Source organism: Pseudomonas sp. SG-MS2 (assembly GCF_009933855.1).
GTDB classification, from domain to species: Bacteria; Pseudomonadota; Gammaproteobacteria; order Pseudomonadales; family Pseudomonadaceae; genus Aquipseudomonas; species Aquipseudomonas putida_E.
This window is the reverse complement of record NZ_MOMO01000191.1, coordinates 1-56524: the sequence shown is the minus strand read 5'-3', so window position 1 is coordinate 56524 and position 56524 is coordinate 1. Positions and strand designations below refer to the sequence as shown.

The 56524-nt window shown below is 61.9% G+C and carries 58 protein-coding genes and 1 tRNA gene (1 of these 59 cut by a window edge); 11 read left to right on the top strand and 48 right to left on the bottom strand.

The window, feature by feature from the left end; all coding sequences use genetic code 11:
- Positions 1–217, top strand: partial view of a type III PLP-dependent enzyme gene (locus tag BLX42_RS16255; RefSeq protein WP_046784472.1) — the end only. The gene continues 947 nt to the left of window position 1, outside the view; only the last 217 of its 1164 coding nucleotides appear in the window; the start codon falls outside the window, past its left edge; the stop codon is at positions 215–217.
- Positions 218–263: 46 nt separating this feature from the next.
- Here BLX42_RS16255 and BLX42_RS16250 read toward each other — a convergent pair whose 3' ends face one another.
- Positions 264–1013: a tetratricopeptide repeat protein gene (locus tag BLX42_RS16250; protein ID WP_119687739.1), complete on the bottom strand. Its 750-nt coding sequence runs from the start codon at positions 1011–1013 to the stop codon at positions 264–266.
- Positions 1014–1016: 3 nt separating this feature from the next.
- The gene (locus BLX42_RS16245) at positions 1017–1697 is read right to left on the bottom strand and encodes a Fe2+-dependent dioxygenase (protein ID WP_039602751.1); all 681 of its coding nucleotides are present in this window, start codon (positions 1695–1697) and stop codon (positions 1017–1019) included.
- A 221-nt stretch (positions 1698–1918) separates the two neighbouring features.
- Here BLX42_RS16245 and BLX42_RS16240 point away from each other — a divergent pair, with 221 nt between their 5' ends.
- Both BLX42_RS16240 and BLX42_RS16235 read left to right on the top strand, forming a co-directional pair.
- Positions 1919–4201, top strand: a complete 2283-nt coding sequence (locus BLX42_RS16240) for a TonB-dependent siderophore receptor (protein WP_161872165.1) — start codon at positions 1919–1921, stop codon at positions 4199–4201.
- A gap of 102 nt (positions 4202–4303) precedes the next feature.
- On the top strand, positions 4304–6859 hold the full coding sequence (locus BLX42_RS16235) for a sulfite reductase flavoprotein subunit alpha (RefSeq protein ID WP_161872164.1): 2556 nt from the start codon (positions 4304–4306) through the stop codon (positions 6857–6859).
- Between the two features lie 163 nt (positions 6860–7022).
- On the opposite strand, the gene BLX42_RS16230 is transcribed toward BLX42_RS16235, so the two are convergent.
- The 21 genes from BLX42_RS16230 to trmJ all read right to left on the bottom strand — a co-directional run bounded on the left by BLX42_RS16230 (position 7023) and on the right by trmJ (position 25666).
- On the bottom strand, positions 7023–7814 hold the full coding sequence (locus tag BLX42_RS16230) for an amidohydrolase (protein ID WP_046784476.1): 792 nt from the start codon (positions 7812–7814) through the stop codon (positions 7023–7025).
- Entirely contained in the window at positions 7802–8950 is a 1149-nt protein-coding gene (locus BLX42_RS16225; protein WP_046784477.1) for a pyridoxal phosphate-dependent aminotransferase, read from the bottom strand. The genes BLX42_RS16230 and BLX42_RS16225 overlap by 13 nt, the downstream gene beginning before the upstream one ends.
- Before the next feature lie 119 nt (positions 8951–9069).
- Complete coding sequence (der, locus tag BLX42_RS16220; protein ID WP_012316132.1) at positions 9070–10533, bottom strand: ribosome biogenesis GTPase Der; 1464 nt, start codon at positions 10531–10533, stop codon at positions 9070–9072.
- Between the two features lie 117 nt (positions 10534–10650).
- Complete coding sequence (bamB, locus tag BLX42_RS16215; RefSeq protein ID WP_046784478.1) at positions 10651–11793, bottom strand: outer membrane protein assembly factor BamB; 1143 nt, start codon at positions 11791–11793, stop codon at positions 10651–10653.
- Position 11794: 1 nt separating this feature from the next.
- On the bottom strand, positions 11795–12436 hold the full coding sequence (locus tag BLX42_RS16210; protein WP_039602044.1) for a tetratricopeptide repeat protein: 642 nt from the start codon (positions 12434–12436) through the stop codon (positions 11795–11797).
- A gap of 39 nt (positions 12437–12475) precedes the next feature.
- Positions 12476–13765, bottom strand: a complete 1290-nt coding sequence (gene hisS / locus BLX42_RS16205; RefSeq protein ID WP_012316135.1) for a histidine--tRNA ligase — start codon at positions 13763–13765, stop codon at positions 12476–12478.
- 24 nt (positions 13766–13789) lie between these two features.
- Complete coding sequence (ispG, locus tag BLX42_RS16200; RefSeq protein ID WP_012316136.1) at positions 13790–14899, bottom strand: flavodoxin-dependent (E)-4-hydroxy-3-methylbut-2-enyl-diphosphate synthase; 1110 nt, start codon at positions 14897–14899, stop codon at positions 13790–13792.
- Positions 14900–14902: 3 nt separating this feature from the next.
- The gene (locus BLX42_RS16195; RefSeq protein ID WP_125923432.1) at positions 14903–15934 is read right to left on the bottom strand and encodes a RodZ domain-containing protein; all 1032 of its coding nucleotides are present in this window, start codon (positions 15932–15934) and stop codon (positions 14903–14905) included.
- Complete coding sequence (gene pilW, locus BLX42_RS16190) at positions 15931–16692, bottom strand: type IV pilus biogenesis/stability protein PilW (protein WP_161872163.1); 762 nt, start codon at positions 16690–16692, stop codon at positions 15931–15933. The genes BLX42_RS16195 and pilW overlap by 4 nt, the downstream gene beginning before the upstream one ends.
- 13 nt (positions 16693–16705) lie before the next feature.
- Complete coding sequence (rlmN, locus tag BLX42_RS16185) at positions 16706–17851, bottom strand: 23S rRNA (adenine(2503)-C(2))-methyltransferase RlmN (protein ID WP_012316139.1); 1146 nt, start codon at positions 17849–17851, stop codon at positions 16706–16708.
- 28 nt (positions 17852–17879) lie between these two features.
- Positions 17880–18305 carry a nucleoside-diphosphate kinase gene (ndk, locus tag BLX42_RS16180; RefSeq protein ID WP_033701183.1) on the bottom strand — a complete coding sequence of 142 codons (426 nt, stop codon included), beginning with the start codon at positions 18303–18305 and terminating at the stop codon, positions 17880–17882.
- Between the two features lie 89 nt (positions 18306–18394).
- Positions 18395–18595: a Fe-S cluster assembly protein IscX gene (iscX, locus tag BLX42_RS16175; protein WP_003248529.1), complete on the bottom strand. Its 201-nt coding sequence runs from the start codon at positions 18593–18595 to the stop codon at positions 18395–18397.
- Between the two features lie 10 nt (positions 18596–18605).
- Positions 18606–18947 (bottom strand): ISC system 2Fe-2S type ferredoxin, encoded by a 342-nt coding sequence (gene fdx / locus BLX42_RS16170; RefSeq protein ID WP_039604293.1) that lies wholly within the window; start codon positions 18945–18947, stop codon positions 18606–18608.
- Between the two features lie 3 nt (positions 18948–18950).
- The gene (gene hscA, locus BLX42_RS16165; protein ID WP_161872162.1) at positions 18951–20813 is read right to left on the bottom strand and encodes a Fe-S protein assembly chaperone HscA; all 1863 of its coding nucleotides are present in this window, start codon (positions 20811–20813) and stop codon (positions 18951–18953) included.
- A gap of 42 nt (positions 20814–20855) precedes the next feature.
- Positions 20856–21377 (bottom strand): co-chaperone HscB, encoded by a 522-nt coding sequence (hscB, locus tag BLX42_RS16160; protein WP_046784483.1) that lies wholly within the window; start codon positions 21375–21377, stop codon positions 20856–20858.
- Positions 21378–21385: 8 nt separating this feature from the next.
- The gene (gene iscA / locus BLX42_RS16155) at positions 21386–21709 is read right to left on the bottom strand and encodes an iron-sulfur cluster assembly protein IscA (protein WP_008092567.1); all 324 of its coding nucleotides are present in this window, start codon (positions 21707–21709) and stop codon (positions 21386–21388) included.
- 42 nt (positions 21710–21751) lie between these two features.
- A complete protein-coding gene (gene iscU, locus BLX42_RS16150; protein WP_007929523.1) occupies positions 21752–22138 on the bottom strand; it encodes a Fe-S cluster assembly scaffold IscU in 387 nt (128 codons plus the stop codon).
- A 46-nt stretch (positions 22139–22184) separates the two neighbouring features.
- Positions 22185–23399 (bottom strand): IscS subfamily cysteine desulfurase, encoded by a 1215-nt coding sequence (locus BLX42_RS16145; protein ID WP_012316144.1) that lies wholly within the window; start codon positions 23397–23399, stop codon positions 22185–22187.
- Positions 23400–23450: 51 nt separating this feature from the next.
- Entirely contained in the window at positions 23451–23942 is a 492-nt protein-coding gene (iscR, locus tag BLX42_RS16140) for a Fe-S cluster assembly transcriptional regulator IscR (protein WP_046784484.1), read from the bottom strand.
- Positions 23943–24121: 179 nt separating this feature from the next.
- Positions 24122–24907 carry a serine O-acetyltransferase gene (cysE, locus tag BLX42_RS16135; protein WP_046784485.1) on the bottom strand — a complete coding sequence of 262 codons (786 nt, stop codon included), beginning with the start codon at positions 24905–24907 and terminating at the stop codon, positions 24122–24124.
- A 3-nt stretch (positions 24908–24910) separates the two neighbouring features.
- Entirely contained in the window at positions 24911–25666 is a 756-nt protein-coding gene (trmJ, locus tag BLX42_RS16130; RefSeq protein WP_161872161.1) for a tRNA (cytosine(32)/uridine(32)-2'-O)-methyltransferase TrmJ, read from the bottom strand.
- A gap of 150 nt (positions 25667–25816) precedes the next feature.
- On the opposite strand from trmJ, the gene suhB reads away from it, so the two are divergent.
- A complete protein-coding gene (gene suhB / locus BLX42_RS16125) occupies positions 25817–26635 on the top strand; it encodes an inositol-phosphate phosphatase (RefSeq protein ID WP_012316148.1) in 819 nt (272 codons plus the stop codon).
- Positions 26636–26693: 58 nt separating this feature from the next.
- Here the strand turns inward: suhB and BLX42_RS16120 are convergent, their stop codons facing one another.
- The 6 genes from BLX42_RS16120 to queA all read right to left on the bottom strand — a co-directional run bounded on the left by BLX42_RS16120 (position 26694) and on the right by queA (position 32763).
- Positions 26694–27239, bottom strand: a complete 546-nt coding sequence (locus BLX42_RS16120) for a glycine zipper 2TM domain-containing protein (protein WP_046784487.1) — start codon at positions 27237–27239, stop codon at positions 26694–26696.
- A 119-nt stretch (positions 27240–27358) separates the two neighbouring features.
- The gene (gene secF / locus BLX42_RS16115; protein WP_161872160.1) at positions 27359–28267 is read right to left on the bottom strand and encodes a protein translocase subunit SecF; all 909 of its coding nucleotides are present in this window, start codon (positions 28265–28267) and stop codon (positions 27359–27361) included.
- 10 nt (positions 28268–28277) lie between these two features.
- On the bottom strand, positions 28278–30140 hold the full coding sequence (gene secD, locus BLX42_RS16110; RefSeq protein ID WP_046784489.1) for a protein translocase subunit SecD: 1863 nt from the start codon (positions 30138–30140) through the stop codon (positions 28278–28280).
- 62 nt (positions 30141–30202) lie between these two features.
- Complete coding sequence (gene yajC / locus BLX42_RS16105; protein WP_008092587.1) at positions 30203–30538, bottom strand: preprotein translocase subunit YajC; 336 nt, start codon at positions 30536–30538, stop codon at positions 30203–30205.
- Positions 30539–30583: 45 nt separating this feature from the next.
- Complete coding sequence (gene tgt / locus BLX42_RS16100) at positions 30584–31699, bottom strand: tRNA guanosine(34) transglycosylase Tgt (RefSeq protein WP_161872170.1); 1116 nt, start codon at positions 31697–31699, stop codon at positions 30584–30586.
- Between the two features lie 14 nt (positions 31700–31713).
- A complete protein-coding gene (gene queA / locus BLX42_RS16095) occupies positions 31714–32763 on the bottom strand; it encodes a tRNA preQ1(34) S-adenosylmethionine ribosyltransferase-isomerase QueA (protein ID WP_039602792.1) in 1050 nt (349 codons plus the stop codon).
- A 108-nt stretch (positions 32764–32871) separates the two neighbouring features.
- Between queA and BLX42_RS16090 the strand changes: the two genes are divergently transcribed.
- Positions 32872–32956 (top strand) — tRNA-Leu (locus BLX42_RS16090).
- Positions 32957–33072: 116 nt separating this feature from the next.
- On the opposite strand, the gene BLX42_RS16085 is transcribed toward BLX42_RS16090, so the two are convergent.
- Complete coding sequence (locus BLX42_RS16085; protein ID WP_161872159.1) at positions 33073–34404, bottom strand: Fic family protein; 1332 nt, start codon at positions 34402–34404, stop codon at positions 33073–33075.
- A 376-nt stretch (positions 34405–34780) separates the two neighbouring features.
- Between BLX42_RS16085 and BLX42_RS16080 the strand changes: the two genes are divergently transcribed.
- Together BLX42_RS16080 and BLX42_RS16075 are read left to right on the top strand one after the other, a co-directional pair.
- On the top strand, positions 34781–35428 hold the full coding sequence (locus BLX42_RS16080) for a serine protease (RefSeq protein ID WP_161872169.1): 648 nt from the start codon (positions 34781–34783) through the stop codon (positions 35426–35428).
- Between the two features lie 200 nt (positions 35429–35628).
- Positions 35629–36552: a bestrophin family protein gene (locus tag BLX42_RS16075; RefSeq protein ID WP_125923427.1), complete on the top strand. Its 924-nt coding sequence runs from the start codon at positions 35629–35631 to the stop codon at positions 36550–36552.
- Here BLX42_RS16075 and phnE read toward each other — a convergent pair.
- From phnE to BLX42_RS16055, 4 genes are read right to left on the bottom strand one after another with little or no spacing between them, the layout of a single operon-like run.
- On the bottom strand, positions 36524–37291 hold the full coding sequence (phnE, locus tag BLX42_RS16070; protein ID WP_125923426.1) for a phosphonate ABC transporter, permease protein PhnE: 768 nt from the start codon (positions 37289–37291) through the stop codon (positions 36524–36526). The genes BLX42_RS16075 and phnE overlap by 29 nt on opposite strands.
- Positions 37288–38115 (bottom strand): ABC transporter permease, encoded by an 828-nt coding sequence (locus tag BLX42_RS16065; protein WP_161872158.1) that lies wholly within the window; start codon positions 38113–38115, stop codon positions 37288–37290. Before BLX42_RS16065 ends, phnE begins: the two co-directional genes overlap by 4 nt.
- Positions 38109–38903 carry a phosphonate ABC transporter ATP-binding protein gene (locus tag BLX42_RS16060; RefSeq protein ID WP_161872157.1) on the bottom strand — a complete coding sequence of 265 codons (795 nt, stop codon included), beginning with the start codon at positions 38901–38903 and terminating at the stop codon, positions 38109–38111. Before BLX42_RS16060 ends, BLX42_RS16065 begins: the two co-directional genes overlap by 7 nt.
- On the bottom strand, positions 38900–39754 hold the full coding sequence (locus BLX42_RS16055; RefSeq protein WP_012316169.1) for a putative selenate ABC transporter substrate-binding protein: 855 nt from the start codon (positions 39752–39754) through the stop codon (positions 38900–38902). Before BLX42_RS16055 ends, BLX42_RS16060 begins: the two co-directional genes overlap by 4 nt.
- Before the next feature lie 123 nt (positions 39755–39877).
- Here BLX42_RS16055 and selD point away from each other — a divergent pair, with 123 nt between their 5' ends.
- Both selD and mnmH read left to right on the top strand, forming a co-directional pair.
- Positions 39878–40912, top strand: a complete 1035-nt coding sequence (selD, locus tag BLX42_RS16050; protein ID WP_161872156.1) for a selenide, water dikinase SelD — start codon at positions 39878–39880, stop codon at positions 40910–40912.
- Complete coding sequence (mnmH, locus tag BLX42_RS16045; protein ID WP_161872155.1) at positions 40912–42009, top strand: tRNA 2-selenouridine(34) synthase MnmH; 1098 nt, start codon at positions 40912–40914, stop codon at positions 42007–42009. Before selD ends, mnmH begins: the two co-directional genes overlap by 1 nt.
- Before the next feature lie 117 nt (positions 42010–42126).
- Here mnmH and BLX42_RS16040 read toward each other — a convergent pair whose 3' ends face one another.
- The 14 genes from BLX42_RS16040 to hmpA all read right to left on the bottom strand — a co-directional run bounded on the left by BLX42_RS16040 (position 42127) and on the right by hmpA (position 54178).
- Positions 42127–42513 carry a lysozyme inhibitor LprI family protein gene (locus tag BLX42_RS16040; RefSeq protein WP_046784496.1) on the bottom strand — a complete coding sequence of 129 codons (387 nt, stop codon included), beginning with the start codon at positions 42511–42513 and terminating at the stop codon, positions 42127–42129.
- A gap of 19 nt (positions 42514–42532) precedes the next feature.
- Positions 42533–43072, bottom strand: coding sequence for a hypothetical protein (locus BLX42_RS16035; RefSeq protein WP_046784497.1), 540 nt, complete (start codon positions 43070–43072; stop codon positions 42533–42535).
- Entirely contained in the window at positions 43069–43632 is a 564-nt protein-coding gene (locus tag BLX42_RS16030; RefSeq protein WP_012316174.1) for a GNAT family N-acetyltransferase, read from the bottom strand. The genes BLX42_RS16035 and BLX42_RS16030 overlap by 4 nt, the downstream gene beginning before the upstream one ends.
- A 143-nt stretch (positions 43633–43775) precedes the next feature.
- Positions 43776–44027, bottom strand: coding sequence for a DUF3077 domain-containing protein (locus tag BLX42_RS16025; protein WP_012316175.1), 252 nt, complete (start codon positions 44025–44027; stop codon positions 43776–43778).
- Positions 44020–44274, bottom strand: coding sequence for a hypothetical protein (locus BLX42_RS16020; RefSeq protein WP_177010251.1), 255 nt, complete (start codon positions 44272–44274; stop codon positions 44020–44022). Before BLX42_RS16020 ends, BLX42_RS16025 begins: the two co-directional genes overlap by 8 nt.
- 475 nt (positions 44275–44749) lie before the next feature.
- The gene (locus tag BLX42_RS16015) at positions 44750–45133 is read right to left on the bottom strand and encodes a YkgJ family cysteine cluster protein (protein ID WP_012316177.1); all 384 of its coding nucleotides are present in this window, start codon (positions 45131–45133) and stop codon (positions 44750–44752) included.
- A gap of 153 nt (positions 45134–45286) precedes the next feature.
- On the bottom strand, positions 45287–46495 hold the full coding sequence (gene alaC, locus BLX42_RS16010) for an alanine transaminase (RefSeq protein ID WP_119687751.1): 1209 nt from the start codon (positions 46493–46495) through the stop codon (positions 45287–45289).
- A gap of 240 nt (positions 46496–46735) precedes the next feature.
- Positions 46736–47623, bottom strand: coding sequence for a heme o synthase (gene cyoE / locus BLX42_RS16005; RefSeq protein ID WP_046784501.1), 888 nt, complete (start codon positions 47621–47623; stop codon positions 46736–46738).
- Positions 47624–47634: 11 nt separating this feature from the next.
- Positions 47635–47967, bottom strand: a complete 333-nt coding sequence (cyoD, locus tag BLX42_RS16000; protein WP_012316180.1) for a cytochrome o ubiquinol oxidase subunit IV — start codon at positions 47965–47967, stop codon at positions 47635–47637.
- Entirely contained in the window at positions 47967–48590 is a 624-nt protein-coding gene (cyoC, locus tag BLX42_RS15995; protein WP_012316181.1) for a cytochrome o ubiquinol oxidase subunit III, read from the bottom strand. Before cyoC ends, cyoD begins: the two co-directional genes overlap by 1 nt.
- A gap of 3 nt (positions 48591–48593) precedes the next feature.
- Entirely contained in the window at positions 48594–50612 is a 2019-nt protein-coding gene (gene cyoB, locus BLX42_RS15990; protein WP_012316182.1) for a cytochrome o ubiquinol oxidase subunit I, read from the bottom strand.
- A 3-nt stretch (positions 50613–50615) separates the two neighbouring features.
- On the bottom strand, positions 50616–51560 hold the full coding sequence (gene cyoA / locus BLX42_RS15985) for a ubiquinol oxidase subunit II (protein WP_012316183.1): 945 nt from the start codon (positions 51558–51560) through the stop codon (positions 50616–50618).
- A 558-nt stretch (positions 51561–52118) separates the two neighbouring features.
- On the bottom strand, positions 52119–52625 hold the full coding sequence (locus BLX42_RS15980) for a disulfide bond formation protein B (RefSeq protein WP_039601973.1): 507 nt from the start codon (positions 52623–52625) through the stop codon (positions 52119–52121).
- 374 nt (positions 52626–52999) lie between these two features.
- Positions 53000–54178, bottom strand: a complete 1179-nt coding sequence (gene hmpA / locus BLX42_RS15975; RefSeq protein WP_161872154.1) for an NO-inducible flavohemoprotein — start codon at positions 54176–54178, stop codon at positions 53000–53002.
- 154 nt (positions 54179–54332) lie between these two features.
- Here hmpA and norR point away from each other — a divergent pair, with 154 nt between their 5' ends.
- Together norR and BLX42_RS15965 are read left to right on the top strand one after the other, a co-directional pair.
- Positions 54333–55883, top strand: coding sequence for a nitric oxide reductase transcriptional regulator NorR (norR, locus tag BLX42_RS15970; protein ID WP_161872153.1), 1551 nt, complete (start codon positions 54333–54335; stop codon positions 55881–55883).
- A 181-nt stretch (positions 55884–56064) separates the two neighbouring features.
- On the top strand, positions 56065–56524 hold a 460-nt coding region (locus BLX42_RS15965), incomplete at its 3' end, for a BapA prefix-like domain-containing protein (protein ID WP_161872152.1).

The window sequence follows — 56524 nt, the reverse complement described above, 5'->3', positions numbered from 1 at the left end:
GATCTGGACCGAAAAGAAAGGCGAGATGGAAGAAGTGGTCATCGCCGGCCCGACCTGCGACAGCGCCGACATCATGTACGAGCACTACAAGTACGGCCTGCCGCTGAACCTGGCGATCGGTGACCGCCTCTACTGGCTGTCGACCGGTGCCTACACCACCAGCTACAGCGCGGTGGAATTCAACGGCTTCCCGCCGCTGAAGGCCTACTACCTGTAATGCAGAACGGGGCCGAAAGGCCCCGTTTTCATTCAGGTTGACCCCATCACGCTTCGCGCTGTTCTATCTCTGCGGCATACCGCGCCGCAAAGGCCATCAACCCTGGCCCCGCCCCCTGCAAGGTCGCCAAAGCACTGCGCAGAAAATTCATGTTCCCCTCAACCCGCGCCTGCTCCAGCCACTGCCCTGCCTCGGCCATCTGCCCACGCTCTACCAGCACCAGCGCCAGGCTGAACATCCCACGAAAATCCCCCGCTTCGGCGGCACGCCTGTACCAGCGCACTGCCCGCGCCGGGCTGGGCGCCGTAGCGATACCCTGCTCCAGGTAACGCCCATACAGGTTCATCGACTTGGCATGCCCCAGCCGCGCAGCCTTCTCGTAGCACATCAATGCCTGCGCCTGATTGGCCGGTACCCCACGCCCGGTAGCCAGCAGGTTGCCCAGGTTATACAGGCCCCAATCCAACCCGGCATCGGCTGCGCGGGCATAGTGAACCGCAGCCTGCGCCACATTCACCTCGCCGCCCCAACCATGCTCCAGGCAACGCCCGAGCATGTTGTGCGCCATGGCGCTGCCACCCTGGGCAGCAATGCCGAACCAGCGCCGGGCCACTTCGGCATCCGCTTCGATGCCGCGGCCGTCGAGCAGGATCTGCCCGAGCAGCACCTGAGCTTCGATCACGCCCTGCCCTGCCGCCGCGAGAATCGCCTGGGCGGCCTTGCCCGGACTGTCTTCGAGCATGGCCTTGAGGCCAGCGACATCCAGCACTTCTTCACGGCGCAACTGATAGGACACGGCTCAGACCTCTGCCCAGCGGCGCAGCAGGTTATGGTAGGTGCCGGTCAATTGCAGCAACGAGGGGTGCTCGGGCACATCGGCGGTGAGTTGCTGGATGGCATTGTCCATCTCGAACAGCAACGCCCGCTGGCTGTCCTCCCGTACCAGGCTCTGGGTCCAGAAGAACGCCGCATAACGCACGCCGCGCGTCACCGGGTTGACCTTGTGCAGGCTGGTGCCCGGGTACAGCACCAGGTCACCGGCAGCCAGCTTGACCTGCTGCTCGCCATAAGTGTCCTGGATCACCAGTTCGCCGCCGTCATAGCTGTCCGGGTCGCTCAGGAAAAGCGTCGAGGACAGGTCGGTGCGCACCCGCTCCGGGCTGCCTTTTGGCTGGCGCAAGGCATTGTCGATGTGGAAGCCGAAGTTGCCACCCTCGCGGTAGCAGTTGATCAGTGGCGGGAAGACCTTGTGCGGCAGGGCCGCCGACATGAACCGTGGGGTTTTCCACAGGCGGTCGATCAGCGCGCTGCCGATTTCCTTCGCCAGCGCGTGGCCTTCTGGCAGCTGCAAGTTGTGCTTGGCCTTGGCCGACTGATAGCCGGCCGTGACCTTGCCATCGGCCCAATCGGCCTGCTCCAGGGCCTCGCGAATGCGGGCAAGCTCATTGGCGTCGAACAGGCCGGGGATATGAAGCAGCATGGCGGCGGCACCGTTAAGGAGTGTAAAGGTGGCAATGATATTGATTCCCTTTTACGCCGTACAAGCCCTTTCTTCACCCGAGACGTTTCAGCTTGATTAAACCGTAAAGAGAATTTGTAAAGATTGTAAGTTCGAAGTGAATGGTAACGAATCTCAATTGTGACCTGCAATCACTTGCATTATGATCCGCGGCCTTCACACCTTGGGGAAGGTCCATAACAATGCGTCAATACGTGCCATCTGCAGTGAGTTCTCCACGCCTGATCGTGTCCGCCATCGGCGTCGCCCTGAGCGCTTCGTCCGCCTACGCCGCCGATCCGGCTACCAACAGCGCCATCACCCTCGATGCCACCAGCGTCAATGGCAAGGCGGAACAGGCCAGCACCGATTACAAGGTCGAAAAGGCCTCCTCGCAGAAGTACACCGCGCCGTTGGTGGACACCCCACGCTCGGTTACCGTAATCCCCCAGCAAGTCATCAAGGACACCAACGCCCTGAGCCTGCAGGATGCCCTGCGCACTGTGCCAGGCATCACCTTTGGTGCAGGCGAAGGCGGCAACCCGCAAGGCGACCGTCCGTTCATTCGTGGTTTTGACGCCCAGGGTGACACCTACCTGGACGGTGTACGCGATACCGGTGCGCAGACCCGTGAAATCTTCGCCATCGAATCGGTGGAAGTGGCCAAAGGCCCCAACTCGGCCATCGGTGGCCGCGGCGCGGCAGGCGGCACCATCAACCTGGTGAGCAAGCGTGCACACCTGGGCAACTCGCTGGACGGTGCCTGGACCTGGGGCAGCGACCAGACCCAGCGCTACACCTTTGACGGCAACTACCAGTTCAGCGACACCGCTGCCGGCCGCCTCAACCTGATGACCCATGAGAGCAACGTTGCCGGCCGAGACAAGGTCAACTATGACCGCTGGGGTATCGCCCCGTCGCTGGCCTTTGGCCTGGGCACGCCAACCCGCGTCAACCTCGACTACTACCACCTGGAAAGCGACGACCTGCCGGATTCGGGCATCCCGTACAGCATCCCTACCGGTGGCAGTAGCGCGCGTACCTCGGCGCACCCCAGCAAGCCGATCGACGGCGGCGACAGCGACAACTTCTACGGCCTGACCGGTCGCGACTTCCGCAAGACCCGTGTGGACATCGCTACTATCGCCGTGGAACACGACCTGAGCGAATCGTTGACCATCAAGAACACCCTGCGTCATGGCAACAGCATGCAGGACTACATCCTGACCCAGCCAGACGACAGTTTGGGCAATGTCAACAACAACGGCGTATGGCGTCGTGCCAATACCCGTGTAGGCAACACTGCCACCACCACCAACCAGACCGACCTGTTCGGTGAGTTCTTCGTGGGCGGTTTCAAGAACAACTTCTCCACCGGGGTCGAGTTCAGCAAGGAAGACTCGGACCGCCAAAGCTACACGGTGTCGCCAAACAGCAAGCTCACCTGCACCGGCCCGGGCAATGGTGGCAGCTGTACTTCGCTGAGCGACCCGAACCCCGACGATGCCTGGGATGGCACGATCTCGCGCAACTACGCCGGGACCAAGACCAGCAGCAAGACCCGCGCAATCTACGCTTTCGACACCCTGGAGCTGACGCCTGAGTGGCTGTTGAACATGGGCCTGCGTTACGACCACTTCGATACCAAGTTCCGCACTTACGATGCCTCCGGCGCGACAGTGGTGAACAAGAACGGCGTCCCGACCAAAGGCCGCGACACCAGCGAGTTCTTCACCGGCCAATTGGGCCTGGTCTGGAAACCGGCCGAGAACGGTAGCATCTACGTGTCCTATGCCACTTCCGCCACCCCGCCCGGGGCGATGCTCGGCGAGGGTACCGAAGGCAACCCGCTGTCGGGCACCACCGACCGTGGTGGCAACATCCTGGCCAGCGACATGGAGCCGGAAGAAACCACCAACTACGAAATCGGCACCAAGTGGGACCTGCTCGACGAGCGCCTGTCCCTGGCCGCCGCGCTGTTCCGCACCGAAAAGGAAAACGCCCGTGTGCAGGTGGACACCACCACCTACGAAAACGTCGGCGAAACCCGCGTGCAAGGCATCGAACTGTCGGCCAGCGGCAAGCTCACCGACAAGTGGCAGGTGTTCGCCGGCTACACCTACCTGCAAGCCCGCCAGATCGACGGCGGCCCGTTGGGCAAGGCCAACGACGGCAACCAGTTGCCGAACACGCCGAACAACAGCGCCAGCCTGTGGACCACGTACTCGATCACCCCGAAGCTGACGGTCGGCGGTGGCGCCTTCTATGTGGATGACGTCTACGGCAACGTGGCCAACACCACCATGGTCGACAGCTATGTACGTTACGACGCCATGGCCGCCTACAAGCTGACCAAGAACGTCGACCTGCAACTTAACGTGCAGAACCTGACCAACGAGGTGTACTACGACAAAGCGTTCTCCACCCACTTCGCCAACCAGGCGGCGGGCAGGACTGCATTGCTGACCACCAGCGTCCACTTCTAAAGCAGCAACCCGGAGCCCCGTTCATTCCAATGAGCGGGGCTTTTGCGTATCAAGGCATAATGCACCCCGCGCAGGGCGCGGCAGCAACACAAGGTGAACGATGTGGTGAAGAAGACGCTGTTCCAATTGCACTGGTTCTTTGGCATCACCGCTGGCCTGGTGCTGGCCTTGATGGGTATTACCGGTGCGCTCTATTCGTTCCAGGAAGAATTGCTGCGCGCCTTCAACGCTGACGTGTTGAAGGTCGAGGTGCGCGCCGAGGGCGTGCTGCCTCCGGCTGAACTGGTGCGCAGGGTCGAGGCCGCCCAAGGCGACAAAGTGTCGATGCTGTGGGTCGATGTACGCGAAGGCAACGCCGCACGGGTCTTCTTCACACCGCCGCCGGGCGAGCGCCGCGGTGAGTTGCGCTATGCCGACCCCTATACCGGCGAGCTCAAGGGCCAGGCCGCCGGGCAAGACTTCTTCAAACTGATGCTCACCCTGCACCGGTTCCTGGCCATGGGTGACACCGGCCGGCAGATCACGGGCGCCTGCACCCTGATGCTGGTGTTCTTCTGCCTCTCCGGCCTGTACCTGCGCTGGCCGCGCAAAGCCCTGAACTGGCGCACCTGGCTGACCTTCGACTGGGCCAAAAAAGGCCGCGCCTTCAACTGGGACCTGCATGCCGTAGCCGGCACCTGGTGCCTGCTGTTCTACCTTCTGTTCGCGCTGACCGGCCTGTTCTGGTCCTACGAGTGGTACCGCGAAGGCCTGAACAGGTTGCTTGCCGACGCGCCTGGCGCAGGACAGCAGCACAAGCGCGGCGAAGGCCGTGGCCGCCATGGGCCGCAGAAGGTGGACAAGAACGCACCGCCGCTGGTGGTCGACTACGACGCCATCTGGGCCAACCTCAAGGACGCTGCCGGGCCAGGGCTTGCCATGTACAACCTGCGCCTGCCACCTGCTGGCGGCCAGCCCGCCAGCCTGTTCTACCTGCTCGACAGCGCCGCGCACCCACGCGCCTTCAATACCCTGACCCTGGACCCTGCCACCGGCCAGGTGAAAAACCACGACCGCTACACCGACAAGTCCTTCAAGGCCCAGCTGCTGCAAAGTGTTTATGCCTTGCACGTGGGTGAATACTTCGGCCTGCCGGGGCGGATCATCGTCACCCTCGCCAGCCTGACCATGCCGCTGTTCTTCGTCACCGGCTGGCTTTTGTACCTCGACCGCCGCCGCAAGAAGCGCCAGGTGCGTGCCGCCCGCGGCCACGTCGCCAACGCCAGCGCCAGCGGCGACAGCTGGCTGATTGGCTTCGCCAGCCAGAGCGGTTTCGCCGAGCAACTGGCCTGGCAGAGCGCCGGGCAGTTGCAGGCCGCAGGCTTGCCGGTGCAAGTACGTGCGCTTGCTGACCTTGGCGAAGAGGACCTGCGCCAGACGCGTCGCGCGCTGTTCGTGGTCAGCACGTTCGGTGACGGCGAAGCGCCTGACAGCGCCCGCGCCTTCGAGCGCAAGGTGCTGGGCCAGCCTTGGGCCCTGAACGGCCTCAGCTATGCCGTGCTGGCGCTCGGTGATCGCCAGTACCCGCACTTCTGCGGCTTTGCCCGGCGCCTGCAGGCATGGCTCGGCGAGCGCGGTGCCAGCACGGCGTTCAGCCCGGTGGAAGTGGACAACGCCGACCCGGCGGCCCTGCAGCAATGGCAGCAGGAACTGGCGCAGCTGACTGGCGCCCAACCCGTCGCTGCCTGGCAACCGCCAAGTTTCGGCAACTGGAACCTGGTCAGCCGCGATCTGCTCAATCCAGGCAGTCAAGGCCAACCGGTCTACCTGATCGGCCTGCGCCCTGAAGAGCCCGCCAGCTGGGAGGCCGGTGACCTGGTAGAAGTTCTGCCGCTCAATGGCCAGCCACGCGTGGATGCATTCCTCAGCGGCATGGCCCTCGACGCCAACGCCACTGTGCAGCTTCACGGCCTGAACGAGACGCTCGGCCAAGCCCTGGCAGGCCGCCAGCTACCAACCCGCCGGGACCACCTGATCGGCTTGCAGCCACAAGCGCTGATCGATGCGCTGGCACCGATCGGCAGCCGCGAATACTCCATCGCCTCGATCGCCAGCGATGGTGTGCTGGAGCTGATCGTGCGCCAGGAGCGTCACCCCGACGGCAACCTTGGCCTGGGCTCTGGCTGGCTGACCGAGTACCTGCCAGTCGATGGCACCCTTGGCCTGCGCCTGCGGCGCAACAGTGGCTTCCATCTGCCCGAAAGCGCCGCGCCGATGATCCTGATCGGCAACGGCACTGGCCTTGCGGGCCTGCGCTGCCTGCTGCGGGCGCGGATCAATGCCGGCGAGCAGCGCAACTGGCTGCTGTTCGGCGAGCGTAACCGCGCGCATGACCTGTTGTGTGGCGATGAGCTGCAAACCTGGCTGGAGAGCGGCGACCTGGCACGCCTGGACCTGGCGTTCTCGCGCGATCAGGCCGAAAAGGTGTATGTGCAGGATGTATTGCTGCAGCAGGCTGAGGAGTTCAAGCGCTGGGTTGCCGATGGCGCTTATGTGTATGTCTGCGGCAGCCTGCACGGGATGGCGGCCGGAGTTGATGCGGCGCTCAAGGGCATGCTCGGTGAAGAAATGGTCGAGCAGTTGATCGAAGACGGGCGTTATCGGCGGGATGTTTACTGATCAGGGATTGAACTGACACAGCTGGCCGCTGTAGGAGCGGCCTTGTGTCGCGAACGGGCCGCGAAGCGGCCCTCGATGTTTCGGCATTGATGCAACAATTGCTGGGGCCGCTCTGCGACCCTTTCGCGACACAAGGCCGCTCCTACCGGGGGGCGGTGCTGGCTCAATGCAGCTCGAAGGTATCGGCATCCAGGTTGGCCGGGAAGCGGGTACGGTAGTTGGCGAGCTCCGCCGCCCTCAGCACGACCGTGAACACCCCGTCTGCCTCGCCCGCACTGAGCAAGCTTTCACCCTGGAAATCCAGCACCTGGCTGTCGCCGGAATACGCGAAACCCTTGCCATCGGTGCCCACCCGGTTCACCGCCGCCACGAAGCACAGGTTCTCGATACCCCGCGCCGGCAGCAGCCGGTTCCAGTGCTGGCGGCGCGCCGCCGGCCAGTTCGCGGTGTACAACAGCAGGTCGGTATCTTGGGCATCGCGGCTCCACACCGGAAAACGCAGGTCATAGCAGATCAGCGGGCGTACCCGCCAGCCCTTGATCTCGAACTGCACCTGACGCTCACCCGGGGTGTAATGCTTGTGCTCACCGGCCATGCGGAACAGGTGGCGCTTGTCGTAGTGCAGGATCTCGCCGTCCGGGCGCGCCCACAGCAAGCGGTTGCGGTGGCTGCCATCGGCGGCCTGGATGATAACGCTACCGGTAACCACTGCGTTGATGCGCTTGGCCTGAGCCTTGAGCCATTTGTAGGTCGGGCCGTTCTCGGGCTCGGCCAAGCTTTCCGATTCCATCGAAAAACCAGTGGTGAACATCTCGGGGAGGATCACCAGGTCGGCATCTCCAGCCTGGTCGAGCAACACCTCGAAATGCGCGTAATTGGCCTCGCGGTCGTGCCAGGCCAGGGCCGTTTGCACCAGGGCGATTTTCAGGTTGGGCAGTGCACTCAGATCGCGCATAGTTTTTCCGCTGCCTGACGCAGCGTCTCCTCACGTTTGGCAAAGCACAGGCGTACCAGGCGTTGCTCGGGGATGGGTTGCTGGTAGAACACCGACACCGGAATGGTCGCCACGCCGTGTTCACGGGTGAGCCAAAGGGCCATTTCGACGTCGTTCAGGTCTGGCCGGATCTGCGAATAGTCCACCAGCTGGAAATAGGTGCCGGCCGTGCGGGTAAAGCTGAAACGCGAACCTTTGAGCAGGTCGCAGAACAGGTCGCGCTTGGCCTGGTAGAAACCTGGCAGTTCGTCGACATGCTGAGGGTGTTCGGCCATGAAGTCCGCGAGTGCACACTGCAGCGGTGTAACCCCGCAAAAATTGACGTACTGATGCACTTTGCGCAGCTCCGCGCTCAAGGCAGGTGGCGCGACCACGTAGCCGGTCTTCCAGCCGGTCACGTGGTACGTCTTGCCGAACGAACTGACCACGAACGCGCGGCGGTACAGCTCTGCATGCGCCAGAACGCTGGCATGACGTACGCCATCGTAGACCAGGTGTTCATACACTTCGTCGCTGACCAGGTAGATATCGCGGTCAGCGATCAGGCGCGCCAACTGGTCCAGGTCTTCAGCCGTGATCAGCGCACCACTGGGGTTATGCGGCGAATTGAGGATGACCATGCGTGTGCGCGGGCTCAGGGCATCGCTGAACCTCTGCCAGTCGATACCGAAGTCGCCATCACTGAGCTGTACGTGCACGCAGCGGCCGCCGGCAAGCGCCACGGAGGGCTCATAGCTGTCGTAACAGGGGTCGAAGACGATCACCTCGTCACCCGCGTGGATCACCGCCTGGATGGCACAGAAGATCGCCTCGGTGGCGCCCGGGGTGATGGTCACTTCCTGATCGGCATCGACCTTGGTCCCATACAGGCGCTCGACCTTGGCCGCCACCTGCTGGCGCAAGGCCGGCAAGCCGGTCATCGGCGCATACTGGTTATGCCCGGCGGACACATGGCGGCCAACCGCATCGAGCAAAGCCTGCGGGCCATTGAAGTCGGGGAAACCCTGGGAAAGGTTGAGCGCGCCCGTCTGCACGGCGAGCTGGGACATGGTGGTGAAGATGGTCGTGCCGACGTTCGGCAGTTTGCTGCGGATCATGAAGCCCTCTTTCCTGCGGGACGGAGAGCTATAAGCTACAAGCTCCAAGCCACAAGAAAAAGCGACATGTATCAGCGTCCGCTCATTCTTGCAGCCTGCGACTTGAAGTTTGCCGCTTGTCAGCGCTTGTCGCGGCGCTTCTTCTCGGCCTTCTTGTGGTGCGACATCAAGCGGCGCTTCTTGTTGACCTGGCGGTCGGTGAGGGTGTTCTTCTTGCCCTCGTACGGGTTCTCACCGCCTTTGTACTCGATGCGGATCGGCGTACCGACCAGTTTGAGCACCCGGCGGTAAGTGTTTTCCAGGTAACGCGAGTACGACTTGGGAATCTTCTCGGTCTGGTTGCCGTGGATCACGATCAGCGGCGGGTTGGCACCGCCGAGGTGGGCATAGCGCAGCTTGATGCGGCGGCCGTTGACCAGCGGTGGCTGGTGCTCACTGACGGCGTCTTCGAGGATCTGCGTCAGACGGCTGGTTGGCCAGCGGGTGACCGCCGATTTGAACGCGGCCTGCACCGACTTGTACAGGTGGCCCACGCCGGTGCCGTGCAGCGCCGAGATGAAGTGGATGTCGGCAAAGTCGACGAAGAACAGCCGGCGCTCCAGCTCGGTCTTGACGTAGTCGCGCTCACCCGACTCCATGCCGTCCCACTTGTTCAGGGCGATGACGATGGCGCGGCCCGCTTCCAGGGCGAAGCCCAGCAGGTTGAGGTCGTGGTCGACCACACCCTCGCGGGCGTCCATGACGAAGATCACCACGTTGGCGTCCTTGATCGCCTGCAGCGTCTTCACCACCGAGAACTTTTCGACTTCCTCGTGGATCTTGCCGCGCTTGCGCACGCCAGCGGTGTCGATGAAGGTGTACTTCTCGTTATCGCGCTCGAACGGGATGTAGATACTGTCACGGGTGGTACCCGGCTGGTCGTAGACCACCACGCGCTCTTCGCCGAGCATGCGGTTGACCAGGGTCGACTTGCCCACGTTGGGGCGGCCGATGATGGCGATCTTGATGCCATCCTTTTCGCTCGGGCCGGGGATGCGTACCGCTTCCTCGCCTTCGGCAACCTCCTGGTCGAGGGCTTCTTCCTCAGCATCGCGAGGAATGTGGCCCAGCACCGACTCCATCAACTGATTGATGCCGCGGCCCTGCGAGCCGGCCACCGGAATGGCATTGCCCATGCCCAGCGGCGAAAACTCGGCGCGGGCGACGTCGGCGTCGATGTTGTCGATCTTGTTGGCCACCAGGATGGCCGACTTGTTCCGCTTGCGCAGGTGCTCGGCGATCATCTGGTCGGCGGCAGTCATGCCGGCGCGGGCGTCGACCAGGAACAGCACATAGTCGGCTTCTTCGATGGCCATCAGCGACTGCTCGGCCATCTTCTCATCCATGCCCACTTCGTCACCGGTGATACCACCGGTGTCGATCAGGATGAAGGAGCGACCCTGCCAGCTGGCATCACCATACTGGCGGTCACGGGTCAGACCCGACAGGTCACCCACGATGGCATCGCGGGTTTTGGTCAGGCGGTTGAACATGGTGGATTTGCCGACGTTCGGCCGTCCCACCAGGGCGATTACGGGAACCATGCGGCTCTCCACTCTTGAATTCTTGAAAATGCAAAGGCCGCTGCAAGGCAGCGGCCGGAGTTCGGGCGGCGTGTCCTACGCCGCAACTCAAGACCTGTCGTGGCCTTGAGCATAGCTTCAGCGGATGGTCAGTGCCTCGAGCTTGCCGCTGTTGCCAAAGACATAGATGGTGTCGCCGACCACCAGGGGCCGGGCGCGCAGGCCATCGCTGTCGATACGCTCACGGCCGACGAAACGGCCGTCGACCTGGCTGAGCAGGTGCAGGTAACCTTCGAAGTCACCTACAGCCACGTAGCTGGAAAACACTTCCGGTGCCGACAATTGGCGGCGCGCCATCGAGTCGTTGGTCCACAGCGCGCTGGAAGAGCGCTCGTCGACACCCTCGACACTGCCCGAAGCTTCGCTGACATAGACGTTGCCGAAACCTTGGGCGACACCCACGTAGCTCGAGGCATCACGCTGCCACAGCACACGGCCGCTTTCCAGGTCCAGGCCCGCTACGCGCCCCTGGTAGGTGCTGACGTACAGCGTACCACCGGACAGCAGCAGGCCGCCGTCGATGTCGACCACACGGTCCAGCTCGGAACGGCCCTGCGGGATCGCCACACGGCTCTCCCACACCGGCACGCCGTTGTTGATGTCGACCGCGACCACTTTGCCGGTGGACAGGCCGGCTACAGCCAGACGGTTGGTGACGATCGGCGCACCGGTGCCCCGCAGGGTCAGTACAGCCGGGGTGCTCTCGTAGATCCAGCGGCGGTCGCCGGTAGCGGCATCGAGGCCGATCAGACGGTCGTCCTGAGTCTGCACCACCACAACGTCACCGTTGTTGGCAGGCGGCGCCAGGACTTCGCTGGTTACGCGCGAGCGCCAGCGCTCTTCACCGGTGCTGGAGTCCAGGGCAATCACTTCACCCTTGAGGGTGCCGAGCATGACCAGGCCATAGCCAACGCCGACGGCGCCGGAAACCGGCAGCTCCAGATCCTGCTTCCACACCACGTCGCCGGTAATGCGGTCGAGGGCGAAGACTTCGCCATTGACGTCGCTGGCGTAGATGCGGTCGTTCTCGATGGCTGGCACCAGGGTATTGTAAGTCTCGCCCTGGCCGTCACCGATCGAACGGCTCCACTGCTTTTTCAGTACCACTTCTTCGGTGAACTTGGTCAGCTCGGCCGGAGGCAGTTCCTTCTTGCTGTTGCTGCTGCAACCTGCGGCCAGTACGGCCAGGGTCAGCACTGCTGCTTGTTTCCAACCGATCACGTCACGCGTCCCCTTTGGCCAAGTCATCCAGCTTCAGTTGCAAGCCACCGACCGCCGCCTCATCGGACAGCGCGGCCTTGGCTTTTTCATAAGCGCTGTGGGCATCGTCGGCACGACCCAACTGCACCAGCAGGTCGCCCTTCAATTCTTCACGGCTGGCCAAAAACGCCTTGTCGGCGTCGCCGTCGAGCAGCTTGAGCGCATCTTCAGCCTTGTCCTGGGCCGCGAGCACGCGTGCCAGGCGCTGGCGCGAAATTTCGCCCAGGGTGTCGTCAGCAGGCTTGTCGAGCACATTCTTGAGCTCGGCAGCGGCGTCGTCGAGCTTGCCGCTCTCTACCGCGACCTTGGCCACGAACAGGCTGCCGTACTGGGCGTAGGCGGTACCACCGAACTCGCTCTTGAGCTTGCCGGACAGCTCCGCGACCTTGGTCGCGTCCGGCTGCCCGCTTGGCGTCAGGCTGGTTTCAAGCAGGGCCTGATACAGCTGCGATGCGCCTTGCGACTGGTTGTCCTGGTACTTGTGCCACGTGTTCCAGCCCAACACCACTACGCCAGCCAGCAGCGCACCGGTCAGCAGTGGCTTGCCGTTACGGTTCCACCAGTCCTTGACCCCTGCCAGGTCATCATCATCGGTACTCGACACCCCAATACTCCTTTTCGCCTATTCGCTTGTTGAACCGCGTTACGCCTGAGCGATCGCGGTTTCCAGGTGCTCAGCCAGAGCATCCCAGGCAATGTTCTGTTGTTCGCCCTGACCACGCAGGGGCTTGAGGCCAATCTCTTGCTTGGCCAGCTCGTCGTCACCCAGGATCAGGGCGAACAACGCGCCGCTCTTGTCGGCTTTCTTGAACTGGCTCTTGAAGCTGCCGCCACCGGCGTTGACCGCCAGGCGCAGGCCCGGCAGCCGGTCGCGCAGGCTCTCGGACAAGCGCAGGCCAGCCAGCTCCGCCTGCTCGCCGAAGGCGCACAGGTAGACATCGATCTGACGGTTGATGGACGCCGGTACCTTGCCCAGGGTCTCCAGCAGCAGGATCAGGCGCTCGATACCCATGGCGAAACCAACGCCGGTGGTCGGTTTGCCACCCATCTGCTCGACCAGGCCATCGTAGCGGCCGCCTGCGCAGACGGTGCCCTGGGCGCCGAGCTTGTCGGTGACCCACTCGAACACGGTCTTGCTGTAGTAGTCCAGGCCACGCACCAGCTTGGTGTTGATCACGAACGGAATGCCGGCGGCATCCAGACGGGCCTTGAGGCCCTCGAAGTGCACGCGGGAGTCTTCGTCGAGGTAGTCTTCCAGCTTCGGCGCGCCGACCAGCACCGCCTGGGTGTTCGGGTCCTTGCTGTCGAGGATGCGCAGCGGATTGCTCTTGAGGCGGCGCTGGCTGTCTTCGTCGAGTTGTTCCAGGCGCGCCGAGAGGAACTCGACCAGCGCGTCGCGGTAGCGGGCGCGGGCCTCGCTGGTGCCCAGGCTGTTCAGCTCGAGCTTGACCGCATCCTGGATGCCCAGCAGGCCCCACAGACGCCAGGTCAGCATGATCAGCTCGGCATCGATGTCCGGGCCGTCCAGGTTGAACACCTCGACGCCAATCTGGTGGAACTGACGGTAGCGGCCCTTCTGCGGGCGCTCGTGGCGGAACATCTGGCCGATGTACCACAGCTTCTGCACCTGGCCGTTGCCGGTGATGCCGTGCTCGAGCACTGCACGTACGCAGGCAGCGGTGCCTTCAGGGCGCAGGGTCAGCGAATCGCCGTTGCGGTCCTCGAAGGTGTACATCTCTTTTTCGACGATGTCGGTGACTTCACCGATGGAGCGCTTGAAAAGCTCGGTGAACTCGACGATCGGCGTGCGGATCTGGCTGTACCCATAGGTGTCCAGCAGCCCGGCGACGGTGCCTTCGAAGTAGCGCCACAGCGGCGACTGCTCTGGCAGGATGTCGTTCATGCCACGGATGGCTTGCAGCGATTTGCTCACGAAAAGTCCTTACGAATCTGTGTGTCAGCCGCGGGCGATCAGCGCCGCGTCGGCCTCGACCTTTTCGGCCGCTTTCTGGCGGATGAGCTTTTCCAGCTCATCGACCAGGTTGTCATTGGTCAGTTTCTGCGCCGGCTTGCCGTCGATGTAGATCAGGTTCGGCGTGCCGCCGGTCAGGCCAACGTGGGCTTCCTTCGCTTCGCCAGGGCCGTTGACCACACAACCGATCACCGCCACGTCCAGCGGTACCAGCAGGTCTTCCAGGCGCCCTTCCAGTTCGTTCATGGTCTTGACCACATCGAAGTTCTGCCGCGAGCAGCTCGGGCAGGCGATGAAGTTGATGCCACGCGAACGCAGGTGCAGCGACTTGAGGATGTCGTAGCCGACCTTCACTTCCTCGACCGGGTCGGCCGCCAGCGAAATGCGGATGGTATCGCCGATGCCTTCGGCCAGCAGCATACCGAGGCCGACGGCGGATTTCACCGTGCCGGAGCGCAGCCCACCGGCCTCGGTGATGCCCAGGTGCAGCGGCTGGATGATCTGCTTGGCCAGCAAGCGATAGGCTTCGACGGCCATGAACACGTCGGAGGCCTTGACGCTGACCTTGAAGTCCTGGAAATCCAGGCGGTCCAGGTGCTCGACATGGCGTAGGGCCGATTCGACCAGTGCCGCCGGGGTTGGCTCGCCATATTTCTTCTGCAGGTCCTTTTCCAGGGAGCCTGCGTTGACACCGATACGGATCGGGATGCCACGGTCACGAGCGGCATCGACCACAGCACGAACACGGTCCTCACGGCCGATGTTGCCCGGGTTGATACGCAGGCAGTCGACGCCCAGTTCGGCCACGCGCAACGCGATCTTGTAGTCGAAGTGGATGTCGGCGACCAGCGGTACGCTGACCAGTTGCTTGATTTTGCCGAACGCCTCGGCGGCGTCCATGTCCGGTACCGAAACACGGACGATGTCGACCCCCGCATCGACCAGGCGCTGGATCTGGCCAACGGTGGCGGCGACATCATTGGTGTCGGTGTTGGTCATGCTCTGCACCGCGATGGGGGCATCACCACCCACAGGCACATTGCCGACCCAGATTTTGCGGGATTCGCGACGTTTGATCGGAGATTCGCCGTGCATGACTTACTGTCCCAACTTCAGGCGAGCGGTTTCGCCACTGGTGAACGGGGCAACATCGACGGCCTGGCCGTTGTAGCTGACCTGGGCGCCGCGGGCAAAGCCCAGGCGCACCGCGAACGGCGGCTTGCCGGTCAGCTCGAGGTTGTCGCCCTTGCGCTTGATGGCGCTGAACAGCACCTTGCCGTTGCCATCGGACACCTGGGTCCAGCAATCGGCGGTGAACTGGATTGCAACCTTGGCGCTGCCGGCCGGCACGGCGGCAGGCTCGGTGGCAATGGCCGGCACGCTGGCGGCAGGCGCCACAGGGGCGGCCTGGGCTACGGGGGCGGCTGGCGTGGCTGGCGCGGCTGGTGCTGCCGTTGTCGGCGCAGGCGCTTCAGCCTGTGCAGGCGCCTGCTGGACCGGCGCGGCTGCTGCGGCAGCCGGGGCGGCCTCGCTGCTGGCCTCGGCAACCGGCTCGGCAGGTGCCTGCTCCAGCGGCAGCGGCGCGCTTTCGCCCTGCTGGCCTAAGGTAACAGCCTGGTCTTCAGGCTCATCCAGCGGGTGGATCTGGGTGGTACCGTCGGCGCTTTCGACCTCGACATGCTCCAGGGCGATATTGGCCAGGTCCTTGCCGCGCAGGCTGCCCTGGTCCTGCCACCACAGGAAGCTGCCACCGACCACCGCAACCAGCAGCAACAGGCTGACACCGCGCAGGATGTTGTGCGAAAGGCGCACCGGCTCTTCGATGCGGCCCAGTGAATGTACGTCGCTGCCCTTGGCATGGGTGCCGGTGTACTGGTCGAAGGCCTCGACCAGCGGCGCCTGGTCCATGTCCATCAGCTTGGCATAGGCACGGATGTAGCCACGGGCGAAGGTATGCCCTGGCAGCTTGTCGAAGGCACCGGTTTCCACGTGGTTCAGCGAACTTACGGTGAGGTTGAGCTTGCGGGCCACCTCGGCTTGCGACCACTCCCGTCTTTCGCGGGCCTGGCGCAACAATTCACCGGGGTTCTGGCCAGTCGCTGCTGCTACTTCGGGATGCGCGGCTTTCATCGTTGCTCCGACAGGTATTGCTGATATTCCGGCGTACCGGGATAAAGTCGTTGTAATTGCTGGCCCAGTTCGGCCTGTGTGCCTTGCTCGTCGAACACCCGGGCAAGACGGCTACCCAGCAGGAGGCTACGGGCATTGTGATCGCTCAACTGGCTGAAACGATCGTAGAAACCCCGTGCCGGCACATAATGCCTGTTTTCGTAGGACAACTCAGCCATTTCCAGCAACGCCCTGGGTTGCCGCTGGTTGAGTTGCAGGGCCTTGCTCAGATACGCCTGCGCCTGGTCACGGTTGCCGAGTTTCAGGGCTGTCAGGCCAAGGTTCTCGTAGACGCGCGAACGTTCAGGATACAGGGTATCGGCGCTGGCCAGGCGAAACATCTGCTCGGCTTCGGCAAAACGCTGCTGAGCATATAGGAAACTGCCGTAATTGTTGCGAATTCGCGTGTCGCCGGGGCTTGCCGACAACGCTTTCTTGAAGTGTTCCTCAGCCAGCGCAGCTTCACCTTCGGCCTGAAACACCAGGGCCAAGGCTGCGTGAGCATCGCCATCCTTGGCATCGAGCACCAGTGCCTTGCCCAACGGAGCCTTGGCCTGCTCGGTCAAACCTTGTTGCAAATAGCCAAGCCCAAGCTGCACATAGGCACTCCCCGCCTCCACTCGCCCCTGTCGAGTTGCCAGTGGGTCATTCGCACCACCCGACACGCAGCCGGCCAGCAGCGAAAGCGCAAGGATCGACAGCGCGGCGCGCAGGCTCATGGCGGGCCCGGACTCAGTGGCGCACGGCGCTGTCTTGCAGCTCGGCGTCGGCAGACAGCTGACGTACGGCGATGTAGCGCTCGCTGCGGCGGGTACGGTCATTGACCTGGCCGACCAGCTGGCCACAGGCGGCATCGATGTCATCGCCACGGGTGGTACGGGTGGTGACGTTGAAGCCACCGTGGTGCAGCAAGTCCTGGAAGCGGCGAATAGCGTTGTTGCTAGGGCGCTCGTAACCGGAATGCGGGAACGGGTTGAACGGGATCAGGTTGATCTTGCACGGTACATCGCGCAGCAGTTCGATCATCTGCGCGGCATGCTCGGGCTGGTCGTTGACGTCCTTGAGCAGGGTGTACTCGACCGTCAGCACGCGCTTGCCACCCAAGGTGGCCATGTAGCCCATGCACGACTCCAGCAACATCTTCAGCGGGTACTTCTTGTTGATCGGCACCAGCTGGTTGCGCAGCTCGTCGTTCGGCGCATGCAGCGACAGGGCCAGGGACACGTCGATGTGCTTGGCCAGTTCGTCGATCATCGGTACCACGCCGGAGGTGGACAAGGTGACGCGACGCTTGGAAATGCCATAGCCCAGATCATCCATCATGATCTTCATGGCAGCGATGACATTGTCGAAATTCAGCAGAGGCTCGCCCATGCCCATCATGACCACGTTGGTAATCGCGCGGTCGATCTTGGCCGGGACGGTCCCGAAGGATTTGTTGGCAAGCCACACCTGGCCGATCACTTCGGCGGCGGTGAGGTTGCTGTTGAAGCCTTGCTTGCCGGTGGAGCAGAAACTGCAGTCCAGGGCGCAGCCGGCTTGCGACGAAACGCAGAGAGTGCCGCGATCGTCGGTTGGGATGTAGACGGTCTCGACGCAGCTGCCGGAGGCAACGCGGATCACCCATTTGCGGGTGCCGTCTGCGGAAATGTCTTCACTGACCACTTCCGGAGGACGAATTTCGGCAACAGCCTCGAGCTTTTCGCGCAAGGCCTTGCCGACGTTCGTCATGGCGGCGAAATCATCGACGCCAAAATGGTGAATCCATTTCATCACCTGGCCGGCACGGAAGCGCTTCTCCCCGATTGAGTCGAAGAATTGTTCCATTTCCGGCTGGGTCAGGCCCAACAGGTTGATTTTGCCAGTAGATGTCGTCATGGATTCACCCTCACCCGTAAGCTTTCGCTTAGCGAGTGGTTACCTCGGTAGCAGCGAAGAAGTAAGCGATTTCGCGAGCAGCAGCAGCTTCGGAGTCCGAACCGTGAACGGCGTTGGCGTCGATCGACTCGGCGAAGTCAGCACGGATGGTGCCGGCAGCAGCTTCTTTAGGGTTGGTGGCGCCCATCAGCTCACGGTTCAGAGCGATGGCGTTTTCGCCTTCCAGAACCTGAACGACAACCGGGCCGGAAGTCATGAAGGCAACCAGGTCACCGAAGAAGCCGCGCTCGCTGTGCTCAGCGTAGAAACCTTCGGCTTCGGCTTTGGACAGTTGCTTGATTTTCGAAGCAACGATTTTCAGGCCGGCGTCTTCGAAGCGAGTGGTGATCTTGCCGATGACGTTTTTGGCAACTGCGTCAGGCTTGATGATCGAGAAAGTACGTTGAACAGCCATGGAAAACTCCAGAATATGAGTGTTGCGAAAAATTAAACCCGCGAATTATACGCGGGTTCCAGGGGATTGCCTAACCTGCAGCGCCACGCTTAGTCGGCTTCGTCTATCCAGGCCGCCTGGATGGCCTCGAGCACTTTCTCACCGCCGCGTGACGGATCGTCGCTGAATTCTGGCAAGGCCAGCACCCAGCGATGCAGATCGACGAAATTCACATAACGAGGATCGACTTCCGGCTTGCTTTCTGCAAGCTGGATAGCGATCTCAAGTACATCAACCCATTTCAGACTCATTGAAAAATCCTCAGTGGGGCGCTTCGGCAGCGTGGTTGAGCGAGTATTTGGGGATCTCGATGGTCAGGTCCTGATCACCGACGACCACCTGGCAGCCGAGACGCGATTGCGCCTCCAGGCCCCAGGCCTTGTCCAGCATGTCCTCTTCGAGTTCGTCCGCTTCTTCAAGCGAGTCGAAACCCTTGCGCACGATGCAGTGGCAGGTGGTGCAGGCCTTTACGCCACCGCAGGCGCTTTCCATCTCGATGTGATGGTCGTGGGCCAGCTCCAGGATATTGGTCCCGGGCTCGACCTCCACGCTCAGCCCCTCTGGGCAGAACTTCTCATGCGGCAGGAATGTCACCAGCGGCATCGGTTACTCCTCGATCTCATTCAGGTTGCGCCCGGCCAGTGCGGCTTTGACCGTCGAATCAAGGCGACGGGCGGCAAATGCATCGGTCACCTGCGACAGACGCTTGGTCTGTTGCTCGATGGCAGGGCCATCGGTGCCGGTCAGCAAATCACGTAGTTCTTGCATCTGGAACTCGATGGCTTCGCGCTCTTCACTGCTGAGCAGTCGCTCGCCATCAGCATCCAGGGCTCCCTGGACAGCTTCAAGCAGGCGCTCGCCGTCGACCTGGTGTTCACGAAGCTGACGCGCCTGCTTGTCGGAGCCTGCGTGCTCGAAGGAGTCCTTGAGCATGCGTGCGATCTCACCGTCGGTCAGGCCGTAGGACGGCTTGACCTGGATACTGGCTTCTACGCCGGAACCCAGCTCACGGGCCGCGACGCTGAGCAAACCGTCGGCATCGACCTGGAAGGTCACGCGGATTTTCGCGGCGCCGGCAACCATGGCCGGAATACCACGAAGCTCGAAACGCGCCAGCGAACGGCAGTCGCTGATCAGCTCGCGCTCACCCTGCAGAACGTGAATCATCATGGCCGACTGGCCATCTTTATATGTGGTGAATTCCTGCGCGCGGGCCACCGGAATGGTGGTGTTGCGCGGGATCACCTTTTCCATCAACCCCCCCATGGTCTCAAGACCAAGGGACAGCGGAATGACGTCGAGCAGCAGCAGTTCACCGCCTTCGCGGCGGTTGCCGGCCAGGGTGTCAGCCTGGATGGCGGCGCCGATGGCTACCACCTGGTCGGGGTCGATCGAGGTCAGCGGGGCACGGCCGAACAGCGTACCTACTGCTTCACGCACACGCGGTACGCGGGTCGAACCACCCACCATGACCACCGCACCCACTTCATCCAGCTCGACGCCACTGTCGCGCACGGCGCGGCGGCAGGCCTTGAGGCTACGGGCAATCAGCGGCTCGATCATGGCCTCGAAAGCGGCGCGGCTGAGCTCGCCTTGCCAGGCGCCATGGCGGACACTGACCACGTCGGTGTCGGTCAGGGCCTCCTTGGCGGCGCAGGCGGCCTGGAGCAGCTGGCGCTGGGTAGCAGGGTCGAGGTCGGCGGACAGTCCGGCCTGCTCGATGATCCAGCTGGCAATGGCGTGATCGAAGTCATCGCCCCCCAGGGCGGTGTCACCACCGGTGGCAAGCACTTCGAACACACCTGCAGTCAGGCGCAGGATGGAAATATCGAACGTACCGCCACCCAGGTCATAGATGGCCACCAGGCCTTCGGCATTCTGGTCCAGGCCATAGGCCACGGCAGCAGCGGTCGGCTCATTGAGCAGGCGCAGTACGTTCAGGCCAGCCAGTTTGGCTGCATCCTTGGTCGCCTGACGCTGGGCATCGTCGAAATAGGCCGGCACGGTGATCACCGCGCCCACCAGCTCGCCGCCCAAGGTCGCCTCGGCGCGCTCGCGCAGCACCTTGAGGATATCGGCGGACACTTCCACCGGGCTCTTCGGCCCCTGGACAGTATCGATGAACGGCATGTGCGACTCGCCGCCAATGAAGCGATACGGCAGCTGTTCACCCAGTTGCTTGACGTCGGCCAGGCCACGCCCCATCAGGCGCTTGACCGACAGCACGGTGTTCAGCGGGTCGCTGGCGGCAGCTTCACGCGCTGCCAGGCCGACCTCATTGTGGCCCGCCAGATAGCGCACTGCGGAGGGCAGAATGACGTTGCCCTGCGCATCGGGCAGGGGTTCACTGCGACCGCTGCGCAGGGCAGCGACCAGAGAATTGGTAGTACCCAAGTCAATGCCCACCGCCAGGCGACGCTGGTGCGGCTGGGGGGTTTGACCGGGTTCGGCGATCTGCAGTAGGGCCATGCTTATCTGAATACCTTAGGCGTCATCACGGGCAACGCCGGGTTAATCGTCGAGGCGCTCTTCTAGTTGGCGCACTTCCTGGGCGAGCTTGTCGAGGAACTGCATGCGGCGCATCAGGCGCTCGGCCTTGTCGCGCTCGGCAGGCACATCCCAGCAGGCGGCAAAATCCTCGTTGAGCTGTTCCTGAGCAGCCCTCAGGCGCTTCTTGAACACGGCGACACCGTCGAGGTCGGCTTCGTCCTGCAGCTCTTCGAGTTCCTCGCGCCACTGCATTTGCTGCAGCAGGAAGTCAGGGTCGTGGACCGTGACTTCCTGAGGCACCTCGTGGCCACCGATGGCCAGCAAATAGCGGGCACGGCGCGGGGCACTGCGCAGGGTCTGGTAGGCGTCGTTGAGGGCGGCGGATTTTTCCAGCGCTACCCGCTGCTCACGCTCGGAAGCGTCGGCGAAGCGGTCAGGATGAACCTCGCGGGCCAGCTCGCGATAGCGAGTGGCCAGCTTGTCGAGGTCCAACCGGAAGCACGGCTGGAGGTCGAACAGAGCGAAATGACAAGGAGTACCCACAGCCAGCCTCAGACGTTGAAGCTTTCGCCGCAGCCACACTCACCGCGTACGTTGGGGTTGTTGAACTTGAAGCCTTCGTTCAACCCTTCCTTGACGAAATCCAGCTCAGTGCCGTCAAGGTAAACCAGGCTCTTGGGATCGATGATCACCTTGACGCCATGGTTCTCGAACACGGTGTCCTCGTCCGCCAGTTCATCGACGAACTCCAGCACGTAGGCCAGGCCCGAGCAACCGGTGGTGCGCACGCCCAGGCGGATGCCCTCGCCCTTGCCGCGCCCTTCGAGGGAACGCCGCACGTGGTTGGCGGCGGCTTCTGTCATGCTGATAGCCATCGGTACTTTTTCCTCAACGTCGGTTACTTCGCAACAGGCGACTTAGATCAAGCCTTTCTTCTGCTTGTAATCGCGAACGGCTGCCTTGATGGCATCCTCGGCGAGTACCGAGCAGTGGATCTTGACCGGCGGCAACGCCAGTTCTTCCGCCAGCTGAGTGTTCTTGATGGTTTCAGCTTCGTCCAGGGTCTTGCCCTTCATCCACTCGGTGGCGAGGGAGCTGGAAGCGATGGCCGAACCGCAGCCGTAAGTCTTGAACTTGGCATCTTCGATGATGCCTTGCTCGTTGACCTTGATCTGCAGACGCATCACGTCACCGCACGCTGGGGCGCCGACCATGCCGGTACCGACATCCGGGTCCTCGGCATTCATCTTGCCGACGTTACGTGGGTTTTCGTAGTGGTCGATGACCTTTTCACTGTATGCCATGGTGCAATTCCTTCCTCATCAGGGAGCCGCTCTTGCCGGCGACTGCTTAGTGGGCGGCCCACTCGATCTTGGAGATGTCAACGCCGTCTTTGTACATGTCCCACAGCGGCGACAGCTCACGCAGTTTGTTTACAGCCTCGCAGACTTTCTGCGCGGCGTAGTCGACTTCTTCTTCGGTGGTGAAGCGGCCGAAGGAGAAGCGGATCGAGCTGTGCGCCAGCTCGTCGTTACGGCCCAGAGCGCGCAGTACATACGACGGCTCGAGCGAAGCGGAGGTGCAGGCCGAACCGGACGATACCGCGATGTCCTTGAGCGACATCAGCAGCGACTCGCCTTCGACATAGTTGAAGCTCAGGTTCAGGTTGTGCGGTACGCGGGCAGTCTGGCTACCGTTGACATACAGCTCTTCGAGGTCCGAGACCTGCTTGAAGAAGCGGTCGCTCAGGGCCTTGATGCGCTGGTTTTCAGCGGCCATTTCCTGCTTGGCAATGGCGAATGCTTCGCCCATGCCGACGATCTGGTGGGTCGGCAGGGTGCCCGAACGCATGCCGCGCTCATGGCCACCGCCATGGATGATCGCTTCCAGACGCACGCGAGGCTTGCGGCTGACGTACAGCGCGCCAATGCCTTTCGGGCCGTAGGCCTTGTGCGCGGAGAACGACATCAGGTCGACTTTCAGCTTTTGCAGGTCGATTTCCACCTTGCCGGCCGACTGGGCGGCGTCAACGTGGAACAACACGCCGCGCGAACGGGTCAGTTCACCGATGGCGGCGATGTCGTTGATCGAGCCGACTTCGTTGTTGACGTGCATCAGCGAGACCAGAATGGTGTCGTCACGCAGCACCGCCTCGACCTGGGCCGGAGTGACGATGCCGTCTTCGCCTGGCTCGAGGTAGGTGACTTCGAAACCTTCACGCTCGAGCTGGCGAGCGGTATCCAGGACCGCCTTGTGCTCGATCTTGGAGGTGATGATGTGCTTGCCTTTGGACTGATAGAAGTGCGCCACGCCTTTGATGGCGAGGTTGTCGGACTCGGTAGCACCGCTGGTCCAGACGATCTCGCGCGGGTCGGCGTTGATCAGCTCGGCAACCTGGCGACGGCCGTTTTCGACCGCTTCCTCGGCTTTCCAGCCAAACACGTGGGAGCGCGAAGCCGGGTTACCGAAGTTACCGTCGACCAGCAGGCAGTCGGCCATCTTCTGGGCGACACGGGGATCGACCGGCGTGGTCGCGGAGTAATCGAGGTAGATCGGCAACTTCATTGAGTATCTCCTATCAGGCGGTGGCGTCGCTCGTCGCACTGTTAATAAAGGTCAGTCGACGGCGGACGTCTCAATCTTGTCCAGCTGGGCAGAACGGCCTGCGACACGACGCAGGTCCTGGCGTTGGGCGACTTCCTGCACCTCACGGCGCATGACGAGGTCGGCCAGGCTGATGCCGTTGAGGAATTCGTGGATCTGCTGGCTGAGGTCGCACCACAGGTGGTGGGTCAGGCAGGTGTCACCGGCATGGCAATCCCCAAGGCCCTGGCAACGGGTGGCATCGACCGACTCGTTGACCGCGTCGATGACTTGGGCCACCTGGATGGTTTCCATGCCACGGGACAGCTGGTAACCACCGCCTGGGCCGCGCACGCTGGATACCAGGCTGCTGCGGCGCAGCTTGGCGAACAGCTGCTCCAGATAAGAGAGGGAAATGCCCTGGCGCTCGGAAATGTCGGCCAAAGACACAGGCCCATGCTGCGCGTGCAAGGCCAGGTCAAGCATGGCTGTCACGGCGTATCGGCCTTTGGTAGTCAGTCGCATGGCTAATGGTTACCACGGGAGTTACAGGATGTGAGCGAGTATGCTATTCCCGAGCATTTAAGTCAACTATTAGACCTACTGCTTTAGTCGGGTTTGCATCTGGGAGGCGGGCGCGATTGTAGCAGCAAAGGGGCGTGAGCACACGCCCCACATGCCAGTATGACCTCCCTGCGGCGCGATCAATGCGACCGAGCGTCGCGCGGGGCAACTGCCGAGATCTCGCTGAAGTCATCTTCGGGCAGGGCCGGCAGCTCTTTGGCGCAGTAGTCACTGCCCATTTTGGTCAATGCGCCACACATGCCTTCCAGCCGCTCGTCGACAGCCTGCAGGTGGTCGAGCATCTGGCCGATGGCACGCGCCACCGGGTCAGGCATGTCGCCACTGACGCCGTAGGCATCGAAGCCGATCTTTTCGGCCATGGCCTTGCGCCTGGCCTCGACTTCGCTGTCTTCGCTCTTGACGATGATCCGCCCCGGAATGCCGACCGCCGTGGCACCTGCCGGCACCGCCTTGGTCACCACTGCATTGGAGCCGATCTTGGCCCCGGCACCGACGGTGAACGGGCCGAGCACTTTGGCCCCTGCCCCCACCACTACGCCGTTTTCCAGGGTCGGGTGACGCTTGCCCTTGTTCCAGCTGGTGCCACCCAGGGTCACGCCTTGGTAAAGAGTGACGTCGTCGCCGATCTCGGCGGTTTCGCCGATGACGATACCCATGCCGTGATCGATGAAGAAGCGCCTGCCGATGGTCGCACCGGGATGGATCTCGATACCGGTCATCCAGCGGCCAAAATTCGACACCAGGCGAGCCAGCCATTTGAAATCGCGCTTCCACAAGGCATTGCCCAGGCGATGCAGCCAGATGGCATGCATGCCCGGGTAGCAGGTCAGCACCTCGAAGGCATTGCGTGCCGCCGGGTCCCGATGGAAAACGCTCTGGATATCTTCACGCAGACGTTCGAACATCTGTCAGTCCTTCCTTTTATGCGGCTCGCCCCGTGCGACCTTCTGGGTCTCGGTGAGGATACCGCGCAAAATGCTCATTTCCGGACGTTCCACCGAGCTGCGCCCATACAGCCGGCGCAGGCGCGCCATCAGGTGCTTGGGCTTTTCGGGGTCAAGGAAGCCGATGTCCACCAGGGTTTTTTCCAGGTGTTCATAGAACAGCTCCATTTCGTCCATGGTCGCCAGCTCGCTGGCGTCGACCTTTTCGACTCTCTGCGCCGTGCCTTCAACCGCCAGCCAGGCCATGCGCACCTCATAGGCGAGCACCTGGACCGCAGCGGCCAGGTTCAACGAGCTGAAGTCGGGGTTCGAGGGAATGTGCACGTGAAAGTGACATCGCTGCAGTTCTTCGTTGGTCAGGCCGGCGTGCTCACGCCCGAACACCAAGGCAATCTCCTCACCGCCGACGGCATGCTCCACGGCCTTGGCCCCGCATTCACGGGGGTCGATCAACGGCCAGGGAATACTGCGCTCACGGGCGCTGGTGCCCATGACCAGGCTGCAGCCGACCAGCGCCTGCTCGAGGCTGTCGACCACCTGGGCACTGGCCAGCACATCGTCGGCACCGGAGGCACGCGCACTGGCGTCTGCGGCGGGGAATTCTTTTGGCTGCACCAGCACCAGACGCGACAAGCCCATGTTTTTCATGGCTCGCGCAGCGCCGCCGATGTTGCCGGGGTGGCTGGTATTGACCAGAACAACACGAATATTTTGCAGCAAGGTGTTGTGCTCACAGATGCGGGTTTTGGGGGTTCGATCTTACAGAACCGACCAGCGTAACGCCATGAAAGCAAATGTGACACTTCTGCCGCCAAACTTTTCTGCTAGAATGATCGGCTTTCTTCTTTAACATCTCCAGGTGACCCGCCCATGCAGCCTATGCTGAATATCGCCCTGCGCGCCGCTCGCAGCGCCAGTGAACTGATTTTCCGCTCCATCGAACGCCTGGATAGCATCAAGGTGGACGAGAAAGAGGCTAAGGACTACGTTTCCGAGGTTGATCGCGCCGCCGAGCAGAAGATCGTCGACGCACTGCGCAAGGCCTACCCGAACCACTCCATTCAGGGTGAAGAGACGGGCATGCACGCGGGCACCGGCGAAGAAGGCAAGGACTACCTGTGGATCATCGACCCACTGGACGGTACCACCAACTTCCTGCGCGGCATCCCGCACTTCGCCGTCAGCATTGCCTGCAAATACCGTGGCCGCATTGAACACGCCGTCGTTCTCGACCCGGTACGCCAGGAAGAGTTCACCGCCAGCCGTGGCCGTGGCGCCCAGCTCAATGGCCGTCGCCTGCGCGTCAGCTCGCGCACCAGCCTGGACGGCGCCCTGCTGGGCACCGGCTTCCCGTTCCGTGACAGCCAGATGGCCGACCTGGACAACTACCTGGGCATGTTCCGCGCCCTGACTGGCCAGACTGCCGGCATCCGCCGCGCCGGCTCCGCCAGCCTGGACCTGGCCTACGTGGCCGCCGGCCGTTTCGACGCCTTCTGGGAGTCGGGCCTGTCCGAGTGGGACATGGCAGCCGGTGTGCTGCTGATCCAGGAAGCAGGCGGCCTGGTGAGCGACTTCAACGGTGGCCACGACTTCCTCGACAAGGGCCACATCGTTGCCGGCAACATCAAGTGCTTCAAGGCCGTGCTGACCGCTATCCAGCCGCACCTGCCAGAGCACATGAAGCGCTAAGCGCAGATTGCAGGCACAAAAAAAGCACCGGCGAGGTGCTTTTTTTGTGCCTGCAAGATTATTGCTGCCCGGCTTCACTCAGGATCAGCTTGCCATTCTTGTCCAGCGGGATGGTCGAGCCCGGCTCGCGATCCATCTTCACCTTGCCGACCTGGTCACCGATTGAGTAGGTCACGTTGTAACCAACGACCTTCTCACTGACATCGTTGACCGTGTTGCAACGGGTCTGCGTAGTGGTATAGGTATCACGCTCCTGCATGCCCTCCTGCACCTTGTTGCCGGCATAGCCACCACCGACCGCACCGGCCACGGTGGCGATTTTCTTGCCAGTGCCACCACCGATCTGGTTACCCAGCAAGCCGCCCGCCAAAGCGCCAACAACGGTACCGGCAATCTGATGCTGGTCCTTGACCGGCGCCTGACGCGTCACGGCCACGTCCTTGCACACTTCGCGAGGGGTTTTCACCTGCTGCTTGATCGGCTGCACGTCGGTGACCTGGGCGTATTCGGGGCCTTTGTTCACCAAGCTGTAGGTCGCCACAGCACCTCCGGCAGTAACACCGACAGCACCCAGTACCGCACCCACCAGCATTGATTTATTCACTTGAACCTCCTGATTCATACCCGCGGGGTAAACCCGCCTGCTCCCAGCCTTGGAGCAAAAAAAAAGGCGCGAGTTCAACACTCGCGCCTTTTCGATCGCCGAACGGCTAGGGCTATGCCTTAAGGACGATCATCCACACCGTCGGTCTTGGCCGGTGGGATCAGGTCTTCGCTGTTCAGGTTCAGCCAGATCAGCACCACGTTGGCGATGTAGATCGAGGAGTAGGTACCCGCCATGACACCGATGAACAGGGCCAGGGAGAAGCCGAACAGGTTGTCACCGCCAAAGAGCAGCAGTGCGCCGATTGCCAGCAGGGTCGAAACGGAAGTGGCTACGGTGCGCAGCAGGGTCTGCGTGGTGGAGATGTTGATGTTCTCGATCAGCGAGGCCTTGCGCATCACGCGGAAGTTCTCACGTACCCGGTCGAACACCACGATGGTGTCGTTGAGCGAGTAACCGATGATCGCCAGCACCGCCGCCAGCACCGTGAGGTCGAAGGTGATCTGGAAGAACGACAGGATACCCAGCGTCACCACCACGTCGTGGATCAGCGAGATGATCGCGCCCACAGCGAACTTCCACTGGAAGCGGAAGGCCAGGTAGATGAGGATGCCGCCCAGCGCCAGGAGCATGCCGAGGCCACCCTGGTCGCGCAGTTCTTCACCCACCTGCGGGCCGACGAACTCGACGCGCTTGACCGTCGCCGGGTTGTCACCGCCAACCTTCTGCAGGGCTTCGGCAACCTTGTTACCCAGCATCGGGTCATCACCAGGCATGCGCACCAACAGGTCGGTGGTAGCGCCGAAGCTCTGCACCACGGCTTCGTTGAAGCCGGATTCGACCAGCTCGGCGCGCACTGCATTCAGGTCGGCCGGGCGTTCGTAGGTCAGCTCGATCAGCGTACCGCCGGTGAAGTCCAGGCCGAAGTTCAGGCCCTTCTGCCACCAGCTGAACAGTGCCAGCACGGTAAGGAGCACGGTTACGGCGAACGCAACATTGCGCACGCCCATGAAATTGATGGTTTTCATCGTCGCTCCCTCAAACCCACAGCTTCTTGATGTCACGCCCGCCACAGGTCAGGTTGACCAGCGCACGGGTCATCATGATGGCGGTGAACATCGAGGTGAAAATCCCGAGGGACATGGTGACGGCAAAGCCCTTGACCGGCCCGGTACCCATCGCGAAGAGGATGCCGCCGACCAGCAGTGTGGTCAGGTTGGCATCGACGATCGCCGAATACGCGCGATTGAAGCCTTCATGAATCGCGCGCTGCACCGACATGCCGGCAGCGATCTCTTCACGGATACGCGAGAAGATCAGTACGTTGGCGTCGACCGCCATACCCATGGTCAGCACGATACCGGCGATACCCGGCAAAGTGAGGGTGGCACCCAGCAGCGACATCAATGCCAGCAGCAAGACCATGTTGCCCGCCAGGGCGATGGTTGCCAGCACACCGAACGCGCGGTAGATGGCGATGATGAACAGCGAGACGAACAGCATGCCCCACAGCGACGCATCGATACCCTTGGTGATGTTGTCAGCACCCAGGCTTGGGCCGATGGTACGCTCCTCAGCGAAGTACATCGGCGCAGCCAGGCCACCGGCACGCAGCAGCAGGGCCAGTTCGGACGATTCACCCTGGCCGTCAAGGCCGGTGATGCGGAACTGGCTGCCCAGCGGCGACTGGATGGTCGCCAGGCTGATGATCTTCTTCTCTTCCAGGAAGCTCTGCACCGGCACGTCTTTCTCGACGCCGTTGACCGTCTGCTTGACGTAGCGGGTGACCGGCTTCTGCTCGATGAAGATCACCGCCATGCTGCGCCCGACGTTGCTGCGGGTCGCGCGGCTCATCAGCTCGCCACCGTGGCCGTCGAGGCGGATGTTCACCTGCGGACGACCATGCTCGTCGAAGCTGGCCTGGGCGTCGGTGACCTGGTCACCGGTGATGATCAGGCCACGCTCGACCTGGGCGGAACGGCCGCCCTCACGGAACTCGAAGACCTCGGTAGTGGCCCTGGACGCGCCTGGCTCGGCACCGAAGCGGAACTCCAGGTTGGCCGTCTTGCCGAGGATACGCTTGGCTTCGGCAGTGTCCTGCACGCCCGGCAGCTCGACCACGATGCGGTTGGCGCCCTGGCGCTGAACCAGCGGCTCGGCGACGCCCAGCTCGTTGACGCGGTTGCGCACGGTGGTGAGGTTCTGCTTGATCGAGTATTCGCGGATCTCGGCGACTTTCGCCTGAGTCAGCGCCAGACGCAGCACGGCGGTTTCATTACGCTCGCTGGTGGTCAGGTCGAAATCACTGAAATTCTTGCGGATCAGGGCACGTGCCTGTTCGCGGGTGGCATCGTCAGCGAAGCCCAGCATGATGCCGCCATCCTGCTGAGGCAGGCTGCGGTAGCGGACGCGCTCTTTGCGCAGCAAGGTCTTGACCTCGCCTTCGTAGACTTTCAGGCGGGCGCTCATGGCCTTGTCCATGTCCACTTCCAGCAGGAAGTGCACACCACCGGACAGGTCCAGGCCCAGCTTCATCGGGCTTGCACCCAGGTTACGCAGCCATTGTGGAGTGGTCTGGGCCAGGTTCAGGGCCACGACATAATCATCGCCCAGTGCCTTGCGCACTACATCCTTGGCTGGCAGTTGGTCTTCCTGATTGGTCAGGCGCACCAGCGCGCTGCCCTTCTCACCCAGGCTTGCACCCTTGACGGTGATACCGGCTTCGGTCAGCGCCTTGCTGACGCGGTCGAGGTCGGACTGGTTCACCTGCAGCGCCGAGCTGGCACCGCTGATCTGCACCGCCGGGTCATCCGGGTAGAGGTTGGGAGCGGAATAAATAAAACCGATCGCCAGTACCAACACGATCAGTGCGTATTTCCACAGAGGGTATTTGTTCAGCATCACGCCGCCCGTTCAAGACGCGGGGCGCGTTGCGCGCCCCGACTGGAAAAAAAACCGGTAACTCAGATAGCCTTGAGCGTACCTTTTGGCAGGGTCGCGGCAATGGCGCCCTTCTGGAACTTCAGCTCGACGGTGTCGGACACTTCGAGAACCACGAAATCATCGGAAACCTTGACGATCTTGCCAGCGATGCCGCCGTTGGTGACAACTTCATCACCTTTTTGCAAGTTGCTCAGCAGGTTCTTCTGCTCTTTGGCACGCTTGGCCTGCGGGCGCCAGATCATCAGGTAGAAGATGACCAGGAAACCGACCAGGAAAATCCACTCGAAGCCGGTGCCGGCTGGGCCAGCGGCGGGTGCAGCAGCGTCCGCATAGGCGGCGGGGATCAAGAAGCTCATTAGGCACTCCAGTTGCTTAAGTTTTAATTAGGATGGTGCGAACAATCAGTCCAAAGGCGGCACAGGCAGCCCGCGCTTGGCATAGAAGGCGTCGACGAAGGCGGCCAATTTACCCTGTTGAATAGCCTCGCGTAAACCGGCCATCAAGCGCTGGTAATGGCGCAAGTTGTGGATGGTATTCAGCATGCTGCTCAACATTTCGCCGCACTTGTCCAGGTGATGGAGATAAGCGCGGGAGAAGTTCGTGCAGGTGTAGCAATCACAGGTCGGATCCAGCGGCGAATCATCGTGGCGATGGAACGCGTTGCGGATCTTGATCACCCCTGTATCGACGAACAGATGGCCGTTGCGCGCGTTACGCGTCGGCATCACGCAGTCGAACATGTCGACGCCGCGGCGCACACCCTCAACGAGATCTTCGGGTTTGCCTACCCCCATAAGGTAACGAGGTTTGTCAGCAGGCATCTGGGCCGGCAGGTAATCCAGCACCTTGATCATTTCGTGCTTGGGCTCGCCCACCGACAGGCCACCGATGGCCAGGCCATCGAAGTCGATATTGACCAGCGCTTCCAGCGAGCGCATGCGCAGGTCCTGGTACATGCCGCCCTGGACGATGCCGAACAGCGCCGCGGTGTTGTCCCCGTGGGCGTTCTTCGAGCGTTGCGCCCAACGCAGCGACAGCTCCATGGAGGTGCGCGCCACGTCGTGCTCTGCCGGGTACGGTGTGCACTCGTCGAAGATCATCACGATGTCCGAACCCAGGTCGCGCTGCACCTGCATGGACTCTTCCGGGCCCATGAACACCTTGGAGCCATCCACTGGGGATGCGAAGGTCACGCCCTCCTCCTTGATCTTGCGCATGGCGCCCAAGCTGAACACCTGGAAACCACCCGAATCAGTCAGGATCGGGCCTTTCCACTGCATGAAATCGTGCAGGCCGTTGTGCTTCTTGATCACCTCGGTACCTGGGCGCAGCCACAGGTGGAAGGTGTTGCCAAGGATGATCTCGGCACCAATGGTCTCGATGTCACGCGGCAGCATGCCCTTGACCGTGCCATAGGTACCCACCGGCATGAACGCCGGGGTTTCGACCGTGCCACGGGGGAAGGTCAGGCGGCCACGACGGGCCTTGCCGTCGGTGGCCAGCAGTTCGAAGGACATTCGACAGGTGCGACTCATGCTTGATCCTCTGGGCCGCGTGGCGCCGGATTGCGGGTGATGAACATGGCATCACCGTAACTGAAGAAGCGGTACCCCTGCTCGACCGCCGCCGCGTAGGCAGCCATGGTCTCGGGGTAACCGGCAAATGCCGAGACCAGCATCAGCAGCGTGGACTCCGGCAGGTGGAAGTTGGTGACCAGGGCATCGACCACATGGAACGGCCGGCCTGGGTAGATGAAGATGTCGGTATCGCCGCTGAAGGCCTTGAGCACGCCATCGCGCGCAGCGCTTTCCAGCGAGCGCACGCTGGTGGTGCCAACCGCGACCACACGGCCACCCCGGGCCCGGCAGGCCTCGATGGCATCGACCACATCCTGGCTCACTTCGAGCCACTCTTTATGCATGTGGTGGTCTTCGATCTTGTCGACCCGCACCGGCTGGAAGGTGCCAGCCCCCACATGCAGGGTGACGAAGGCGCGCTCCACGCCCTTGGCGGCGATCTTGTCCAGCAGCGCCTGGTCGAAGTGCAGGCCAGCGGTTGGCGCGGCTACGGCACCTGCGCGTTCGGCGTACACCGTCTGGTAACGCTCACGGTCGGCGCCCTCGTCCGGGCGGTCGATGTAGGGCGGCAGCGGCATGTGCCCGACACGCTCGAGCAGTGGCAGCACCTCTTCGGTGAAGCGCAGTTCGAACAGCGTGTCGTGGCGCGCAACCATTTCGGCCTCGCCACCGCCGTCGATAAGGATCACCGCGCCTTCTTTGGGCGCCTTGCTGGCACGCACATGGGCGAGCACGCGGTGGCTGTCGAGCACACGCTCGACCAGCACTTCCAGCTTGCCGCCGGAGGCTTTCTGGCCAAACAACCGCGCCGGGATCACCCGGGTGTTGTTGAACACCATCAGGTCGCCGGGGCGCAGGTAGTCGAGCAGATCGGTGAATTGCTTGTGCGCCAGCGCCCCGCTCGGCCCATCGAGGACCAGCAGTCGGCTGCCATGGCGCTCGGCCAGAGGGTGGCGGGCGATCAGGGAATCGGGGAGTTCGAAGGAAAAATCGGCGACGCGCATGATGATGTTCGGGTTCGGCAGGGCCGGGAAGTTTAGCCCAATGCGTGAAAATTGACCATGAAAGCCGATTGACCGACCTGAAGCACCTCTCTATACTGCGCGCCACAGGCCCTGATGGCGGAATTGGTAGACGCGGCGGATTCAAAATCCGTTTTCGAAAGGAGTGGGAGTTCGAGTCTCCCTCGGGGCACCAAGATCCGGAAAAAACCGACCTTATGGTCGGTTTTTTTATGCCTGCCGTTTGACCAGAGGGCTCTCCCTACCATCTTGCAAAAACGGGGCGAGGGTTCAATAACCAGGCACGTGAAATCATGAGGGTCGCCCTGCCTTGATCCACTCAGTTACTTGCCTCATGGTCAGCCGATACCTGGCGCAGTTGTGCAGCGCCAGGATATCCAGTTCAGCCTGCAACAAAGGCTGAAACTGCCTTTTCTCGTCCTCTGAAAGAGGCAGCCCCGCTACCACTGAACCGGCTGTCAGCCTGTCACGTACGATGGCACCAATCGCCTCGTTCAACACCTCTCGATACTGCAGGCGAACAGGGTCCGGAACCCCCATTGCTTCAAGCATCACGCCATACTTGCTGATCGACCTGCGATAGACCCAGACAAACAGATCCGCCGCCATCGCCATGTCACGCTGCTCGTACACCCCCATCATCGCCAGAGCATAGTCCTGCGGGTTTACGTCAAGGAACGACAAAGGCGAGCAGTTGTAGAGCATCAGCGGTATGTTCGCCGCCAATCGACTTGTGCGTTTGTTGCCATCTTCGAACGGTTGCAGGTAGGCCAGGTTTATCCACAAGAAGAATGCCGCCTCGATGGGATTCTTGATCTGACGCGCCTTGTCGAGTATCAACTCGAACATCTCTTCCAGCAGTGAGGGCACCTGGGTTGGGAAATAGGTCGTACCGCTGATGTTCACTACTGTCTGGCGAATACTGCCCAGGGCATTGCTGTCTGCCAGCAGATCCTGCATCAGCAAGCCATGCAAGTTGCGGATCACGGCTGAGTTGAGCCCGTATTCCGGCACTGCATCGACCATGAATTCGATGGCCGCCTTGTGATTGAGCAACATGACCGCATCCAGATCCCCCTGCGTCACACCACTTTCGAACAGCCTCTGGGTGTCGAGCAGCGTATAGCGGTTGCCTTCCAAGCGTGACGAGGACCATGACAGGTCAATCAACAAAGGTTCGAGTACTTTGCGCGCGTAGGTGCCGGCTGGCTGCTGCCCCCTCATCCGCCCTTCAGCCTCGAGTACAACCGTCAAGCTGGGTGACAGCCAGGCAGTCTGGTTCGGCTGGTAGCTGTCTACAAGGTCGCGGTGATAGGTGACGACTTCGCGCATTGCCAATGGACGAGTCAAAGACTTGCGCAGGGCGAGACTCGCAGGCGACCAAGGCAGCTCAGCAGAAAGAGGCTGCGCAGGCGCACTATCTGGTAATTGGGCAACTGCTGTGACCAGGCGATAACGCGTGATGCGTCCGTCCTTCTCCCGCTGAACCTGACCTGCCTCCAACAACGCATCGAGGTGACGCTTGACTGTGGACCAACTCGCATCGAGACGCTCGGCGATCTCGCGCGATCTTAGGCTCTGATCGTTCTGAAGCACTCTCAGAATCTTGTTTGGCAATGTCATGGCGTCTCCGGATATAGCTCAATGCAGCTCAATGCAGCTCAATATAGCTCAATGCAGCTCAATATAGCTCAATGCAGCTCAATGCAGCTCAATGCAGCTCAATGCAGCTCAATGCAGCTCAATCCAGCTGTGGCCAGTTCACCCATCAAAGCAAGCCCTTTTCAGCCCGCAGATTTTGACGCCACCCCAATGGCCACAGGCCCTCCAGCCATGTCTGGAATCTATTGGCCAGCACCGTCACCCCCACCTAAGATGTCATTCGTCGGATATACACAGAAAGTATTGATAGCGTAATAGCACTTAGCCATAGTCGCGCTCCCATTTCTCAATACCCGTGCAAATCATGAAATCAACTGTGCCCTGCCTGGCAGCAATGATGCTGCTCAGTGGGTGCAATGGAGTGCCAACGTCCTACGTGTCAGACCCCGTCTACGATCAGGCTTTCGTGGTCACATCCGGTGCACCGCTGCCGATGCTGTTGATGGCCACCGCCATCCAGTGGAACGAAGACTACGCGGTAACCGCCAAGCACACCCCATTCCTGCGCAACGTGGTCCATGAAGGGCTGGGTGATGTGGTGTTCTTCAAGCACAAAGCTGCCCGGGTGCCGCTCTGGCGCCAGTATGTGCCGGGCGAGCCTGTGACAGCGGTCGGCTTCAACAGCCTGATGATGCCGGTGCAGGGCAAAGGCCACACCCTGGCTTCACTGGTACGCCTGCAAGGCACGCCGGGCAGCGTGTTCTATTCGGTGCACGATGGCCCGATGGTCAAAGGCATGTCCGGTGGCCCAGTGTTCGCCGATGACGGCAAGGTCGTCGGGATCAATGTCGCCTTCATCGCCAAAAATGAAATCGATGCGCGCAACCGCCCGGACCTTGCCCACAAAGAGCGTGTCAGCGTGTTCATGTCGTTCAGCGAAATCGACAAGGAATGGCGCCGGTTCCAGTATCTGGCCAATAAAACGAAGCCCAAGGCCGCGCCTGCCGCGATCAAGGGGGATATCGTGGTCGCCGCCAAGCCTTGAATTGAACCTGGGCTCAAGCACAGCGCTGAGCCTGGCATATGATGAGGCCAGCACGACTCATGCAAAGGGACCTGCCATGGCAGGTGCCGGATAGCAAAAGGGTCGCGTTGGCGGCATCAAAACTTCTTGCAACATCCACCACCGAACCTTATTCGACCCTCGACGTCCGATCCTGCATCCCCCCTGTCGAGGTTCCCCGCGTGAAAGAAATCATCGCCCGCAAGTATCGCCTGGTGGTGAAGACCTTCGGCTACATCGGCTGGTCGCTGTTCTGGCTGCTGATCTGGGACGTGCTGGTCACCATCGATTTCATGCTGTTCCTCAACAGCAAGTTCACCCTACCGCTGATCCCGCTGACATTGCTGGGTTCGGCGCTGGTGGTGCTGGTGAGTTTTCGTAACAGCAGCGCCTACAACCGCTGGTGGGAGGCGCGCACCTTGTGGGGCGCGCTGGTGAACAGTTCACGCAGCTTCGCCCGGCAGACGCTGACGCTGATCGACGACCCAGATGACGGCTTGAACCCGGTCAAGGCCACCTTGTTGCGCCGGCATATCGCTTATGTGAATTGCCTGGCGGCGCACCTCAAAGGCCAAGCCTGCCCCGACGAACTGATGGCGTTCATCCCGCCCGGGGAGTTCGAGCGGCGCAACCGTTCGAACAATTTCGCCAACGATATCCTCAGCGGTTCGGCAGCCCTGCTCGCCCGCGAATACAAGGCCGGGCGGCTGGACAGCATTCGCCTGGCGCGGCTGGAGTCGACGCTGGTGGACCTGTCCAACGCCCAAGGCGGCATGGAACGTATCGCCAATACACCACTGCCCTACCCTTACGTGTACTTTCCGCGGCTGTTCATCTCGTTGTTCTGCCTGATCGTGCCCGTGGGCCTGGTCGAATCGCTGGGCTGGTTCACGCCACTGGCGTCTACCGTGGTCGGGTTCATGCTGCTAGCCATCGAGCGGATCGGCACCGACTTGCAAAGCCCATTCCGCTTCAGTGAACACCAGATCCAGATGGACACCATTTGCGAGACCATCGAGCGCAACCTGGAGTCGATGCAGCGTGAAGCGCAGTGCGGGGAGTTAGGGGCTGATGCATTCAGGCCCGCACATAGCGCTGGCGCATGACATCACTGAACACGTCCACCAATAGCACCAGCACCAGCATGGCCAAGATCACCGTGCTGGCCTGGGCCTCCTGGAACAGGCTCAGGGTGGTATAGAGCATCTGCCCCAGCCCCCCTGCGCCAACGAGCCCAAGCACACTGGCCATCCGGATGTTGTTTTCCCAGCGGTACAAGCTGTAGGCCAGCAACTGCGGCCACAGGTTGGGCAAGGTGCCGAAGCAGAACGCCGCCAGTTGCCCGCCACCTTGCAGGCGGATCGCCGCCGCTGGCTCGGCCGGGGTATTTTCCAGCGCCTCGGCGTACAACCGGCCAAGCACACCTGCCGTATGCAGTGCCAACGCGAGCGTCCCGGCGTTGGGGCCAAGCCCTGCCGCCAGCACCATCAACGCGGCCCACACCAGCTCGGGAATGGCACGCAGGGCATTGAGCAGCAAGCGCGCCGCAGCCTGCAGCGGCCAACCGAAACGCCCCGCTGCGGGTAATGCCAACAGCAGGCCCAGCACCATTGCCAGCAGCGTCCCCCACCCGGACATGGCCAGGGTTTCCAAAGCACCGCGCCCCACCGCTTGCAGGTGTTCGGCGGTAACGTCCGGATGCAGAAAACGCCCGGCATACTCGGCCATCTGCCCCAGCCCGCCGTTACCCACCAGCGCCTGCAGGTCCAGGTCCAGATAGCTGAACGAGGCGATTACAGCGGCAACCAGGGCAGCCATCACCAGCAGATTGATCACCCGGTTCATGCCAAGCGTCCCCGCAGGAAGCGGCTGAGCAGGTCCGCCAGCAGCACCAGGCCAAAGAAGGCGAGCAGCATGCTTGCTACCTCACCGCCTGCGAACATGCGCATCGACAGGTCGATCTGCTGCCCCAAGCCCCCGGCACCAACGAAACCCATCACCACCGAGGCGCGCACCGCGCACTCCCAGCGGTAGACGGTGTACGACACTAGCTCCGTGCCGGCACTGGGCAGGATGCCGTAGAAGAACGCCGTTAGCCGGCCACTGCCCGCTTGCAGCAGGGCATGCGCCGGGCGCTGGTCGACCGATTCGAAAATTTCGGCATAGACCTTGCCGAGCATGCCGCTGTAGGTGATGGCGATGGCCAGCACCCCCGCCGTCGGCCCCAGCCCTACCGCACGCACGAACAGCAACGCCCAGACGATCTCGGGAACACTGCGCAGGAAAATCAACAGCCCGCGCACCGGCATCCTTAGCAGGCGGGACCAGGCGCCGGAACGGCCACCACGAGAGGCCGCGCGCACCGACAAGGCCCGGCTGGCCAGCAGGCTCGCCGGGACTGCCAGCAGCAGCGCCAGTACCATGCCGGCAGTGGCTACAGCCAAAGTCTGCAGGGTCGCCTCATACAGCAGTTCGAGAAATTCGCCATCATGCGCCGGCGGCCAGAAGGCGCTGGTGAAGCTGGCAATCTGCTGGCGGTTTTCCGCTTGCAGCAGCACGCCAGGGTTCAGCTCGCTCAACTGCGCCCCCGGCCACAGCAGGGCCAGCGCAACCAGGGCGACCAACAGGCGCGGCACAAACGCCGGATCGCGGGCGCTGGCCTTCAGCATCGCGGAATCTGCACAGCCAGGGTCGGGGCCTGGGGCAGTGGCGACCCCAGCTGCTCGTTGGCGTAGAGCGCATCGAGCATCTGCTCGGTCACAGCCTCGGCAGAGCAGTCGAACGCCACCCGGCCCTCACGAATGCCGATAACCCGCGGGAAATGTGCCAAGGCCAGGTCCACTGCATGCAGGCTGGCTACCAGCGTCACGCCGTAGGCTTGGGCATGGCTGTTGAGCAGGGCCAGGCTGTGTTCGGCCAGCACAGGGTCCATTGCTGACACTGGTTCATCGGTCAGCAGTACCTCGGGCCGCTGATACAACGCGCGGGCGATGCCGACGCGCTGCAACTGGCCGCCGGAAAGCTGCCCGCACTGGACGAACAGCTTTTCCGCCAGGCCCAGCTCGGCCAGTACCTGGCGTGCGCCCTGCACATCGGTGGGGTACACCAGGTTGAGCAACGACCGCAGCGTACCCCACTGGCCCAGACGGCCGGCCAGCACCGCAGTCACCACCCGCTGGCGAGGCGGCAGGGGCGGTGCCTGATGTACCAGGCCGACCCTGGCGCGCAGACGCTGGCGAGCCTTTGCCGACAACGCCCAGGGCTGCTCACCCAACACGTCCAGGCGCCCTGCGCTGGGCTGTACGGCAGTGGCCATCAGGTGCAGGAGGCTGGATTTGCCAGCCCCCGAAGGGCCGATGATCGCGACCCGCTCACCTTGGGTGATACGCACAGAGACGGAGTCGAGCGCGCGAACCTGGCCGTGGCGCAGGCCCGCGTCGAGCAGCGTGATAGTCACTTGAGCAGGCCGGCCTCACGTGCCGCCTGCTCGGTGCCCTGATAGTTCTCAGGCTTGGTTTCGATGAAACGGCTGGCGGCCTGCAGGTCGAGGATCTTCTTGTGTTCCGGGTTCGAAGGGTCCAGGGCGAGGAAGGCTTGCTTGATCTTGTCTTTGAGCGCCGGGTCCATGTTGCCGCGCACGGTCCAGTTGTAGTCATAGTAGGTCGGGGTGGTGGCAAACACCTTGACCTTGCTGGTATCGACCTTGCCGGCGTCGACCAGCTTCTGCCAGACGCTGGCGTTGAGCACGCCACCATCGACCTTGCCGGCCTGGACCCAGGCCACCGTTGCGTCGTGGGCGCCGGAATAGGCCACGCGGCTGAAGTAGCCCTCAGGCTTGATGTTGTCTTCCTTGAGCATGAAGTAGCGCGGCATCAGGCTGCCAGAGGTGGACGAAATCGAACCGAAGGCGAAGGACTTGCCCTTGAGGTCGGCCAGGCTCTTTACATCCGGGTTGGCGGTGATGAACTTGGAGGTGAACTGGGCGTCCTGCTCACGCTGCACCAACGGTGTGGCGGTCGGGTCTTTGAGGTGTACCTGAACGAAGGTGAAACCACCCAGCCAGGCCAGATCCAGGCGGTCGCTGGCCAGCGATTCAACCACTGCCGGGTAGTCGGCCACCGGCACGAACTTCACCTGCATGCCCAGTTGCTGGGACAGGTATTTGCCCAGCGGCTCGAATTTGCGCAGCAGTTCGGTCGGCGCTTCGTCGGGGATGGCACTGACCCGCAAGGTATCAGCGGCCTGCGCTACAACGGCACAGCAGGACAGCACGAGGCCGGCGGCGAGCGCCAGAGGGCGTTTGAGCATGGGATTCTCCGGTTCAATAGCGGGGAAAGTGTCGGCGATAGGCAGACGGAGAAGGATTATAAGTGGCGCAGACGCAAAGGCCAGCTTTGCTACAATCGCGCATCACGAAAAATGAGGTGCGTAATGAGCGAGCCGATTCGCCTGACCCAGTACAGCCATGGTGCTGGCTGTGGCTGCAAGATCTCCCCCAAGGTGCTGGATGTGATCCTTGCCGAAAGTGGCGCCCAGGCCCTGGACCCGAACCTGTGGGTCGGCAACGCCTCGCGCGATGACGCCGCCGTATACGCCCTGGATGATGAACGCGGCGTGGTTTCCACTACCGACTTTTTCATGCCCATTGTCGATGACCCCTACGATTTCGGCCGCATCGCCGCCACCAACGCCATCAGCGACATCTACGCCATGGGCGGCGACCCGCTGATGGCCATCGCCATCCTCGGTTGGCCGGTCAACTTACTGCCGCCAGAAGTGGCCCGTGAAGTGATCCGCGGCGGCCGCGCCGTGTGCGCCGAAGCCGGCATCCCCCTGGCCGGCGGGCACTCGATCGATGCCCCCGAGCCGATCTTCGGCCTGGCCGTCACCGGCGTGGTCAGCAAGCGCCACCTCAAGCGCAATGACACCGCGACAGTGGGTTGCCGCCTGTACCTGACCAAGCCATTGGGCATCGGCATCCTCACCACCGCCGAGAAAAAGGCCAAGCTGCGTGAGCAGGACCAAGGCCTGGCCCGTGACTGGATGTGCACCCTCAACACCCCCGGCAGCCGCTTTGGCAAGCTCGACGGGGTCAAGGCGATGACCGACGTGACCGGTTTCGGTCTGCTCGGCCACCTGGTCGAGCTGGCCGAGGGCAGCGGGCTGACCGCGCACCTGGACTATGCGGCCGTCCCGCGGCTGCCGAGCATCGAGCACTACATGGCCGAGGGCTGCATCCCCGGCGGTACCCTGCGCAACTTCGACAGCTACGGGCACAAGATCGGCGCGCTGACCGACGATCAGAAGCACCTGCTGTGCGACCCGCAGACCAGCGGCGGCCTGCTGGTGGCGGTCACCCCAGAAGGTGAGCAGGCGTTCCTTGCCGTTGCCGCCGACCTTGGCCTGGACCTTGCGCCGATCGGCCTGCTGGCCGAGCGACAGAGCCACGCAGTCGAGGTGAACTGATGCGCCACGACTGCACCGACTTTCGCCAGCTGTTCCTCGACGACGTGCCGATGATGGACATGCGTGCGCCCGTCGAATTTGCCAAGGGCGCCTTCCCTGGCGTCGTCAACCTGCCGCTGATGACCGACCAGGAGCGGCAAAAGATCGGTACCTGCTACAAGCAGCAGGGCCAGGCCGCAGCCATCACCCTTGGCCACCAACTGGTCAGCGGCACTATCAAGCGCGAGCGCCTGCATGCCTGGGCCAGTTTTGCCAAGGCCCACCCTGATGGATATCTGTACTGCGCCCGCGGCGGCCTGCGCTCGCTGATCGTCCAGCAGTGGCTGCGCGACGAAGCGGGCATCGCCTACCCGCGTATCAAGGGTGGCTATAAAGCCCTGCGCACTTTCCTGCTGGATACAACCCAGCAGGCCGTGGAGCAATGCGATTTCGTTTTGGTCGGCGGCCTCACCGGCACCGGCAAGACCGATGTGCTGCACCAGCTGAACAACGTGATCGACCTTGAAGGCCATGCCAACCACCGCGGTTCGAGCTTCGGCAAACGCGCCACCGCACAGCCGGCGCAGATCGACTTCGAGAACAAGCTGGCCATCGACGTGCTGAAGAAACGCGCACGTGGTATCGAGCAGTTCGTGCTGGAGGACGAGGGCCGTATTGTCGGCAGCTGCACCGTGCCGCTGGAGCTGTACCAGGGCATGCAGCAATACCCGCTGGTGTGGCTGGAAGACAGCTTCGAAAACCGTGTCGAACGCATTCTGCGTGACTACGTGGTCAACCTGTGCGCCGAGTTCGTCGCGCTACATGGCGAAGAACTCGGGCGCCGGCTGTTCACTGAGCGCCTGCTGCAGAGTATGAGCAACATTCACAAGCGCCTGGGTGGCGAGCGCTACCAGCGCCTGTCCGAGATCATGCGCCTGGCGCTGGATGAGCAGCAGCGCAGCGGTGGCATCGATCTGCACCGGGGGTGGATCGAGGGCTTGCTGAAGGAATACTACGACCCGATGTATGCCTACCAGCGTGATGCCAAGGCGGACCGGGTGGAGTTTGCAGGGGATGCTGTGCAGGTGCGCGAGTACCTCAAGGCTCGCAAGCGCTAGGGGCCGCTTGCGGCCCATCGCCGGCAAGCCAGCTCCTACAGGGGCCGCGCAGTTCTTGAGTTCTGCGCTGTACCTGTGGGAGCTGGCTTGCCAGCGATGGCGCCCGCACAGGCAACATCACTGCCCAGGGCTGAGCACCCGCTCCAGCTCTGCCGCCCGCTCGCGGGTCATGTCCAGCCCACACATCCCGCCTTCGAGCTGGGCCATCGTCCCGCCGCTGGCTTGCACGTGGAACTTGCAGTTGCCATCACGGTAAGCGATCCACTGGCGCTGAACATCGCGCAAGCTCTTCTTCGGCTCCGCTTCGAGCTTGCCCATCAGTTGCTTGTAAACCCGGTTCAACCGCGCATCCTGCAGCTGGGTTTCGGCCTGGATGCAACTGCTCATGGCCAGCGTACTGGAAGCCTTGTCCATGCACTGGGTATAGCTCGGCGAGTTGTCCTCGGCCATTGCCACAGGCATGCAACATGCCAAGGCCAACCCCATCAGATACTGCTTGTTCATCACCATCTCCTGGTCAATATCAAAACGCCTGCGGCTGCTCAGGAGGCATCAGTACCTTGCCCGGCACAAAGCGCAGCGACGGCATTTGCGTGGCGGCATACAACGCCAGCGCCAGTGCTGCGATCAGCGCCACGTCGAGCCAGCGCCAGCCCGGCATGTCCTGTGCACTGCGCGCCTTCCAGACATGCCATGCCTGCCCTGCGCAGAACACCACGATAGACGCCAGCCAAAGGTAAAAACCGGCACCAAAGCCCGTACGGTCCTGAAACGCGTAGCTGATGTTATCCGGCAGCCGTTCGATGCCAAAGCTGCTGGCCGCCAGGTACAACGCAGCCAACCCGGCTAGCAGCGCCAGGCGGCGGAAACGCCGGTGGGCAAGGACTGCGATTGCCAGTAGCGGGTTGGCAAACCACTGAAACAGCCCGAACGGAACGCCCCATGGCCCGTACAGCAACATCTGCAAGGCCGGCATGTGCCTGCCGGCGCTCATCAGCGCGCCATCGAAACACAGGCCGAGCAAATACAGGGCAAGGCTGAAGGTGAGGTAAAAAGCCGTCATGCAACGGGTGGCTCGAGCAACAAGCCGTAGATGCCCGAGTCGGACAACTCACCCGCCACGCACCAGCGTGCGCGCAACGTGCCTTCAAGGACGAAGCCCTGGCGCTCCAGCGTACGTGCCGAGCCATTGTTGCGCGGGTCGATCTCGGCCTCCAGGCGGCGCATGTGCAGGGTATGGGCGAGGTAGTCGATGAAGCAGGTCAGTGCCTCGTCCATGTAGCCCCTGCCCTGCACTGCGCTGGCCAGGCAATAGCCGATCTCGCCACGGCGGGAGGTGTCATCGATGTTGAACAGCTGGACCATGCCGATCAGTTCGCCAGTGTCACGGCGGTACATGCCCAGCTTGAGCTGGTCACCATTGGCATAGGCCTCGCGGTCGGCAGCCAGGGCGCTTTGTGCCTCGGCCAGGTCTTGCCAGGGGGCATGGTGCCAATAGCGCATGACCTCGGGGTCGGCCATGATCGTCAGCCATTGCTGGGCATCGGCGTGGCGCATCGGGCGCAACTGCAGGCGCGGGCTGTCGAGGCAGAGGTCGGTGGGGAAACTTCGGGGTGGGGTCACGCCGCATCTCCTGTCCATTGCTGGGGAAATGACAGTTTAACGTCATGTGGGAGGGCTGGGGCATGCCTGGTGTTTCAGGGGGTATTGAAGACTGAGCGCCGCGCGGGCGGCGCTCGATCTCAAGTGCGCTGGGCGAACACGCTTCAGGCCCCGCGGTTCAAGCCCATTTCCATGTCATTGATCAGCGCCTTGGCCATGGCACTTAGAATGCGCGCGGCGCTGCCGGCAACGAGGTTGCCCTCCATCTCGGCTTCCTCACTCAAGTGCCGAATGCACCCAAGCAGAACGGACAGTTCGTCAAACGCGTGATCGAGCGGCACTCCCGGCTGGATGGCATACAGATCGAGAAACGTCTCTTGGCCAACCGTGGTTCGCGCTTTCAGGTCATCACTCATGCGCCCTCTCCAACGTGCTCATATGGCCGAAAAGGGCCCGCAGGAGCTCGGTGTGGATGCCCATGTTATCCAGCACCACCTTGCGTTGGTCTTCGCCCACGGTGCTGAGGTACAGCTCGATGGTGCGCGAAAGGCTGTCCATTAGCGCGGCGGCATGGGCCTTGGCGTCTTCAAGGGAAAGGTCGGCGATTATCGAGATGTAGGGAATAGGGAAGCTGTCGGGTGGATCGGGTACGAGCTTTTTCATAGTCACTTCTCGGTAGAGTTTTCAGAAGCAACCACTCACATCCTTCTCACAGATTGGGTGGCAGCCATGCGCGAGGTGAGAAGACCGTGTCCGAGATCACCACGGCCAGACCGAAGCCTGCACGCGCACGGCTGCCATATCTGGCAAGCGATCTCAAACTACAGGCTTCTCACACCCGGTCGCCAAACCACAGCGACCGCGAAAAGTTACCTATGAGGTACAGGCTTGCCTATCAGACGGCATCCGACAGGGATCGTAGGATAATTCGCCAAGCCCGTCTTTCTGAAGCATTTGGTTTCAGGTTCAGAAACTTCTTACACATGATTGGCGATGCGATTGTTGTAGGAGCGGCCTTGTGTCGCGAAAGGGCCGCAAAGCGGCCCCAGCGATACCTGTGGCGACGCTAAAATCCTGAGGGCGCTTCGCACCCTTTCGCAACACAAGGCCGTTCCTACGATGACCGTGTCGCCGGTGGTCAGGCCACCTCGGCCCCATCATCCGGCCAATGCGGCTCGTTGGCCCCCGGTGGCGTCAGCGGCGGCAAACCATAAGCAGCACGTGCATCGTCGCAACTGGGGTTGTGTACGCCCCCCTCCCACGACGCTTCGAACTCACGGCAAGGGCTGGAACGGTTGGCGTAAATGGTGCACGCCACCTCGGTGCCGATCTCGCCCTTGAGGCTGACGCAGCGGCACGGCTTGGCATCGGTGCCGATCATGGCTACCCGGGTTGGGTTGATCTGCACCACCAGGTCATCGGGCACAACGCCACCGGCTGACTGGCATTCGCCCCAGAAGAAGGACACACGGAAGTACCCGCAGCAGGCGCCGCAGTCAAGGCAAGGGTTGTATTCGGACATGATGGCACGGAAGGGGAAGGTTATTGTTATCGGGGCTGGCCCGCGGCGCCATTTGTAATCGAAGCCAGGTCGGCTGAGAAGAGGGGCAACGAAAAATAGTTTGCCGTCGATCCGGCAAACATCAGGGGCCGCATGGCGGCCCCTGAAACTGCACTATTTGCGGCTCAGGCCATCAGCCCGGAACATCTGCCGGATGCCCCGTATCGCCTGGCGAATCCGGTCCTGGTTTTCGATCAGGGCGAAGCGCACGTGGTCATCACCGTAATCGCCAAAACCGATGCCCGGCGAGACACACACCTTGGCTTCAGCCAGCAGCTTCTTGGCAAATTCCAACGACCCCAGGTGGGCGTACTGCTCGGGTATCTTGGCCCAGACATACATCGACGCCTTGGGGTTTTCGACCATCCAGCCCAGCTCGTGCAGGCCTTTGACCAACAGGTTGCGGCGCTGGCGGTACTGCTCGGCAATGTCGCGCACACACTGCTGGTCACCTTCGAGCGCCGCGATCGCCGCGACCTGCAAGGGCGTGAACGTGCCGTAGTCGTGGTAGCTCTTGATTCGCGCCAGGGCGCTGACCAGCTCAGGGTTGCCGACCATGAAACCGATCCGCCAGCCGGCCATGTTGTAGCTCTTGGACAGCGTGAAAAACTCCACGGCAATGTCCTTGGCACCCGGTACCTGCATGATCGACGGTGCCTTCCAGCCGTCGTAGACGATATCGGCGTAGGCCAGGTCGTGCACCACCAGCACGTCATACTGCTTGGCCAAGGCCACCACGCGCTCGAAGAAGTCCAGCTCCACGCATTGGGCAGTGGGGTTGGACGGGAAGCCGAGGATCATCATCTTCGGCTTGGGGATGGACTCGCGGATCGCCCGCTCGAGTTCATTGAAGAAGTCGACACCGGGCACCAGCGGCACCGAACGCACCTGGGCACCGGCGATCACTGCGCCGTAGATATGGATCGGGTAGCTCGGGTTGGGCACCAGCACGGTGTCGCCGTGGTCGAGGGTACCGAGCATCAGGTGCGCCAGGCCCTCTTTGGAGCCGATGGTGACGATGGCTTCGCTTTCCGGGTCGATGTCGACCTCATAGCGCTGCTTGTACCAGTTGGAAATGGCACGGCGCAGCCGCGGGATGCCGCGAGAGGTTGAGTAGCCATGGGTGTCATCACGCTGGGCAACCTGCACCAGCTTCTCGACGATGTGCGGCGGGGTAGCGCCATCGGGGTTGCCCATGCTCAGGTCGATGATGTCCTCGCCACGGCGGCGGGCAGCCATCTTGAGCTCGGCAGTGATGTTGAACACGTAGGGGGGGAGACGATCGATGCGCGCAAAGCGGCGCGGCGAACCTTGGTCGGCCATGGTTTCCTCTGAGTACGTAAGCGCCCGGAACCGTCCGAGCGACGCTGGCCGATGTGGCGGCCTGGATCAGAAGATAATGCCGAAACAGCATGACTGTAAAGGACATAATCCTGTTTTGTTAGAACTTTTCAGATGTATTTTTTGAAAACCAGAGATTTATGTTTCCAAGCCGATGATAGGGCCAGAATCGAAAAAAAACCCCGGCACATGGCCGGGGTTTTCGTGTAACAGGCGACTGTATCAGCGTGCGTAGGTCATCAGCACGTCCGCAGCGGTCTGGCTGTCCACACCCATCATCACGCTCAGGGCGGTAACGGTGAGGATGGAGAAGCCGAACACCTTGCGGGCCCACTTGCTGTCGTCCTCGGCCTTGTAACCACCCCAGGCCATGTACAGCCAGTACAGGCCCATGGCAGCTGCCACGGCCAGGTAGCCGAGGCCGGCGTAACCGCCGAGGGTGAGCATCAGGGTAGCGAGCACGAAGGCCAGCACGTACAGCACGATCTGCTTCTTGGCCGCGAGGATGCCACGTGCCACCGGCAGGACCGGAATGTTGGCGGCGCTGTAATCCTTGAAGCGGAAGATTGCGATCGCGAAGCTGTGCGGCATCTGCCACAGGCTGAACATCACCAGCAGGGTCACTGCCGCCAGGTCGAAGCTGTTGCTCACGGCGCAGTAGCCGATCACCGGAGGCATGGCACCGGACAGGCTGCCAACCAAGGTGCCGTGCACCGATTTGCGCTTCAGCCAGAGGCTGTAGAAACCGACGTAGACGATGAACCCGATCAGCGCACAGAACGCCGCCAGCGGGTTGGCCTGGACATACAGCAGGCTGAAGCCCGCCACCCCGAGGAGGGTGGCGTAGACCAGCGCGAGGGTCAGCGACATGCCGCCCTGGACCATGACGCGGTTCTTGGTACGTTCCATCTTGATATCGATGTCGCGGTCGATGCAGTTGTTGAACACGCAACCGGACGCAACCACCAGGGACGTACCTATTACCACCGCCAGGAACAGGGCGAAGTCTACATGGCCCTTCGAGGCAAGGAAGAAACCGCCTGCCACGGAAAGCACGTTACCGAAAATGATCCCCGGTTTGGTGATTTGGATAAAGTGCTTAACGGACATGCAGTCTTACCTCACTTGGCCATCATTTCGTAGTGGATGCTGAACATGATCCACAGCGACAGGCCGACCAGCAGTGCAATCACCATGGTGGTGAACAGGAACGTCGACACGTTGGAACGCTGCTCTTTCGAGCGGTCCATGTGCAGGAAGTACACGAGGTGCACTACCACCTGGATGACGGCCATGGCCACCACGATCAGGACGGTCAGGTTCTTCGGCAGGCTCGGGTACATCACCAGGCCGAACGGGATCGCGGTCAGGATGATCGACAGTACAAAGCCGATCATGTAGGACTTCACGCTGCCGTGGTTACCTTCGTGATGAGTGTCGTGTGCGTTAGCCATTACAGAACCCCCAGCAGGTAAACGACGGTGAATACGCAGATCCAGACCACGTCCAGGAAGTGCCAGAACAGGCTCAGGCAGCTCATGCGGGTCTTGGCGGTCGGCGTGATGCCGTGCTTGTTGATCTGGTACATCATGATTGCCATCCAGATCAGGCCGGCGGTCACGTGCAGGCCGTGGGTGCCTACCAGGGCGAAGAAGCCCGACAGGAAGCCACTGCGCTGCGGGCCGTAGCCCTCAGCGATCAGGTGATGGAACTCGTAGATTTCCATCGCGATGAACGCAGCGCCGAACAGGAAGGTCACTGCCAACCAGCCCAGCACGCCTGCTTTCTTGCCGTCGAACATCTTCAGCATGGCGAAGCCGAAGGTGATCGAGGACAGCAGCAGGAACAGCGTTTCTACAGCTACGAAATCGAGCTGGAAGATGTCATGACCCGACGGGCCGCCGGCAAAACTGCCGGACAGCACCGCGTAGGTGGCGAAGAGCGACGCAAACAGGATGCAGTCGGTCATCAGGTACAGCCAGAAACCGAGTACGGTCATCTGGCCCGAGTCGTGGTGGTGATCGTCGTGCCCATGGTCGTGACCATGAGCAGCGCCGTGGATTACTTGACTGGACATTGATTACACCCGCTCAAACGATTCGACACGTGCGCCGGCAGGCAGAGCACCTGCTTTGGCCAGCGCTTTCATGCGCTCGCCTTCGATGCGCGCCACTTCTTCGGCCGGAACCATGTAGCCCTGGTCGTCACGCGCAGCGTGGCGAACGAAGACAGCGATGGTCGCAACCAGGCTCGCGCCCACCAGCCACCAGATGTGCCAGATGAAGGCGAAGCCGAAGACGGTCAGGAACAGGCCCATGAACAAGCCGGTAGCAGTGTTGCTCGGCATGTGGATCGGCTCGTACTTGCTCGGTGCCTTGTAGGCAACACCGGCTTCCTTGGCTTCGTGCCAGCAGTCCAGGCCAACTTTCTCAGGCATGTGGGCGAAGTTGTAGAACGGAGGTGGCGACGAAGTCGACCATTCCAGGGTACGGCCGCCCCATGGGTCGCCGGTCACGTCCAGGTTCTGGTTGCGGTCGCGGACCGAAACGTAGATCTGGATCAGCTGGCAAGCGATACCGAACAGGATCAGCACGGCGCCGACGACGGCAACGTACAGGTAGGGTTCCCACAGCGGGTTGTCGGAGTGGTTCAGACGACGGGTCATGCCCATGAAGCCCAGGGCATACAGCGGCATGAACGCAACGTAGAAGCCCGAGATCCAGAACCAGAAGGCAGCTTTGCCCCACTTCTCGTTCAGGGTGAAGCCGAAGGCTTTCGGGAACCAGAAGGCGAAGCCGGCAATGTAGCCGAATACCGCACCACCGATGATCACGTTGTGGAAGTGAGCGATAACGAACAGGCTGTTGTGCAGCACGAAGTCAGCACCTGGAACAGCCAGCAGAACGCCGGTCATGCCACCAATGGAGAAGGTGATCATGAAGCCCAGGGTCCACATCATCGGTGCGGTGAAGCGCACACGGCCCTGGTACATGGTGAACAGCCAGTTGAACAGCTTCACACCCGTCGGAATGGAGATCAGCATCGTCGCCAGGCCGAAGAAGGTGTTGACGCTGGCGCCGGCACCCATGGTGAAGAAGTGGTGCAGCCATACGGCAAAGCCCAGGATGGCGATCGCGCCCGATGCGTAGATCATCGAGTGGTGGCCGAACAGACGCTTGCCGGAGAAGGTCGAAGTCACTTCCGAGAACACGCCGAAGGCCGGCAGGATCAGGATGTAAACCTCAGGGTGACCCCACGCCCAGAACAGGTTGACGTACATCATCGGGTTCCCACCAAGCTCGTTGGTGAAAATGTGGAAGTCCAGATAACGGTCAACAGTCAGCAGTGCGAGTGCAGCGGTCAGGATCGGGAAGGAAGCGACGATCAGCACGTTGGCCCAGGTGCAGGTCCAGGTGAAGATCGGCATGTCCATCAGTTTCATGCCAGGTGCGCGCATCTTCATCACGGTGACGAGGAAGTTCACACCGGTTAGCGTCGTACCCAATCCGGATAGCTGTAGCGCCCAGATGTAGTAGTCGACACCCACCCCAGGGCTGTACTGAATGCCCGCGAGCGGCGGATAGGCAACCCAGCCGGTCTTGGCGAATTCACCAACGCCCAGCGAGATGTTGACCAGCAGCACGCCTGCCAGCAGCAGGTAGAAGCTCAGGGAGTTCAGGAACGGGAAGGCAACGTCACGTGCACCGATCTGCAGAGGAACCGCAAGGTTCATCAGGCCGGTGAAGAACGGCATCGCCATGAAGATGATCATGATCACACCGTGAGCGGTGAAGATCTGGTCATAGTGTTCAGGCGGCAGGTAGCCTTCGGAGCCGCCGGTAGCAGCAGCCAGCTGGGTACGCATCATGATGGCGTCGGCAAAGCCGCGCAGCAGCATGACCATCGCGACGATGATGTACATCACCCCGATTTTCTTGTGGTCGACCGTGGTCAGCCACTCGGTCCACAAGTAGGTCCACTTGCGGAAATAGGTGATAAGGCCGACGACAGCGATACCGCCGAGCGCGATCATGGCAAGCGTCACCATGACTATCGGCTCGTGATAGGGTATCGCCTCCAGGCTTAATTTACCGAACATCTCTTACTCCTCTGCACCGGCAGCTGGTTGCGTACTCGATTCCACACCCGTGGTGGTGGCCAGATCTTTGCTGCCTGCTTCTTCGTGGACCGGCTTGCCGCGGTTCATGCCTTCGTACTTGTCGACGATGGTCTGGAACAGCTCCGCTGGCGCCTCGCTGTACAGCGCGACTGGGTTGTATTCGCTAGGTTTGGCCAGTGCTTCGTACTCGGCCTTGCCCAGTTTCAGAGGCGACTGCTTCACTTCGGCGACCCACTTGTCGAAGTCTTCCTGGGAAGTGGCAGTAGCCTTGAATTTCATGCCGGTGAAGCCAGCACCGCTGTAGTTGGCGCTGATACCGTCAAACACGCCGTTTTCGTTGGCGATCAGGTGCAACTTGGTGGTCATGCCGGCCATGGCGTAGATCTGGCCGCCCAGGCCCGGGATGAAGAACGAGTTCATCACGGCGTCGGAGGTGACGCGGAAGTTGACCGGGGTGTTAGCCGGGAAGTTGATCTTGTTGACCGTTGCGATGCCCTGCTCCGGGTAGATGAACAGCCACTTCCAGTCCAGTGCGACCACGTCGATCTGGATCGGCTTCACGTCCGAATCCAGCGGACGGTATGGGTCCAGCTTGTGGGTGGACTTGTAGGTGACATAACCCAGGGCAATGATGATCAGGATCGGGATGATCCACACCGCAGCCTCGATCTTGGTCGAGTGCGACCAGTCCGGGGTGTAGGTGGCAGCCTTGTTGGAAGCACGGTACTTCCAGGCGAAGGCCACGGTCATGATGATGACCGGGATCACCACCAGCAACATCAGGCCGGTAGCGATGAGGATGAGGTTCTTTTGCTCAATGCCGACCTGACCTTTCGGGTCGAGCAGGGTCCAGTTGCACCCGCTGAGTAAAAGCATGCCTAAAAAGGGCAATATGCCAAACAGTCTGGGGTAACGCTTTTTACTCATCTCACGACCTCTAGATCAGCTTGCTTCAATGCAATTTGTGTTTTGGTAGCCAACACTTCGTCCTGCCAAGTGAGGCATTTCGCGCCCGAATACGCTCCTGCCTGGGGTCCGACTGCAGGACCTTGGCTCAAGCGTGTTAGCGGTGCTTATGGTTTCGTAGGCAACAGGCCTGTACTTCAGACCAAGTCCATTTGGTGCGGGAAAACGCGGAGGGGTATCCGCCCGGTATCGCCGCTGGGCGAAACTTGACGAAGTCAGCAAAAGAAAGCGCTGGGGCTTCCTTCAATCCTGCGACTCGCAAGCAGTGCCGAACGGAAATTGGGGGCGATTGTAGTGAGGTCGCCAACCCTTGACTATGACTTATTGAGCAACAGTCTTTTACAGAATACGTAACAATACTGGTCAAAAATTCAACTTCGCGACAGTTTGTCGCACCCCGCTTGATAGGCCTCAAACCCGCACTGCGCAAGGCTTTGTGGTTGATCTGGATCAAGCGGGAGGCGACTTTTCCCTCTTCTCTGTGGGTGCAAAAGACCACAGCAAATTCGGGACTTATGTCTAAGGCTGGCGCCGATTGCGGTAGATGCCCAGCGGAACCAGGATGGCCGTCAGCACGAACGCCATCAGTGCCCATTGCGCCAGGGACAAACCGAGGATCGGCGGGTATGGCGTGCTGCAGAAACCGTCGACCTGGAATGCGAGCGGCCAGAGCTTGGCCAGCGGCAGGTCGTCGACGATCGGCTGCAGGGTATCGATACCGCAACTGACCATGGGGTTGGCGAGTATATACACATGGTTGCCGGCCGCAACGATTCCGCCAATTGCGCTCAGCACCACCAGCCCTTCGAACAACGTCAGGCTGCGCCGCCCGGGCATCGCGGCGGCGATGAAGGCAAACACGGCGATGAACAGCAGGGCATAACGTTGCAGGATGCACAGTGGGCAGGGGGCTTCGCCGAGCACCACCTGCATGTACAAAGCGCCACCGATCAGGGCGAGACAGATCACCCCCAGCAGCACCAGAAAGCGCCGTTCCCGATTCAGGCGCGATGTTTGTTCGTTCATTGCCGGTTCCTTCGATGGATAGGGGCAGCGTGGTCCACCTGCCTGGCGCAAGTCTACACGCAGGTCTGACCGTTAGCGTGTCGAGGAAGCGGCAAGACAGCACTGCGAGGGCTATCCGGAGTGGGCTTGAGACCGGCAGGCGTGACATCGGTTCAACGCCGGCCGGTAAAAAAGCGGCTGCCCGGGCGCCGCGCAGGGGCGAGCCCCTCGACACCCGGGAGTGAAGGATAGAGTGATTAAAGGACGATTAACGATGAAAGATGGCTGGCGCGGTTCATCTTTCCTTTATATGCAAAGCAGCCCAGAAACCACAGGTACGCCAGCGTACCTGTGGGGGCCGGCTTGCCGGCGATGGGGTCCGAACAGTCAGCACATCACTCCAGAGCTGTCGCCGGCCCGAAGAACTCGTAGCGGCTCTGCTGCTGGGGCACACCCAGCTCTTTAAGGTGACGCTTGATCACCGCCATGAAGCTCTTGGGCCCGAGGAAGTACGCATCCACGTCACGCTCACCCGGCATCCATTCAGCCAAAAGTTCCTGGCTCAACTGCCCCACCGCATTGGCGTCGTGCGAACCATCATCCTCGGCATAGCAATAAAAGCGCTTGAGCTGCGGGTGACGCTCGGCCAGCCCATCGACCCAGCCACGGAATGCATGCACCCCTGCATTGCGCGCACAGTGGATGAAATGCACCGGTCGCTTGGTTTCAAGGGCCGCCTCGAGCATGGCCAGGGTCGGTGTGATGCCGACACCACCGCTGATCAGCACCAGCGGCCTGTCACTGGCGGCAAGGGTGAAGTCACCAGACGGCGGGAACAGTTGCACGGTACTGCCGACCATCATTTCATGATGCAGGTAGTTGGACACCTTGCCGCCCGCCTCACGCTTGACGCTGATGCGGTATTGCTTGCCATCGCACAAGGCCGACAGCGAATAATTGCGACGCTGCTCGGCGCCGTCGATGAACAGCTGCAAGCCGATGTACTGGCCCGGTTCAGCCTTGAGCACCGGTTTGCCGTCGACAGGAGCGAAGTAGAACGAAACGATCTCGCTGCTTTCCTGCTCGCGGCGTACCAGGCGGAATTCGCGGGTACCGCGCCAGCCACCGGCAGCCTCTTCCTTCTGTTTGTAGAGGCCTTCCTCGGCGCCAATGAGGATCTCGGCCAACTGCCCATAGGCCGCGCCCCAGGCAGCGATCACCTCTGCAGTGGCGATCTCCTTGCCGAGCACCTCCTCGATGGCACGCAGCAGGCAGCTGCCGACGATCGGATAATGCTCCGGCAGGATCTGCAAGGCGACATGCTTGTTGATGATCTGGCCGACCAGGCCGCCGAGCTGTTCCAACTGGTCGATGTGCCGGGCGTACATCAGCACGCCGTTGGCCAGGGCGCGCGGCTGGTCGCCACTGGCCTGATGCGCCTGGTTGAACAGTGGGCGCACTTGCGGATACTCACTGAGCATCAATTTGTAGAAGTGGGTGGTCAGCGCCTCTCCACCGGTTTCCAGCAGCGGGACAGTGGCTTTGATGATTGCACGTTGTTCGGCATTGAGCATTGCAACAACTCCTGAGCCAGAGGCTTCGAATGGTTGCATGTGCAGTATCAGTATTCGTGCCAAACTTAAATATCAATAAAATCAGTATGTTGGCTAAGTACATGTCAAAACGACCAGGCACGGCGTATAGTCATTTGGACCAACAGGAGTCCTTATGACTGCAAAGCCGCTGCTCACCGCCCTGCTCCCCTTGGTCAGCGACCTGTCCCGTGACCTGCCCGAAGAGGAACGCTACCGCCGCCTGCTACAAGCCATGCGCGGCTTGCTGCCCTGCGATGCCGCTGCACTGCTGCGGCTCGATGGCGAATGGCTGGTGCCATTGGCTGTCGACGGTTTGTCTGCCGATACCCTGGGCCGGCGCTTCAAAGTCAGCGAGCATCCGCGCTTCCAGGTTTTGCTCAGCCGCGCCGAGCCCACCCGCTTTCCCAGCGACTCCCAGCTGCCCGACCCCTATGACGGCCTGGTCAATGCCCACGACGTCGACCTTCACGTGCATGACTGCATGGGCTGCCCGCTGATGGTCGACGAGCGCCCATGGGGCCTGGTAACGCTCGATGCCCTCACCCCGGGCCAGTTCCAAAGCCTGGAGCTCGATGCCCTGCAGGCCTTCGCCAGCCTGGCAGCCGCCACGGTCACGGTGGCCGAACGCATCGAGCACCTGGCACTGCGCGCCGAGGATGAGCACCAGCGCGCCGAAATCTATCGCCAGGCCAGCGGCCAGGACAAAGAGCTGATTGGCCAAAGCCCGGCGCACAAGCGCCTGCTGGATGAAATACGCCTGGTTGGCGGTAGCGACCTGACCGTGCTGATCACCGGCGAAACTGGCGTGGGCAAGGAACTGGTGGCCCAGGCCCTGCACCAGGCCAGCCACCGCGCCAACAAGCCCCTGATCAGCCTCAACTGCGCCGCGCTGCCCGACACGCTGGTGGAAAGCGAACTGTTCGGCCATGTGCGCGGGGCCTTTACCGGCGCCCACGGTGAGCGTCGCGGCAAGTTCGAACTGGCCAACGGCGGCACGCTGTTTCTCGACGAAGTGGGCGAACTGCCGCTGGCGGTGCAGGCAAAGCTGCTGCGGGTATTGCAAAGCGGGCAACTGCAGCGCCTGGGCTCAGACCGCGAACACACAGTGGATGTGCGCCTGATCGCAGCAACCAACCGCGACCTTGCCGCTGAGGTGCGCAACGGCAACTACCGCGCCGACTTCTATCACCGCCTGAGCGTGTACCCGCTGCAGGTGCCGCCGCTACGCGAGCGTGGGCGCGATGTGCTGCTATTGGCAGGCTACTTCCTCGAACAGAATCGATCACGACTGGGCCTGAACAGCCTGCGCCTGAGCAATGAAGCGCAAGCGGCGCTACTGGCCTACGACTGGCCAGGCAACGTGCGCGAACTGGAACACCTCATTGGCCGCTCGGCCCTCAAGGCCATGGGCCAGCACCCGGACCGGCCACGCATCCTTACCCTGCAAGCCAGTGACCTGGACCTGCGTACCCTGGCGAGCGTGGCACAGGCCCCCTCCCCTGCCCCCCTGCCGGCGCCGTCGCTGGCCGAAGGTGGCTTGCGCGAAGCGGTCGACGGCTACCAACGCCAGATCATCGATGCCTGCCTGCAGCGCCATCAGGACAACTGGGCCGCCGCCGCACGCGAACTGGGCCTGGATCGCGCCAATTTAAACCGCTTGGCTCGGCGCCTGGGCCTGCGCTAGACGCGTTTCCTACCAAAGGATTAACCCAGAAAGCCTCTGGTTGCTTTCCGTTGCGCTGCTATATCTCCCTTACCACCGGTAACAGGGCCATACGGCCGGGCTGCGTGCTCCTGCACAAGCGGTTGCGCCAGCAGGATCGCCCACGCCGACCCTGTGTACCGCACACCAGCAGGGAGCATCCATGGACAACATCGTCGTCGCCGACAAGCAAACCACCGTCGCCACCCAGAATGCCTGGGGCAATATCACGCTCAACAGCCCAGGCGTGGTGCAGATGCCCGTTGCGCCCGACCAGGTGGCAACCGTGACCCGACGGGGTCAGGACCTGATCGTCACTCTCAAATCGGGTGAAAAGGTCACCGTCGGCAACTTCTTTGCCGTGGACCAGGCGGGTGTCGGCAGTGACATGGTCTTCGTCGGCGAAGACGGCACCCTGTGGCACGCCAACTACGATGCCGAGGCCTTCACCGGTTTCACCTTCGAGGAAGTCGCCTCCCTCGATGAACTGGTCGCAGGCATCGGCGTCGCGGGCAGCGAAACCCCGACCTGGGCGATTGCCGGGCTGAGCCTGCTGGGCGTTGGCGGCGCTGCCGCCGCCGCAGGCAGCGGTGGTGGTGGCGGCAGCAGCGGCGGCTCCGCAC

Excerpts from the sequence above, each read along its gene's own strand:
- iscA (WP_008092567.1), bottom strand. The coding sequence starts at position 21,709 with ATGGCTATCAGCATGACAGAAGCCGCCGCCAACCACGTGCGGCGTTCC.
- cysE (WP_046784485.1), bottom strand. The coding sequence starts at position 24,907 with ATGTTCGAACGTCTGCGTGAAGATATCCAGAGCGTTTTCCATCGGGAC.
- ispG (WP_012316136.1), bottom strand. The coding sequence starts at position 14,899 with ATGCACGGCGAATCTCCGATCAAACGTCGCGAATCCCGCAAAATCTGG.
- BLX42_RS16015 (WP_012316177.1), bottom strand. The coding sequence starts at position 45,133 with ATGTCCGAATACAACCCTTGCCTTGACTGCGGCGCCTGCTGCGGGTAC.
- iscX (WP_003248529.1), bottom strand. The coding sequence starts at position 18,595 with ATGAGTCTGAAATGGGTTGATGTACTTGAGATCGCTATCCAGCTTGCA.
- BLX42_RS16040 (WP_046784496.1), bottom strand. The coding sequence starts at position 42,513 with ATGAACAAGCAGTATCTGATGGGGTTGGCCTTGGCATGTTGCATGCCT.
- BLX42_RS16065 (WP_161872158.1), bottom strand. The coding sequence starts at position 38,115 with ATGCTGAAGGCCAGCGCCCGCGATCCGGCGTTTGTGCCGCGCCTGTTG.
- cyoA (WP_012316183.1), bottom strand. The coding sequence starts at position 51,560 with ATGAGTAAAAAGCGTTACCCCAGACTGTTTGGCATATTGCCCTTTTTA.
- BLX42_RS16055 (WP_012316169.1), bottom strand. The coding sequence starts at position 39,754 with ATGCTCAAACGCCCTCTGGCGCTCGCCGCCGGCCTCGTGCTGTCCTGC.
- BLX42_RS16025 (WP_012316175.1), bottom strand. The coding sequence starts at position 44,027 with ATGAGTGATGACCTGAAAGCGCGAACCACGGTTGGCCAAGAGACGTTT.
- cyoB (WP_012316182.1), bottom strand. The coding sequence starts at position 50,612 with ATGTTCGGTAAATTAAGCCTGGAGGCGATACCCTATCACGAGCCGATA.
- BLX42_RS16240 (WP_161872165.1), top strand. The coding sequence starts at position 1,919 with ATGCGTCAATACGTGCCATCTGCAGTGAGTTCTCCACGCCTGATCGTG.
- secD (WP_046784489.1), bottom strand. The coding sequence starts at position 30,140 with ATGCTGAACAAATACCCTCTGTGGAAATACGCACTGATCGTGTTGGTA.
- selD (WP_161872156.1), top strand. The coding sequence starts at position 39,878 with ATGAGCGAGCCGATTCGCCTGACCCAGTACAGCCATGGTGCTGGCTGT.
- norR (WP_161872153.1), top strand. The coding sequence starts at position 54,333 with ATGACTGCAAAGCCGCTGCTCACCGCCCTGCTCCCCTTGGTCAGCGAC.
- queA (WP_039602792.1), bottom strand. The coding sequence starts at position 32,763 with ATGCGCGTCGCCGATTTTTCCTTCGAACTCCCCGATTCCCTGATCGCC.
- BLX42_RS16085 (WP_161872159.1), bottom strand. The coding sequence starts at position 34,404 with ATGACATTGCCAAACAAGATTCTGAGAGTGCTTCAGAACGATCAGAGC.
- BLX42_RS16195 (WP_125923432.1), bottom strand. The coding sequence starts at position 15,934 with ATGAAAGCCGCGCATCCCGAAGTAGCAGCAGCGACTGGCCAGAACCCC.
- rlmN (WP_012316139.1), bottom strand. The coding sequence starts at position 17,851 with ATGACGACATCTACTGGCAAAATCAACCTGTTGGGCCTGACCCAGCCG.
- BLX42_RS16245 (WP_039602751.1), bottom strand. The coding sequence starts at position 1,697 with ATGCTGCTTCATATCCCCGGCCTGTTCGACGCCAATGAGCTTGCCCGC.
- cyoE (WP_046784501.1), bottom strand. The coding sequence starts at position 47,623 with ATGTCCGTTAAGCACTTTATCCAAATCACCAAACCGGGGATCATTTTC.
- BLX42_RS16080 (WP_161872169.1), top strand. The coding sequence starts at position 34,781 with ATGCTGCTCAGTGGGTGCAATGGAGTGCCAACGTCCTACGTGTCAGAC.
- mnmH (WP_161872155.1), top strand. The coding sequence starts at position 40,912 with ATGCGCCACGACTGCACCGACTTTCGCCAGCTGTTCCTCGACGACGTG.
- tgt (WP_161872170.1), bottom strand. The coding sequence starts at position 31,699 with ATGTCCTTCGAACTGCTGGCCACCGACGGCAAGGCCCGTCGTGGCCGC.
- BLX42_RS16035 (WP_046784497.1), bottom strand. The coding sequence starts at position 43,072 with ATGACGGCTTTTTACCTCACCTTCAGCCTTGCCCTGTATTTGCTCGGC.
- yajC (WP_008092587.1), bottom strand. The coding sequence starts at position 30,538 with ATGAGCTTCTTGATCCCCGCCGCCTATGCGGACGCTGCTGCACCCGCC.
- BLX42_RS16145 (WP_012316144.1), bottom strand. The coding sequence starts at position 23,399 with ATGAAGTTGCCGATCTACCTCGATTACTCCGCGACCACGCCGGTCGAT.
- alaC (WP_119687751.1), bottom strand. The coding sequence starts at position 46,495 with ATGGCCGACCAAGGTTCGCCGCGCCGCTTTGCGCGCATCGATCGTCTC.
- fdx (WP_039604293.1), bottom strand. The coding sequence starts at position 18,947 with ATGCCGCTGGTGACATTCCTGCCGCATGAGAAGTTCTGCCCAGAGGGG.
- suhB (WP_012316148.1), top strand. The coding sequence starts at position 25,817 with ATGCAGCCTATGCTGAATATCGCCCTGCGCGCCGCTCGCAGCGCCAGT.
- phnE (WP_125923426.1), bottom strand. The coding sequence starts at position 37,291 with ATGAACCGGGTGATCAATCTGCTGGTGATGGCTGCCCTGGTTGCCGCT.
- secF (WP_161872160.1), bottom strand. The coding sequence starts at position 28,267 with ATGAAAACCATCAATTTCATGGGCGTGCGCAATGTTGCGTTCGCCGTA.
- cyoD (WP_012316180.1), bottom strand. The coding sequence starts at position 47,967 with ATGGCTAACGCACACGACACTCATCACGAAGGTAACCACGGCAGCGTG.
- BLX42_RS15980 (WP_039601973.1), bottom strand. The coding sequence starts at position 52,625 with ATGAACGAACAAACATCGCGCCTGAATCGGGAACGGCGCTTTCTGGTG.
- hscA (WP_161872162.1), bottom strand. The coding sequence starts at position 20,813 with ATGGCCCTACTGCAGATCGCCGAACCCGGTCAAACCCCCCAGCCGCAC.
- BLX42_RS16020 (WP_177010251.1), bottom strand. The coding sequence starts at position 44,274 with ATGAAAAAGCTCGTACCCGATCCACCCGACAGCTTCCCTATTCCCTAC.
- BLX42_RS16230 (WP_046784476.1), bottom strand. The coding sequence starts at position 7,814 with ATGCGCGATCTGAGTGCACTGCCCAACCTGAAAATCGCCCTGGTGCAA.
- cyoC (WP_012316181.1), bottom strand. The coding sequence starts at position 48,590 with ATGTCCAGTCAAGTAATCCACGGCGCTGCTCATGGTCACGACCATGGG.
- BLX42_RS16225 (WP_046784477.1), bottom strand. The coding sequence starts at position 8,950 with ATGATCCGCAGCAAACTGCCGAACGTCGGCACGACCATCTTCACCACC.
- iscU (WP_007929523.1), bottom strand. The coding sequence starts at position 22,138 with ATGGCATACAGTGAAAAGGTCATCGACCACTACGAAAACCCACGTAAC.
- ndk (WP_033701183.1), bottom strand. The coding sequence starts at position 18,305 with ATGGCTGTTCAACGTACTTTCTCGATCATCAAGCCTGACGCAGTTGCC.
- iscR (WP_046784484.1), bottom strand. The coding sequence starts at position 23,942 with ATGCGACTGACTACCAAAGGCCGATACGCCGTGACAGCCATGCTTGAC.
- hmpA (WP_161872154.1), bottom strand. The coding sequence starts at position 54,178 with ATGCTCAATGCCGAACAACGTGCAATCATCAAAGCCACTGTCCCGCTG.
- der (WP_012316132.1), bottom strand. The coding sequence starts at position 10,533 with ATGGTTCCCGTAATCGCCCTGGTGGGACGGCCGAACGTCGGCAAATCC.
- pilW (WP_161872163.1), bottom strand. The coding sequence starts at position 16,692 with ATGAGCCTGCGCGCCGCGCTGTCGATCCTTGCGCTTTCGCTGCTGGCC.